50 protein-coding genes and 1 tRNA gene are annotated in these 57671 nt (G+C 61.8%); 36 read left to right on the top strand and 15 right to left on the bottom strand.

The annotated features are described in order from the left end of the window. Positions 1 to 163: 163 nt before the first annotated feature. The gene (locus BEN48_RS05915; RefSeq protein WP_070733682.1) at positions 164 to 1027 is read right to left on the bottom strand and encodes a universal stress protein; all 864 of its coding nucleotides are present in this window, start codon (positions 1025 to 1027) and stop codon (positions 164 to 166) included. Between the two features lie 343 nt (positions 1028 to 1370). Between BEN48_RS05915 and BEN48_RS19630 the strand changes: the two genes are divergently transcribed. Then, entirely contained in the window at positions 1371 to 1925 is a 555-nt protein-coding gene (locus tag BEN48_RS19630; RefSeq protein WP_241502191.1) for a Rieske 2Fe-2S domain-containing protein, read from the top strand. After that, on the top strand, positions 1822 to 2949 hold the full coding sequence (locus BEN48_RS05910; protein ID WP_241502190.1) for an NAD(P)/FAD-dependent oxidoreductase: 1128 nt from the start codon (positions 1822 to 1824) through the stop codon (positions 2947 to 2949). Before BEN48_RS19630 ends, BEN48_RS05910 begins: the two co-directional genes overlap by 104 nt. A 223-nt stretch (positions 2950 to 3172) precedes the next feature. On the opposite strand, the gene BEN48_RS05905 is transcribed toward BEN48_RS05910, so the two are convergent. Together BEN48_RS05905 and BEN48_RS05900 are read right to left on the bottom strand one after the other, a co-directional pair. Continuing rightward, a tRNA-Arg gene (locus tag BEN48_RS05905) sits at positions 3173 to 3246 on the bottom strand. A 107-nt stretch (positions 3247 to 3353) separates the two neighbouring features. Then, entirely contained in the window at positions 3354 to 4076 is a 723-nt protein-coding gene (locus BEN48_RS05900) for a TVP38/TMEM64 family protein (RefSeq protein ID WP_070733681.1), read from the bottom strand. A gap of 288 nt (positions 4077 to 4364) precedes the next feature. Here BEN48_RS05900 and BEN48_RS05895 point away from each other — a divergent pair, with 288 nt between their 5' ends. The 6 genes from BEN48_RS05895 (at position 4365) to BEN48_RS05870 (ending at position 12174) form a co-directional block, all read left to right on the top strand. Continuing rightward, entirely contained in the window at positions 4365 to 5504 is a 1140-nt protein-coding gene (locus BEN48_RS05895) for a cystathionine gamma-synthase (protein WP_070733680.1), read from the top strand. After that, positions 5504 to 6028: a hypothetical protein gene (locus tag BEN48_RS05890; RefSeq protein WP_070733679.1), complete on the top strand. Its 525-nt coding sequence runs from the start codon at positions 5504 to 5506 to the stop codon at positions 6026 to 6028. Before BEN48_RS05895 ends, BEN48_RS05890 begins: the two co-directional genes overlap by 1 nt. Positions 6029 to 6500: 472 nt before the next feature. Then, the gene (locus BEN48_RS05885; RefSeq protein ID WP_070733678.1) at positions 6501 to 7214 is read left to right on the top strand and encodes an SIMPL domain-containing protein; all 714 of its coding nucleotides are present in this window, start codon (positions 6501 to 6503) and stop codon (positions 7212 to 7214) included. Positions 7215 to 7455: 241 nt separating this feature from the next. After that, positions 7456 to 8286, top strand: coding sequence for a metallophosphoesterase family protein (locus tag BEN48_RS05880; RefSeq protein WP_070733677.1), 831 nt, complete (start codon positions 7456 to 7458; stop codon positions 8284 to 8286). Next, complete coding sequence (locus BEN48_RS05875) at positions 8286 to 8912, top strand: hypothetical protein (RefSeq protein WP_070733676.1); 627 nt, start codon at positions 8286 to 8288, stop codon at positions 8910 to 8912. Before BEN48_RS05880 ends, BEN48_RS05875 begins: the two co-directional genes overlap by 1 nt. Before the next feature lie 427 nt (positions 8913 to 9339). Beyond that, the gene (locus tag BEN48_RS05870; protein WP_070733675.1) at positions 9340 to 12174 is read left to right on the top strand and encodes a TonB-dependent receptor; all 2835 of its coding nucleotides are present in this window, start codon (positions 9340 to 9342) and stop codon (positions 12172 to 12174) included. A 113-nt stretch (positions 12175 to 12287) separates the two neighbouring features. On the opposite strand, the gene BEN48_RS05865 is transcribed toward BEN48_RS05870, so the two are convergent. After that, positions 12288 to 13304 carry an OmpA family protein gene (locus tag BEN48_RS05865; protein ID WP_070733674.1) on the bottom strand — a complete coding sequence of 339 codons (1017 nt, stop codon included), beginning with the start codon at positions 13302 to 13304 and terminating at the stop codon, positions 12288 to 12290. Between the two features lie 192 nt (positions 13305 to 13496). Between BEN48_RS05865 and BEN48_RS05860 the strand changes: the two genes are divergently transcribed. The 12 genes from BEN48_RS05860 to BEN48_RS05815 all read left to right on the top strand — a co-directional run bounded on the left by BEN48_RS05860 (position 13497) and on the right by BEN48_RS05815 (position 23486). After that, positions 13497 to 14543 carry a class I fructose-bisphosphate aldolase gene (locus BEN48_RS05860; RefSeq protein ID WP_070733673.1) on the top strand — a complete coding sequence of 349 codons (1047 nt, stop codon included), beginning with the start codon at positions 13497 to 13499 and terminating at the stop codon, positions 14541 to 14543. 164 nt (positions 14544 to 14707) lie between these two features. Continuing rightward, positions 14708 to 15610, top strand: coding sequence for an acetyl-CoA carboxylase, carboxyltransferase subunit beta (gene accD, locus BEN48_RS05855; protein ID WP_070733672.1), 903 nt, complete (start codon positions 14708 to 14710; stop codon positions 15608 to 15610). A gap of 119 nt (positions 15611 to 15729) precedes the next feature. After that, positions 15730 to 16476, top strand: coding sequence for an OmpA family protein (locus tag BEN48_RS05850; protein ID WP_193408657.1), 747 nt, complete (start codon positions 15730 to 15732; stop codon positions 16474 to 16476). Positions 16477 to 16654: 178 nt separating this feature from the next. Beyond that, entirely contained in the window at positions 16655 to 16933 is a 279-nt protein-coding gene (locus tag BEN48_RS05845) for a YMGG-like glycine zipper-containing protein (RefSeq protein WP_070733671.1), read from the top strand. 16 nt (positions 16934 to 16949) lie between these two features. Next, positions 16950 to 17168: a hypothetical protein gene (locus BEN48_RS18660; RefSeq protein WP_125932498.1), complete on the top strand. Its 219-nt coding sequence runs from the start codon at positions 16950 to 16952 to the stop codon at positions 17166 to 17168. Then, complete coding sequence (locus BEN48_RS05840; protein WP_241502189.1) at positions 17165 to 17884, top strand: OmpA family protein; 720 nt, start codon at positions 17165 to 17167, stop codon at positions 17882 to 17884. Before BEN48_RS18660 ends, BEN48_RS05840 begins: the two co-directional genes overlap by 4 nt. Positions 17885 to 18092: 208 nt before the next feature. Continuing rightward, positions 18093 to 19385, top strand: coding sequence for an alkaline phosphatase D family protein (locus BEN48_RS05835; protein WP_094122935.1), 1293 nt, complete (start codon positions 18093 to 18095; stop codon positions 19383 to 19385). A gap of 34 nt (positions 19386 to 19419) precedes the next feature. Further along, entirely contained in the window at positions 19420 to 20193 is a 774-nt protein-coding gene (locus BEN48_RS05830) for an endonuclease III domain-containing protein (protein ID WP_070733669.1), read from the top strand. 72 nt (positions 20194 to 20265) lie between these two features. Further along, positions 20266 to 21249 carry a radical SAM protein gene (locus tag BEN48_RS05825; RefSeq protein WP_070733668.1) on the top strand — a complete coding sequence of 328 codons (984 nt, stop codon included), beginning with the start codon at positions 20266 to 20268 and terminating at the stop codon, positions 21247 to 21249. A gap of 144 nt (positions 21250 to 21393) precedes the next feature. Next, positions 21394 to 21906, top strand: a complete 513-nt coding sequence (locus tag BEN48_RS05820) for a gamma carbonic anhydrase family protein (protein WP_070733667.1) — start codon at positions 21394 to 21396, stop codon at positions 21904 to 21906. A gap of 267 nt (positions 21907 to 22173) precedes the next feature. Continuing rightward, positions 22174 to 22716 (top strand): DUF6252 family protein, encoded by a 543-nt coding sequence (locus BEN48_RS18655; protein ID WP_125932497.1) that lies wholly within the window; start codon positions 22174 to 22176, stop codon positions 22714 to 22716. Positions 22717 to 23075: 359 nt separating this feature from the next. Then, on the top strand, positions 23076 to 23486 hold the full coding sequence (locus tag BEN48_RS05815; protein ID WP_070733666.1) for a TM2 domain-containing protein: 411 nt from the start codon (positions 23076 to 23078) through the stop codon (positions 23484 to 23486). Here the strand turns inward: BEN48_RS05815 and BEN48_RS05810 are convergent, their stop codons facing one another. After that, on the bottom strand, positions 23487 to 24821 hold the full coding sequence (locus tag BEN48_RS05810) for a hemolysin family protein (RefSeq protein WP_070733665.1): 1335 nt from the start codon (positions 24819 to 24821) through the stop codon (positions 23487 to 23489). Positions 24822 to 25080: 259 nt separating this feature from the next. Between BEN48_RS05810 and BEN48_RS05805 the strand changes: the two genes are divergently transcribed. The 10 genes from BEN48_RS05805 to trxA all read left to right on the top strand — a co-directional run bounded on the left by BEN48_RS05805 (position 25081) and on the right by trxA (position 41884). Then, the gene (locus BEN48_RS05805) at positions 25081 to 27279 is read left to right on the top strand and encodes a protein-disulfide reductase DsbD family protein (protein ID WP_070733664.1); all 2199 of its coding nucleotides are present in this window, start codon (positions 25081 to 25083) and stop codon (positions 27277 to 27279) included. Between the two features lie 406 nt (positions 27280 to 27685). After that, the gene (locus BEN48_RS05800; protein ID WP_070727489.1) at positions 27686 to 28150 is read left to right on the top strand and encodes an Lrp/AsnC ligand binding domain-containing protein; all 465 of its coding nucleotides are present in this window, start codon (positions 27686 to 27688) and stop codon (positions 28148 to 28150) included. 158 nt (positions 28151 to 28308) lie between these two features. Then, positions 28309 to 29313 (top strand): glycosyltransferase family 9 protein, encoded by a 1005-nt coding sequence (locus BEN48_RS05795; RefSeq protein ID WP_070733663.1) that lies wholly within the window; start codon positions 28309 to 28311, stop codon positions 29311 to 29313. A 265-nt stretch (positions 29314 to 29578) separates the two neighbouring features. Then, on the top strand, positions 29579 to 30817 hold the full coding sequence (locus BEN48_RS05790) for a M16 family metallopeptidase (RefSeq protein WP_070733662.1): 1239 nt from the start codon (positions 29579 to 29581) through the stop codon (positions 30815 to 30817). Further along, a complete protein-coding gene (locus BEN48_RS05785; protein WP_070733661.1) occupies positions 30814 to 31260 on the top strand; it encodes a YDG/SRA domain-containing protein in 447 nt (148 codons plus the stop codon). The genes BEN48_RS05790 and BEN48_RS05785 overlap by 4 nt, the downstream gene beginning before the upstream one ends. Before the next feature lie 127 nt (positions 31261 to 31387). Further along, positions 31388 to 32038, top strand: coding sequence for an O-methyltransferase (locus BEN48_RS05780; protein ID WP_070733660.1), 651 nt, complete (start codon positions 31388 to 31390; stop codon positions 32036 to 32038). Between the two features lie 77 nt (positions 32039 to 32115). Then, positions 32116 to 34995, top strand: coding sequence for a TonB-dependent receptor (locus BEN48_RS05775; protein ID WP_070733659.1), 2880 nt, complete (start codon positions 32116 to 32118; stop codon positions 34993 to 34995). A 96-nt stretch (positions 34996 to 35091) separates the two neighbouring features. Continuing rightward, the gene (locus BEN48_RS05770) at positions 35092 to 37395 is read left to right on the top strand and encodes a LysM peptidoglycan-binding domain-containing protein (RefSeq protein WP_070733658.1); all 2304 of its coding nucleotides are present in this window, start codon (positions 35092 to 35094) and stop codon (positions 37393 to 37395) included. Between the two features lie 267 nt (positions 37396 to 37662). After that, a complete protein-coding gene (gene dnaE, locus BEN48_RS05765; protein ID WP_070733657.1) occupies positions 37663 to 41346 on the top strand; it encodes a DNA polymerase III subunit alpha in 3684 nt (1227 codons plus the stop codon). Between the two features lie 208 nt (positions 41347 to 41554). Further along, positions 41555 to 41884 (top strand): thioredoxin, encoded by a 330-nt coding sequence (trxA, locus tag BEN48_RS05760; protein WP_070733656.1) that lies wholly within the window; start codon positions 41555 to 41557, stop codon positions 41882 to 41884. 79 nt (positions 41885 to 41963) lie between these two features. Here trxA and BEN48_RS05755 read toward each other — a convergent pair whose 3' ends face one another. Continuing rightward, positions 41964 to 42332 carry a hypothetical protein gene (locus BEN48_RS05755; RefSeq protein ID WP_125932496.1) on the bottom strand — a complete coding sequence of 123 codons (369 nt, stop codon included), beginning with the start codon at positions 42330 to 42332 and terminating at the stop codon, positions 41964 to 41966. 404 nt (positions 42333 to 42736) lie between these two features. Between BEN48_RS05755 and BEN48_RS05750 the strand changes: the two genes are divergently transcribed. Then, a complete protein-coding gene (locus tag BEN48_RS05750) occupies positions 42737 to 44029 on the top strand; it encodes an aminopeptidase P N-terminal domain-containing protein (RefSeq protein ID WP_070733654.1) in 1293 nt (430 codons plus the stop codon). A gap of 152 nt (positions 44030 to 44181) precedes the next feature. Here the strand turns inward: BEN48_RS05750 and BEN48_RS05745 are convergent, their stop codons facing one another. Then, entirely contained in the window at positions 44182 to 44736 is a 555-nt protein-coding gene (locus BEN48_RS05745; RefSeq protein WP_070733653.1) for a DUF4252 domain-containing protein, read from the bottom strand. Positions 44737 to 45012: 276 nt separating this feature from the next. On the opposite strand from BEN48_RS05745, the gene BEN48_RS05740 reads away from it, so the two are divergent. Beyond that, positions 45013 to 45684, top strand: a complete 672-nt coding sequence (locus tag BEN48_RS05740) for a hypothetical protein (RefSeq protein WP_125932495.1) — start codon at positions 45013 to 45015, stop codon at positions 45682 to 45684. Positions 45685 to 45710: 26 nt separating this feature from the next. Here BEN48_RS05740 and BEN48_RS05735 read toward each other — a convergent pair whose 3' ends face one another. From BEN48_RS05735 to BEN48_RS05705, 7 genes are all read right to left on the bottom strand, one after another. Continuing rightward, entirely contained in the window at positions 45711 to 47303 is a 1593-nt protein-coding gene (locus BEN48_RS05735) for a hypothetical protein (RefSeq protein ID WP_070733651.1), read from the bottom strand. A gap of 104 nt (positions 47304 to 47407) precedes the next feature. Then, complete coding sequence (locus BEN48_RS05730; RefSeq protein ID WP_070733697.1) at positions 47408 to 47818, bottom strand: EVE domain-containing protein; 411 nt, start codon at positions 47816 to 47818, stop codon at positions 47408 to 47410. A gap of 104 nt (positions 47819 to 47922) precedes the next feature. Further along, a complete protein-coding gene (locus tag BEN48_RS05725; protein ID WP_158010110.1) occupies positions 47923 to 49236 on the bottom strand; it encodes a DUF3570 domain-containing protein in 1314 nt (437 codons plus the stop codon). 74 nt (positions 49237 to 49310) lie between these two features. Next, positions 49311 to 49547 (bottom strand): DUF4266 domain-containing protein, encoded by a 237-nt coding sequence (locus tag BEN48_RS05720; protein ID WP_070733649.1) that lies wholly within the window; start codon positions 49545 to 49547, stop codon positions 49311 to 49313. A 12-nt stretch (positions 49548 to 49559) separates the two neighbouring features. Continuing rightward, the gene (locus BEN48_RS05715; protein ID WP_083320794.1) at positions 49560 to 50606 is read right to left on the bottom strand and encodes an FAD:protein FMN transferase; all 1047 of its coding nucleotides are present in this window, start codon (positions 50604 to 50606) and stop codon (positions 49560 to 49562) included. A 92-nt stretch (positions 50607 to 50698) separates the two neighbouring features. Beyond that, entirely contained in the window at positions 50699 to 51253 is a 555-nt protein-coding gene (locus tag BEN48_RS05710; RefSeq protein ID WP_083320793.1) for a thioredoxin family protein, read from the bottom strand. A 106-nt stretch (positions 51254 to 51359) separates the two neighbouring features. After that, the gene (locus BEN48_RS05705) at positions 51360 to 51776 is read right to left on the bottom strand and encodes a hypothetical protein (RefSeq protein WP_070733648.1); all 417 of its coding nucleotides are present in this window, start codon (positions 51774 to 51776) and stop codon (positions 51360 to 51362) included. 137 nt (positions 51777 to 51913) lie between these two features. Between BEN48_RS05705 and BEN48_RS20055 the strand changes: the two genes are divergently transcribed. The 3 genes from BEN48_RS20055 to BEN48_RS05695 all read left to right on the top strand — a co-directional run bounded on the left by BEN48_RS20055 (position 51914) and on the right by BEN48_RS05695 (position 54990). Next, entirely contained in the window at positions 51914 to 52192 is a 279-nt protein-coding gene (locus tag BEN48_RS20055) for a hypothetical protein (RefSeq protein ID WP_317043680.1), read from the top strand. Continuing rightward, positions 52186 to 53667: a helix-hairpin-helix domain-containing protein gene (locus BEN48_RS05700; protein WP_317043681.1), complete on the top strand. Its 1482-nt coding sequence runs from the start codon at positions 52186 to 52188 to the stop codon at positions 53665 to 53667. Before BEN48_RS20055 ends, BEN48_RS05700 begins: the two co-directional genes overlap by 7 nt. 258 nt (positions 53668 to 53925) lie before the next feature. After that, entirely contained in the window at positions 53926 to 54990 is a 1065-nt protein-coding gene (locus tag BEN48_RS05695) for a glycosyltransferase family 9 protein (protein ID WP_070733647.1), read from the top strand. A gap of 67 nt (positions 54991 to 55057) precedes the next feature. On the opposite strand, the gene serS is transcribed toward BEN48_RS05695, so the two are convergent. Then, positions 55058 to 56332 carry a serine--tRNA ligase gene (gene serS, locus BEN48_RS05690; protein ID WP_070733646.1) on the bottom strand — a complete coding sequence of 425 codons (1275 nt, stop codon included), beginning with the start codon at positions 56330 to 56332 and terminating at the stop codon, positions 55058 to 55060. 447 nt (positions 56333 to 56779) lie between these two features. Between serS and BEN48_RS18650 the strand changes: the two genes are divergently transcribed. Continuing rightward, positions 56780 to 57671, top strand: an 892-nt coding sequence (locus tag BEN48_RS18650) for a Rho termination factor N-terminal domain-containing protein (protein ID WP_193408656.1), incomplete at its 3' end; no start/stop codon positions are given.

Genomic DNA, 57671 nt, shown 5'->3' with positions numbered 1-57671 from the left:
CGGTACCGGCGCTAGCCGTGTGGAGAGGCGGTGCAGGCGCACCCCCACCAGCGCCCCAACAAGCAGCGCCGAAAACAGAAAAGTGGGAAACAGCATACAGGTGTGAAAAGGGGCGTGAAATTACCCGGGTGAGAGAAAAACCGACAGCTGATAATCCTACTGGTCAGCTCATTGGGGGCATGTAGTCGGGCTGGTCGGGGGCGTCGGCGGGCAGCAGCAGCACTGGCACGGGGCAGCCGTGCAGTACCTGCGCCGTCACGCTGCGATGAAACAGCCGGCCCAGAAAACTGCGGGGCCGGGCAATGAGAATCAGCAGGTCGGCCTGCTCCTCGGCCACGGCGCGCAGCACTGCGGCGGCCGGGTCGTGGTCGGCATCGTCGTGTACCGACCCCGGCGCGGCCTGGGGCAGCAGCTCCCGCAGCGGCCCGCCCAGCTGCGCGTAGTGGCCTGGCTGCTCAATCCCAGTCGAAGCCTTGCGAACGTGCATCACCAAAAAAGTGGCCTGCCAGCTGGCCAGCAGCGGCGCCAGGGCCAGAGTGCTGGCATTGAGGGCAAAATAATCGTTGTCGACGGCCACCAGCACCCGGCGCGGCCGGCGGGGGGGCGGGCTGGCTTCGGGCACCAGCAGCAGCGGCCGGTGGGTGGCGCGCAGCACGGGCAGCACGTGGTTGCGCAGCAGGTAGTCGAGCCCGTTTTGCTCGGGGCTCAGGCTCATGGCCAGCAGCAGCGGGTGGTAGCGCGCAATGGCTTCCTGCACGGCATCGGCCATGGGGGCCACCAGCACCGTGGCCTCGGCGGCCACGGGCAGGCGTTCGGCCATGGCGTGGAAGGCATCCTCGGCATCGGCCTGCAGCTGGGGGAAGTGGGGCATGGCCACAAACGCCAGCTCAGAGGACAGCAAAGGCACCTGGTAAACGTTGACCAGCGCCAGGCGCACGTGCAGCGGGCTGCCCAGCACGGCGGCGTAGTGGGCAGCCCGCTCGGCCGCAGCAGAGAGGTCGACTAAGACTACAAAGGAAGGCGACATGATAAACTTGGTTCAGCAATCTAATATACAATATTTGTAATATAATTCTCGACGGGCAGCCCCGGTGCCGTACCGCGAAACACGCCACCCCCGGCGGCCCGGAAACCGCCGCAGCCGTAAGCATTACCGCAGCCAGCGCAAATGCCCGTCTGCGCCGGCTGCTGCGTAACCAATGCGCTGGCGCTGCCGTCCGTCTATGGGGGTGCCCCCATGTGCTGCCACGAGAAGCGGATTCGCTTCCTTCGTTGCCACCGCAAGCCGCCTGCCGTGGTGGCCTCAGCCGCTTCCCCGGTCCCACACCAACAGATTTTACCCGCTTCACTACCTTCTAAAACCCGTTCTCATGGCTTCAGCCGAAAAAAATACTGGCCCCGACTTTGCAACCACCGGCATGGCGCTGGCCGAACTGGCCGACGGCGCCATGCTCCGCGGCCACGCCCACGGCGAGCCCGTGCTGCTGGTGCGGCGCGGCTCCGAACTGCTGGCCGTGGGGGCGCTGTGCACCCACCTGGGGGCGCCGCTGGAAACGGGCCTGCTGGTGGGCGACACCGTGCGCTGCCCCTGGCACCACGCCTGCTTCAGCTTGCGCACCGGGGCCGCGCTGCGGCCTCCGGCCCTCGACCCGCTGCCCCGCTGGACGGTGGAGCAGCGCGCGGGCCGTGTCTACGTCACCGGCAAGCAGGAGCAAGGCCCGCAGGCCCCCGATTCGCCCCCCGGCCAGCACCAAAACCGAAGCTCATCCGAAGCAGGTAGTCATAATCGGGGCGGGCGGGGCCGGCAGCGCGGCCGCCGAAATGCTGCGCCGCGAAGGCTACGAAGGCCGCATCACCATGCTCGACGAGGAAACCGACGCGCCCTACGACCGCACCGTGCTGTCCAAGAGCTTCGCGCCCGATAGCGCCCCGAAAGCAGCCCTGCGCCCGGCGGGCTTTTATGCCGAGCACAACATCAATATCATTCGGGGCAAAGTAGCCGCGCTGGACGTGAGCAGCCGCCGCGTGCGGCTGGCCGATGGTGCCACCCACGCCTACGATGCGCTGCTGCTGGCTACCGGCGCCGAACCGGTACGCCTCGATATTCCCGGCCACGAACTGCCCCACGTGCACGTGCTGCGCTCCCTGGCCGACCACCGCGCCATTGTGGCCGGTGCCGCGCAGGCGAAAAAGGCCGTGGTGCTGGGCGCGAGTTTTATTGGGCTGGAAGTGGCGGCCGCGTTGCGTGGACTGGGGCTGGAAGTACACGTGGTGGCCCCCGATGAAGTGCCGCTGGCCAAGGTGCTGGGCCCGGAGCTGGGCGCCATGGTACACCGGCGGCACCAGGAAAAGGGCATCCATTTTCATTTGCCGCAAACGGCCACTTCCATTGAAGCGGAGGCCGTGGTATTGAAAAACGGCGAACGGCTGCCCGCCGACCTAGTGGTGGTGGGCATTGGGGTGCGGCCCCGGCTGGCACTGGCCGAAGCGGCCGGCCTGACCATGGACAAAGGCGTGCTGGTAAACGAATTTCTGCAAACCAGCAGCCCCGGCATCTACGCCGCCGGCGACATTGCCCGCTGGCCCGATGCCCACACCGGGGCGTCTATTCGGGTAGAGCACTGGGTGGTGGCGCAGCGCCAGGGCCAGACGGCTGCGCGCAACATGCTGGGCCACCAGGAGCAATTCGACGCGGTGCCCTTCTTCTGGAGCAAGCACTACAACGTGTCGGTGCGCTACGTGGGCCACGCCGAAAAGTGGGACGAACTGACCACCCACGGCCCGCTGGCCGAGCGCCAGGGCAACGTAGCATTCCGCCAGAATGACAAAACGCTAGCCGTGGCCAGCGTGCAGCGCGACGTAGACAACCTGAAAGCCGAAGTAGCCCTGGAAGCTAATGACGAGGCTGCTTTGGCCAAGCTGCTGCATCCCTCAGGCTCTCTGCATTAAGGTCCTGTCAAAATCAGAACATCATGCTGAGCGCAGTCGAAGCATCTCTACCGCTTAAGTAGGTAGCATCATCCTGCCCGCCCTGCACCTGTGGACCTGCGCAAGCCGCGCTGAGCAGTATGCGCCGTTGGGGCCACCCGCAGACCGTTTAGCATAACGCAGCACAACCCTGTCCGATAATAAAGAAAAAACCTCATTCACAGCTTGTGAATGAGGTTTTTCGTGGTCGTGTAAGGAGTCGAACCTTAAACCTTCTGATTCGTAGTCAGATGCTCTATCCAATTGAGCTACACAACCGTTTCCCGTGATGGGACCGCAAAGGTAAGAGCAAAAAATGCAGCTGCACAAGCCAGGGGCACATATTTCGCAAATATTTTTTCACAAAACACGCAAACCATTATAAATCAGGCTTGGTTTGCCGCCGCGGCGGCGCCTTTGTTGAGGGCACGTTTCAGGGCCTGGTTGAACAGGTAGTAGAGCCCGAAGAACGAGGCCGCTACCAGCACAAACAGCAGCAGCTTGCCGGTGGTGCCGGTGCCGGGGTCTTTGAGCAGCGCAAAAACGTCCTGCGCCTTGGTGCCGAGCCAATAGAAAAACAGGCTGCGCGGCAGCATGCCTGCAATGGAGGCCAGCAGAAACGGCCAGCGCCGCACGCGCATGATGGCCAGCACGAACGTCATGAGGGCAAACGGGGTGACGGGCGACACGCGGGTGAGGAAGATGAGCTGCCAGCTGTCGGTTTTCAGTTCTTTCATCACCGCGTCTACCTTGGGGAAGTGGCTCAGGAAGCCCAGCATTTTGCCGTGGTCGAGCATGGTGGCTATCTGGTAGCCGGTGAGGGCTGCCAGGGCGTAGGCCACCACCATGCCCGGAAAGCCGCTCCAGCCCAGGTAAAAGCCCGTGACCAGCACCACCGCCGTGGTGTTTACCAGGGAAAAAGCCATGGCCACGCCCACCAGCACGAAATAGAGCAGGCTCTGGCTGGTGGTGAGGTTTTCCAGAAACTGCTGGTTTCGGTAGAGAATGAACGTGAGCGACGAGCTGCCCACAATGGGCACCGCCACCAGTAGCAGCATGGACAACAGGGTGGAAAAGTTCTTTTGAAGAAGCTCGCGCAGGAATTTCATAGGCAACGAAGGTAGGGTCGGGGCGACCACAAAAAGGCGGAAAATTCCGCGTCGGGTGGCCCCGCCTGGACCTGTACGCACTGCGGGGCCAGTTGGCTGTTTGGTGGGATAAACGCGGAGGGCGGCATGCATGTCATAACAACCCGCTGGCAGGCCAAATGCCGAACATAACCTTCGGCCCGCGTTTGGGCTTTGCCTTGGCCGGCCTCCGTAACTTGCCGGCCCAAAGCGGCTGGCCCCGGTTTGGCCGCCCTGCTATTTCTTCGTCAAATTCCCGCCTCGTTTCTTATGAAATTCGCCACCAAAGCCATCCACGCCGGCGTGCACCCGGACCCCGCCACGGGGGCCATCATGACGCCCATTTACCAGACCTCGACCTACGTGCAGTCCTCGCCCGGTAAGAATATGGGCTACGAGTACTCGCGCACCCACAACCCCACCCGCACGCAGCTGCAAAACGCCGTGGCCGCGCTCGACAACGGCAAGCACGGCCTAGCCTTTGCTTCCGGCATGGCCGCCATCGACTGCGTGGCCAAGCTGCTGCAGCCCGGCGACGAGGTGATTTCAACCAACGACCTCTACGGCGGCAGCTACCGCATCTTCACCAAAGTGTACGAGCCGTTCGGCATCAAATTTCACTTTGTGCCCATGCACGACATGGAAGCCGTGCGCGCCGTGGCCAACGAGAAAACCAAGCTGATTTGGGTGGAAACGCCCACCAACCCGCTGCTCAACGTCATCGACATTGCGGCCGCGGCCGCCGTGGCCAAGGAGTGCGGGGCCCTGCTGGCCGTGGACAATACCTTCAGCACACCCTACCTGCAAACGCCCATGGACCTGGGCGCCGACATTGTGATGTATTCGCTGACCAAGTACATGGCCGGCCACTCCGACACCGTGATGGGGGCCCTGGTGGTGAACGACGACGAGCTGCACGAGCGCCTGAGCTTCTACCAGAACGCTTGCGGCGGCACGCCCGGCCCCCAGGACTGCTTCTTGGTGCTGCGCGGCCTCAAAACCCTGCACATCCGCATGCAGCGGCACTGCGAAAACGGCCGCGCCGTGGCCGAGTACCTGCGCCAGCACCCCAAAGTGGAAAAGGTGTACTGGCCTGGCTTCGAGAACCACCCCAACCACGCCATCGCGGCCCGGCAAATGCGCGACTTCGGCGGCATGATTTCCTTCGTGCTGAAGGGTGATAAACAAGAAGATGCCATTGCTGTGCTCGAGAAGTTCCAGTACTTCACCCTGGCCGAGAGCCTGGGCGGCGTGGAAAGCCTCAGCGGCCATCCCGCCAGCATGACGCACGCCAGCATTCCGGCCGAGCAGCGCCGCAAGTCCGGCCTGAGCGACTCGCTCATTCGCCTGAGCGTGGGCATTGAAGACGCCGAAGACCTGATTGAGGATTTGGCCCAGGCCATTGGGTAATGCGGAATCATTGGATTGCCGCCGTACTGAGTGTGTTGCTGGGGCTGGCGCATCCGGCTGCGGCTCAGCAGCCGCTCCGCGCAGACGCCGGGCCAACCAGCCGGGCCAATGTGATACTGGTAACAACTACGGCCCAGCCTGAAGTGGTGGTAGCGGCGCTGAGCGAATACTTAAAATTTAACGGTTTCGCGGTGGATACGCTGGACGCGGCCCGTGGCCTGGTGACAACCCATGCACTTGAAGAGGGGCAGACGCTGGCGGAGCAGACGAAAATCCGGGCGGTGCGCGGGGCCAATGGGTGGCGGCTGACGGGCCTCTACCTAATGGGTGGTCCGTTGAATAGTGGCTTCACTGCGTTTTCGGCCATGTTTCTGGGGCTCGACGGGGCACCGTCAAAAGTTGCTTTTCGGCAAGTGGAAGCCGCGGCCCGCGCCATCCCCGGCGGTTCCTTGCGTTATGACCGGGCCAAAGTCCGGTTTGGGGCGTTTACCAAATGGGAAGACGCGCTGAAAATGCCTTGGTGAATTTTCCGGCTTTGTGTGCCTGCCTATTCGCCGGAGGCGGTAGTCCCAAAACCTGATTGAGGACCTGGCCCAGGCCACTGGGTAACCATGCAAGCGGTTGATTTAAACGAATGCCCCGGAGAGATTCTTCGGGGTATTTTTATTGATGGGGCTTCCGGTTCGGCGGGGTTTGGGCCGGTTCGCGGGAATTTGCTTGGGGCCCGGTAGGGGCGGGGCAGGTCTGGGCGGCTGGCCGTAGTGCGCCTGTTCCAAATGAGCGGCAACTCCGGCAGTCGGTGTGCTTCCGGGAGGTGCCGACTTTGTAAAGTGAAGGATTGGTACAATCCCTGTGTGGTGAGGTGTCAGCCCAACAGTTTCTACTGTAGCGCAGCAGCTTGCATACCGGGTACATATGAAAAGCGCCGGATTGCCGTTGTGAGTGGCCTGGTGCTTTTACATTTAGCCCCGACTTCACGCCCCATTCTACGATTATATGCGCTGCCTTTTTCTGCTATTCCTGCCGCTCGCTCACCTTTCGGCCGCTCAGGCAGTGGCGCCTTCGCTGGCTCATACCATTCTGGTGCGCGGCACGGCCGAGCAGGAGCTGGACCCTGAGAAGCTGGATTTGCTGCTTACCTACCGGTTCTCGGACAATGTGAAGGAGAGCGGCCGCACCCAGGAGCAGGAACAGGCCCTGCAGCAAGTGCTGAAGCAGGCCGGCATCGCCGCCGAAAAACTGGTGCTCGAAGACCTGAGTGCCAGCGGCTACGGCGGCATGGCAAAAACCGTCAACGCCACCGTAGCCCTCGTCAAAGTGTACCGCCTGACGCTTGACAACCCCAACATTCTCAACAGCCTGGTTCCCCGGCTGGTGCAAACCGGCGCCGACAACCTGCGGGTGGTCAACCTGGAAAGCAGCCGCATGGAAGCCACCAAGCTGGAGGTAGCCGGCCGGGCCGCCGCCGCCGCCCGCCAGAAAGCCCAAATTGTGGTGAAGCAAGCCGGCGGACAGCTGGGCAGCGTGGTAACGCTGGTGGAAATACTGCCTTACAACCCCGCCGACAGCCAGCTCGCCGAATTCCGCACGGCGGGCTACGCGTCAAAAACCAAAGCCAGCGGCGATGGCAGCGGCAACGATATGGCCACCCCCAACCTGCGCAAAATCAAGGTGCAGGCGGTGTACGACGTGGTATTTGAAGTGAAGTAGCGGCTATTGTGCGGTTGCCCGCCCGCCCAAGGCTGCGTGCTGTCAGTAAAGTGATTCGGGAGTTGATGCGTCTATAAATGTCTGGGAGGCCCGTGCTTGCCGGGCCTCCTGTGCACGTGCCGGAAATGAGTTGGAACGAAGGACGCGTGCAAATAAGCGCCCTGCTTTCAAACCAGTAGCAGCGCGAAGTCGTTACTGGTATTATTTACTGTGCTTTCCGGCTCTGTGCCGGCAATATTTTATGTGCTTATCTGCTACCCTGCGCCGGTGGTTCCGCCTAGTGCCCGTTGTGGCCCTGCTGGGACTGGCCGGCTGCGACATGCTGGAATTCAGCCCCAGCGACCACCGCGTGCCGGAGGAATTTACCCGCCTCACCGAAAAAAACCTGGCCAAGCTGCAAGCCCGGCCCTTGGCTGCCGGCGACACCCTGCGGTTTGTTTTTACCGGCGATTCGCAGAAATTCTACGACGAGGCCGAGGAGCTTGTGAAGAGCGTAAATCAACAGCCGGGCATCTCGTTTCTGTTCGTAGCCGGCGATGTTTCCGATTTCGGGCTGGCCCGCGAACTGCGTTGGGTGGACGAGAAGCTGCGCCGCCTCAAGGTGCCGTACCTGACCGTGGTGGGCAACCACGACCTGGTGGGCAACGGCCGCGAAGCCTACCAGCACGTCTACGGGCCGCTGAACTACTCCTTCGTGTACGGCGATACCAAGTTCGTGCTCATCGATACGAACAGCCGCGAGTACAATTTCAACCATAAAGTGCCGGACATTAACTGGCTGCAAACCCAGCTGGCCACCCTAGATGGCGCCCGCCGGCAGGTGGTGATGGCGCACGTGCCGCCCGACGACGGCGATTTTGACTCCACGCTGGAAATCCCCTATGCGCAAGCGCTGGGCACCGCCCCCAACGTGGTGCTGGGCCTGAGCGGCCACAATCACTCCTTTCGCATCGGCGAATACTACGACGATGGCGTTACCTACATCAATTCCGACGCTTTTTCCGAGCATTCCTACGTGGTGGTGACCATGTGGGGCGACCGGCAGTTTCGCATCAAACGGGTCCGGTTCTAATGAAACGCTTCTTCCTCCTTGCCGTTTTGCTGTTGCCTGGAGTAGCTGCTCACGCGGCCACCCCGCCCGATACCAGTGCCGCTGCCGTGCCCCCTGCTCCCCGCAAGTGGTGGCGGCCTGCTCACCTGCTGCTGCAAACCGGCGGCGGCCTGGGGCAGGTAGCTGCCGGCGCGGGCTACGCGCTGGCCAAAAACCGCCTCGAAACCGATGTGCTGTTCGGCTATGTGCCCCGGAAATACGCCGGCTCCACCCTCAGCCTGGCGTCGCTCAAGGTCATGTACTCGCCGTTTCGCCTGCAAGTGGCCCCGAAGGTGCAGGTGCTGCCCCTGACCGTGGGCGCGTATGCCAGCTACACGCACGGCATTGCCAACGACGGAGTGCGGGGACAGTACCCCAAGGACTATTACTGGTTTTCGGTGGATACCCGCGTAGGGCCCCTGCTGGGCGGCCGGGTCACGTATCTGGCTCCGCCACTGGCAGCCACGGGACAGCCCCGCAGGGTCTCGGCCTACTACGAGCTGGGCACCAACGACCTGTACATAGCCAGTTTCTTCGGCAACCTGAACGGGGGATTGGGCTTTGGGAAAATACTTACCCTGGCGCTGGGCGTGAAGGCCGATTTCTAACGGCCGCGCCGTACTGCCGGGCCACTGGCAGCATTATCAAGTAGCTACTCAATAGCAACCGGGTGATGGCGGGCCTTCTGGCTCGGATAACGGAGTGCGCGCTCCCATGCCACCACCCAGGGCGTTCTGCCACATATGCTGCCGCTTTCGCACTGCAGCCGTCACGAATTATGAAACCACTGGCTGCACACCTGTTTGCCGAGCGGCGGCTGTGCTGCATATTACTGCCGATGTGGCTGCGAAGCGCCGCAGCGGGCGCAGAAACCCCTTTTCTTATACTTCTGGAGACTTCTAAACGCGGCCTGCCGCGCCTTAAGTGCGGTATGCATAAATGGGTGCGCTCATTAATTTAAATGTATTTGATATAATATTAAAGTTTTTCAGGTAAATAACACATCGATACATTCTTTCACCAACCACGTTCCCCATGAAAAATCTGCTACTAATGTTTCTACTGATGCTGAGCGGACTGGCCGCTCATGCCCAGAATGTCACCGTGACCGGCCGGGTGACGGGTGCGTCGGGCGAGGCCCTGCCGGGCTCCACGGTGCTCGAGCGCGGCACCTCCAACGGTACTTCCACGGGCGGCAACGGCGAGTTCTCGCTCTCGGTGAAGCCTGACGCCGTGCTCACGGTGCAGGCCATTGGCTTTGCGGCCCAGCAGATTCCGGTGAACGGCCGCAGCAGCATCAACGTGCGCCTGGTGACCGCCGCGCAGGACCTCAACGAAGTGGTGGTGACCGGCTCCCGCGCCAGCGAAGGCCGCTCCAACATCCTCACGACGGCCCCGGTCGACGTGATTTCGGCCCGCGAAATCAAGGCCTTCGCCCAGACTGATGTGTCGCAGGTGCTTACCTACGCGGCACCCTCGTTCCAGTCGTCGCGCCAGGCCATTTCCGACGGCACCGACCACGTGGACCCCGCCAGCCTGCGCGGGCTGGGCCCCGACCAGGTGCTGGTGCTGGTGAACGGCAAGCGCCGCCACAATTCGGCGCTGGTCAACATCAACGGCACGGTGGGCCGCGGCTCCGTGGGCACCGACCTCAATGTTATTCCTCTGGCCTCCATCAAGCGCATTGAGGTGCTGCGCGAGGGCGCGGCGGCGCTCTACGGCTCCGACGCCATTGCCGGCGTTATCAACATTCAGCTCAAAGACGACTCCACCGGCGTGACGGCCAGCGCCACCGGCGGCCAGACCTATGAGGGCGACGGCCGCGTGTTTCAGGGCGATGCCAACGTGGGAATTGGCCTGGGCGGCAAGGGCTTCCTGGACGTGAGCGGGCAGTTTCTGAACCGCGGCTACACCAACCGCACCTTCGAAGACACGGCCCCGCTCATGTTCCTGGGCAACAACGGCGGCAACTACCCCGCCAGTGCCAACACCGAGCAACTGCGCCGCGACCTCAAGGCGCAGGACGACCAGCTGGTGCGCGAGCGCGGCTTCGACCGCAAAAACATGCGCGTGGGCAACTCGGAGTCCCGCAACTTCGGAGGTTTTGTAAACGCGGCCTACCGCCTGGGTGGGGGCGTGGAAGCTTACGTTTCGGGCGGCGTGACGCACCGCACTGGCAAGGCCGCCGGCTTCTACCGCCTGGCCAACCAGGCCGCGCAGAGCGACCTGTCCATCTTTCCCAACGGCTTCCTGCCGTTCATCAACACCACCATCAACGACCAGTCGGCCATCACAGGCCTGCGCGCCACCATCGGCGGTTTTGCCGCCGACCTGAGCAACACCTATGGCCGCAACGAGCTGAGCTTCGACATCAGCAACACCATCAACGCCTCGTTGCCGCAGGCGCCGGGCGTGCGCAACCCCACCGAATTTTACGCCGGCAAGCTGAATTTCAGCCAGAACACCACCAACCTGGGCTTGTCGCGCAAGTTCACCGGTATTGGGCCGCTGGCCACGCTCAACGTGGCGTTTGGCGGCGAATACCGCGTCGACCGCTTCCAGATTGGTGCCGGCGAGCCGAATTCCTACATCAACGGCGGCCGCCGCATCAACGTGACCACGGCCAACCCCAACGGGGCGCCCACGGCTTCGGGCGCGCAGGTGTTTCCGGGCTACCAGCCCAGCGACGAAGTGGACCAGTCGCGCTCCAACGTGGCCGGCTACGTGGACCTGGAAAGTGACATCACCGAAAAGCTGCTGCTGCGCGTAGCCGGCCGCGCCGAGAACTACAGCGACTTCGGTTCCAACGTGAGCGGGCAGGTGGCCGGCCGCTACAGCATCCTCGACGGGCTGGCCGTGCGCGGCTCGGTGGGCAACGGCTTCCGGGCGCCCTCGCTGCAGCAGCGGTACTTCACCAACACCAGCACCCAGTTTGTGAGCGGCATTGCCAACCAGGTGCTCACCGTAAACAACGACGACCCCATTGTGCGCAACAGCTTCAGCAACGCGGGCCAGAAGGGCTTTGGCGTGGGCCCCCTCAAGCAGGAAAAATCGGTGAACTATAGCCTGGGCATCACCGCCCGTGTGGCCCGCACCCTCACCCTGACCGTGGACGCCTACCAAATCGACATCGACGACCGCATTGTGCTCTCGTCGCAGTTTGCCAAAACCAACGCCGCCAACACGCCCCCGGTCACGGCGATTGACCAGATTCTGGCCGGCCGCGACGTGAGCCGCGTGCAGTTCTTCGCCAACGCCATCAACACCCGCACACGCGGCATCGACATCGTGGCCAACGAGCGCCTCACCTTCGGCGAGAGCCGCCTGGGCTTCACGGTGGCCGCCAACTTCACCGAAACCAAAGTGCAGGGCCTCAACACGTCGTCGAGCACCATCAACGAAAACGCCAGCCTGCAGAACACGCTATTCGACCGCCAGCAGCGCACCCGCATCGAGTCGGCCCAGCCCCGCAGCAAGATTAACCTGGCCGCCAACTACGGCTACGGCATCTTCGGCGTCGAGCTGCGCACCGTGCGGTTTGGGGAGGTACAATTCCGCGACGCCGACCCCGCCCGCGCCGCCCTCATCGACCAGAAGTTTGAGGCCAAATGGATTACCGACCTGTCCGTCAGCGCCCAGGTAATCAAGCAGCTCGGCATCACCATCGGGGCCAACAACCTGTTCGACGTGTACCCCGACAAGTTCCGCCTGAACCTCCGCAACAACCCCAACAACTTCTCGGTAGACCCGGCCACTAGCTTCAGCTCCAGCCTCGACAACACCAACCGCAACCGCTTCGTGTACAACGCCAACCAGTTTGGCTTCAACGGCGGCTACTACTTCGCCCGCCTCAACTTCACGTTGCTTTAGCCAATAGACAGGGTATTTTCCGCTGGTCTGCTGGCCGGAGTTTAAGCGCAGCGTTTGTCTGCTGGTCTGTTGGCCGGAGTTGTCGCTGCGCTTAAACTCCGGCCAACGTGCGGCTACTTGCCCGCTTCCGGTGTAGCCGAGGAGCTGTCCAGAATCTTAAACAGCTCGTCGAGCTTGGGCGTGAGGATGATTTCGGTGCGGCGGTTCAGGGCTTTGTTGGCGGGCGTGTCGTTGGCCGCTACCGGCTTGTACTTGCCGCGGCCCGAGGCCGTGACGCGCTCCGGGGACACACCGGCTGTGGTGAGCAGGCGGGCAATTTCGGTGGCGCGCAGGGCGCTCAGGTCCCAGTTGTCGGTCATGCCGGCGGTGCCGCGCGCAATGGGCACCGAGTCAGTGTGGCCTTCCACCACCACGTTCACGTCTTTCTGCTCCTGCAGCACGGTGGCCAGGGTTTTCAGGGCTTCCTGGCCTTTGGGGTCTACTTTGGTTGAGCCCGACTTGAAGAGCAGCTGCTCGGAGAGCGACACGTACACCTTGCCGTCTTTCAGCTTCACCTGCAGGTCGCTGCTGTTGAAGCTGAGCAGGGCCTTGCTCACACGGGCTTTCAGGTCGTCCACGGCCTTGTCCTTGTCGGCCAGGGCTTTTGTGAGCTCCGTGAGGCGGGATTCGCGCACTTTGAGGTCGGCGGCAAGGCGGTCGTTTTCGGCTTTGCTCTTTTGCAGGCTCACGTCCAGCGTGCCCAGCTCGGCTTCGCGGCGGGCCAGGTCCTGGGCCACTTTGTTGTATTCTGAAGACTTGCTGGCCAGCTCCCGGTCGCTGTTTTTGAGCAATTTGTCGTAGCTGGCATTCAACTGGTTGTAGAGGCCGCGGGTTTTGCGGTAGGCGGCACCGGTTTCGGTCGAGTCGGTGATGAGGCGCTTCTGGGTGAGGCGCAGCTGGGCCAGCTCGTCGGTGGCTTTCTGCAGCTCGGCGGTGGCGCCGCGGTATTGGCGCTCGGCGGCGGCTTTGCCTTCGGCGTCGGCGCGCTGGCGGGCGCTCAGGTCGTCGTACTTTTTGGCCGTTACGCAGCCGTTGAGGGCGGGCGCGGCTAGCAGGGACAGGGCGAGTAAGGCGGGAGAGAAGTTTTTCACGGGATAATAAGAGGCAACGGGCCAGTCCTGGGCAGCCAGACTGTCCGGCCGCGTTTGGTGGGGCAAGGTAGCGCCTGGCGCGCTGCCACCCCCACTTCAGCTCAATTTGCCCTTTATTTTTCGGCCTATCTTTGTTTGCTTCCCCGGCTGGCTGCGGCTGGCTGTCTTCCACCCCCAATCTGCTCTCTCTGAATGGCCTCCACCCTGACCCTGAGCCCCGAAAATGAAGCCCTCCTCGCCCACCAATGCGTGGTGAGCAAAGACCTGATTCACGCCCCCGGCCCCAACTTTCTGGACCGCTGCTTTGTGCCCGGCAGCCGCACGCCGCAGGTGCTGCGCAGCCTGGGCGCCCTCTACGGCCACGGCCGCTTGGCCGGCACCGGCTACGTGAGCATCCTGCCCGTCGACCAGGGCATTGAGCACACGACGGGTGCGTCGTTTGGCCCCAATCCGATGTATTTCGACCCCGAAAACATCCTCCGGCTGGCCCTTGAAGGCGGTTGCAATGCGGTGGCCACCACCTTCGGCACGTTTGGCACCGTGGCCCGCAAATACGCCCACAAAATCCCGTTTCTGGTCAAAATCAATCACAACGAGTTGCTGACCTACCCCAATAAATTCAACCAGATACTATTTGGGTCGGTGCGGCAGGCCTGGGACATGGGCGCCACGGCCGTGGGGGCCACCGTGTACTTTGGCTCTGAGGAAAGCAACCGCCAGATTACGGAAGTGACCGAGGCCTTTGAGGAGGCCCACCGGCTGGGCATGGCCACCGTGCTCTGGTGCTACACCCGCAACAACGCCTTCAAAACCGCCGCAAAGGATTTTCACGTGGCGGCCGACCTCACCGGGCAGGCCAACCACCTGGGCGTGACCATGGGCGCCGACATCATCAAGCAGAAGCTGCCCGAAAACAACGGCGGCTTTTCGGCGCTCAAGTTTGGCAAGACCTTTCCGTCGATGTACGAAACCCTGAGCACCGACCACCCCATCGACCTCACCCGCTACCAGGTGCTGAACTGCTACGCCGGCCGCATCGGCCTCATCAACTCCGGCGGCGAAAGCCTGGGCCAGGGCGACCTGGAAGCGGCCATCCGGACGGCTATCGTGAACAAGCGCGCCGGCGGCCAGGGCCTGATTTCAGGCCGCAAAGCCTTCCAGCGGCCCTTTGCCGAGGGCGTACAATTGCTCAACGCCATTCAGGATGTGTACCTTGATAAAAGCATTGCCCTGGCGTAGGCAGGCACCGGTCCGGCAGGGCCGGGCCGCGTTTTGCAAGTCCGATGTCGGATATGGCCTATCTTTGGCGCCCGGTTTTCATTCGGCCCGACAAGCGTTTGGCTTGCGGTCTTCCCTTCAAAATAAAGCTAATAGCGAACAGCTATCAGCCATCAGCTAACAATATGGCCTGGTTTAAGCGCGTAGAAAAGGGCATCGTTACCCCCACCGACCAAAAAAAGGAGACCCCCGACGGCCTCTGGCACAAGTGCCCGGAATGCAAAACCGTGGTGACCATGGCCGAGCACCGGCGCCACCGCTGCGTGTGCGCCCCCTGCGGCCACCACGACCGGATTGACGCCGCCGACTACTTCGACTTTCTCTTCGATGACGGCCAGTTCACCGAGCTCGACGCCAACCTGACCTCTGGCGACCCGCTGCGGTTTGTCGACACTAAGGAGTATCCCAAGCGCCTGGTGGCCACGGAGCACAACACGGGCCTGAAAGATGCCGTGCGCACCGCCCACGGCCTTTCCACGGGCCAGCCGCTGGTGGTGGCGGCCATGGATTTTAAATTTATTGGCGGCTCGATGGGTTCGGTGGTGGGCGAAAAAATTGCCCGCGCCATTGACTATGCCCGCCAAAACCGCACGCCCTTCCTGATGATTTCGCGCTCCGGCGGCGCCCGCATGATGGAAGCCGGCTACTCGCTGATGCAAATGGCCAAGACCTCGGCCAAGCTGGCGTTGCTGTCGGAAGCCGGCGTGCCTTACGTGAGCCTGCTCACCGACCCCACTACGGGCGGCGTCACGGCCTCGTTTGCCATGCTGGGCGACTTTAACATTGCCGAGCCGGGCGCCCTCATTGGCTTTGCGGGCCCGCGGGTTATCAAAGAAACCATTGGCAAAGACCTGCCCAAGGGCTTCCAGAGCGCCGAGTTTGTGCTGGAGCACGGCTTCCTCGATTTCATCGTGGACCGCCGTGAGTTGAAGCAGCGTTTGGCCGACTTGTTGGGCATGCTGCAGCCCGTGGTGGCTGCCGCGCCCGGGCAGCGCGAAGCCCGCCGCAGCGCCAGCAAGGCCCAATAAGAACGTTTTGACTGCCTTTTTAACATTCGGCACATTTATTGAAAAGCCCGTTTCCGATACCGGAACGGGTTTTTCCCGTATAAGCCCAAAAACACCTTCACCCAATTCTTTTTTTTCACATGAACTCCTCCAAATCACTCCTATCCGTTCTCATGGCTTTCGTGCTGATGTTCAGCTCGTGCGCTACGTCGCAGCAAGCCGGCACCCAGCCCGACCTTTCGGGTAACAACGGCACTGGCGCCCGCAAAACCGGCATGAGCAAAACCGCTAAAGGTGGCCTGATTGGCGCCGGTACCGGTGCAGCTGCCGGTGCTATCCTGGGCCGCGTAATTGGCGGCGGTGGCAAAGGCACTGCCATTGGTGCCATCGTAGGTGCTGCCGCTGGTGGCGCTACGGGTGCCATCATTGGCCGCAAAATGGATAAAGCTGCCGAAGACCTGCAGCGCGACATGAAAAACGCCAAAGTAGAGCGCGTGGGCGAAGGCATCAAAATCACCTTCGATTCGGGCATTCTGTTCGACACCAACTCGTCGACCCTGCGTTCGGCTTCGCTGAGCGAAATTGACAAGATGGCCGATGTGCTCCAGAAGTACCCCGACACCAACGTGCTAGTAGAAGGCCACACCGATGCCAGCGGTTCGGACGCCATCAACCAGCCCCTGTCGGAGCGCCGGGCGCAGGCCGTGGCCGGCGAAGCCATCGCCAAAGGCGTATCGGCCAGCCGCATCACCACGCAGGGCTACGGCTCGTCGCAGCCCATCGGCGACAATTCAACTGCTGAAGGCAAGCAAGCCAACCGCCGCGTAGAAATTGCCATCTACGCCAACGAGAAGATGAAGAAAGCTGCCGAAGACGGCCGCTTGTAGTCTGAAAATCCTCTCTCCAATGCCTGACTGCTCTCTGCAGCAGCCCGGCGTTAGAACCCAAAAAAAGGCCGCCCGATTGGACGGCCTTTTTTTATGTGGCGCTGCCAGGAAGGCTGCAACTCAGGCGGTGGAGGCTGCGTTTAACGAGCATTATTTTCACTGTTAATCGCTAATTGCCATGAAACCATTCAAGCTGTTTTTCCTGCTGGTGTTCTCGTTCTTTTTGCTGGCTGGTTCGGCCGTGCAGGCCCAAACGCCTAAAAAGGGGTGGAGCAATAAAGCCAAAGGTGCCACGGTGGGTGCCGGTGCGGGCGCCGTGACCGGGGCCATCATCGGGGGCGGTAAAGGCGCCGTTATTGGCGGCGCCGCGGGTGCTATAGGGGGCGGGATTATAGGCCGCAACCGAGACAAGAAGAGAGACCCGGCCCGTTACAGAGATTATCGCAAGAAAAAATAATTTTCTCGCAGACCGCATGGTCATATCAGTGACCCATGAAAAAGGCCCTTCCGCTATGGTTGAGCCTTTTTTGGTGCTTGGCCGTGCTGCGGTACTGGTTGGTCGAGCCCTGAAAGCAGTCGGGCCGGAAGAGTTTGGCAAGGTGGTTGCAAATACTGAACTTGCCGGCCTGCTGCTTCTAACTGCAGTACTTTTACCAGCCGCTAACCATTACCAAACCCTTTTTCACTCATGAAATTCCTTCGTTTGTCATTTACTCTTCTGTTGGCCCTGCTGCTGATGGTTGACAACTTCGCCCAGGCCCAGTCTTCTACCGTGGGCACCGCTCGCCCTAAGGGCACGATGAGCAAAACCCTCAAAGGCGGCCTTATTGGCGGCGTGGGCGGCGCGGTAGCCGGTGGCGTGGCCGGTCGCCTCATCGGCGGCAAGTCGGGCACTGCCAAAGGTGCTATCATTGGTGCTGCCGTAGGTGGTGCTGGTGGCGCCCTCATCGGCCGCCGCATGGACAAGCAAGCCGCTGAACTGCGCCGCGACCTGGAAGGCGCTACGGTGGAGCGCGTAGGCGAAGGCATCAAAATTACCTTCGCTTCGGGCATCCTGTTCAACACCAACTCGTCGGCACTGACGTCGGCCGCTGCCGGCAACATTGACCAGCTGGCCGCAACCCTCAAAAAGTACGGCGACACCAACGTAGTGGTGGAAGGCCACACCGATAGCTCGGGTTCGGACGCCATCAACCAGCCTCTGTCGGAGCGTCGCGCTCGTGCCGTGGCCAACGAAATCACGTCGCAGGGCATCGACGATGCCCGCATCACCTCGACGGGATATGGCTCGACCCAGCCCGTGTCCGACAACAGCTCGGTGTCGGGCAAGGCAGCCAACCGCCGCGTGGAAGTAGCCATCTTCGCCAACGAGAAAATGCAGAAAGCCGCCAAGCGTGGCCAGCTGTAAAACAAGTAGCTAGCACGCTAGCCTGAGAATGCAAAAGCCAGTGGCCGTTTTCGGTCGCTGGCTTTCTTTTGTGCTTAGCTGATTGGGTAACGTAGCCTGAGCAGCGCGGAAAGTACTTTTGGACATGATAATACCTAGTTGGTTGCGATTGGTGGCTCTGGCCGTGTTGATTTCGGGGCCCGGCTTCGCTCAAACCCGTAAAGTCGCTATGCCCACTGCCTCACGGGCCGCTGTTGCGGGCCTGCTGCGCTCGGGGCCTATGGTGGGGTATTCGGAAGTGCGCGAGGTGGCGCTGTGGGTGCAGGCCACCGGTCCGGCCACTGCCCAGATTGAATACTGGGAGCCGGCCCGGCCCCAGCAGAAATGGCGCACGGTGGCCGTTGCGGCCACCGCCGCGCACGCCTACGCCGTGCACCTGCTGGCCGATAAGGTGCAGCCCGGCCGCCGCTACACTTACGCCCTGTACCTGAACGGGCAGCTGGTGGCGCGCCCGTACCCGCTGGAGTTTCAGAGCCAGGCGCTGTGGCAGGGCCAGCAGGCGCCGCCCGATTTTCGCTTCGCCATGGGCTCCTGCGCTTACATCAACGACGCGCCGTATGAGCGGCCCGGCGTGTTGCCCGGCAGCGGCTACGAGATTTTCACGAGCATCAACGCCCAGAAGCCGGACTTCATGCTCTGGCTGGGTGACAATAGCTACCTGCGCGAAGCCGACTGGAACACGCGCACGGGCATTTACCACCGCTATGCTCACTCCCGCGCCGTTCCCGAAATGCAGCCGCTGCTGGCCCGCGCCCATCAATACGCCATCTGGGACGACCACGACTACGGCCCCAACAACGCCGACCGCAGCTTCGTGAACAAGGGCCTGATGCTGAGTGCATTTAAAGACTATTGGGCCAACCCAAACTACGGCCAGACGCTGGGCGAGGGGGTTGGCGGTACTTTTCAGTGGAACGACGTGGAGTTTTTTCTGCTGGATAACCGCTGGTTTCGTTCTTCCAACAACTACAACGCCAAGGAAGGCAGCTACCTGGGCGCCGCGCAGCTCACGTGGCTGCTCGATGCCCTGTCCAGCAGCACCGCGCCGTTTAAGATGGTGGTGGTGGGAGGGCAGGTGCTAAACCCAGCCAAGGTATTTGAAAACTATAGCAACTACGAGCAGGAGCGGGCCGCGCTGCTGCAAGGCATTGCCGCCCGCAAAATCAGCGGCGTGGTGTTCCTCGACGGCGACCGCCACCACACGGAGCTCACCAAGCTGGAGCGCCCCGGCACCTACCCGCTCTACGATTTTACCTGCTCGCCCCTCACGGCGGGCGCCGGCACCAGCGGCCGCACCGAAGCCAACACCAGTCGCGTAGACGGTACCCTGATAACGGAGCGCAACTTTGCGGTAGTTGCTGTGAGCGGCCCGCCGGCCACACGCCAGCTGCGCCTATCGGTGCATAACCAAGCCGGCAAGCTGCTCTGGGAGCGCAGCATTGCGGCTAATGACCTGAAATGACAACCTAACGGCCCGCCGGCCGGTACAACCGGCCATGCCTGCTCCCGACGCTACCTACGCCTCGCCCGCCGCCGAAAAAGCCTGGGCCGACCACGCCATTCTGGACTACTTCTACGGCCACCTGCCGCCGGAGCCGCGCCGCACGCCCATGCGCGAGCTCATCTCCACGGTGTTGTCGCACCGCACCACCCACGCCGACGAAGAGCTAGCCTACGACCGCATGCTGGAAGCCTACGGCGACTGGCCCGGCGTGCTGGCCGCGCCCACCGCGGAGCTCGCCCACGCCATCCGCACCACGCGCTGGCCCGATACGCAGGCGCCGCGCATTCAGGAGATTCTGCGGCGCATTCAAGCCGAGACCGGTGGAGCTTTTGACTTGGATTTTCTGGCTGAATGGCCAGTGGACAAGGGCATGGCCTGGCTCACGGATATGCCCGGCATTGGACTGAAAACCGCTTCGCTGGTGCTGCTTTTCAACTACCAGAAGCCTGTGCTGCCCGTAGATGCGCACGTGCACCGGGTGGCGCAGCGCGTGGGCTTTTTGGGGCCGAAGGTGTCGGTGGAGAAAGCCCATAGCGTGCTGCTGGCCCTGCTGCCCGCCGATGGCGAAACGCTCTTCAACTTCCACAAGCACAACTACTGGCACGGGCAGCAGATTTGCTTTTTCCTGAAGCCTAACTGCGCGCGCTGCCCCCTCAAGGGCTTCTGCAACTACTACCAGGAGCACCACGGCGCGGCCACGGCGGAGGCCCTGGCCGTTACGCCCACCCAGTGGGACTCTGCTGCCTGGGGCAAGCTGCCGCATTAGGTTTAACATCCAGATGAGCATGACGTTCTGGTTGTTTTCAGGAAGACGTGCCAGGGACTGTACCTTTACGCCATGCGTCTCGTTAAGCATCCCGTTCTGTGCAATTACTACGTCACGTACCGGTGCAATGCTAAGTGCGCGTTTTGTGATATCTGGGAGAAGCCCTCGCCCTACATCACGCTGGAAGACGTGGAGCGGAACCTGCGCGACCTCAAGCGCCTGGGGGTGTCGGTGCTGGACTTTACGGGTGGCGAGCCACTGCTGCACCGGCAGCTGCCGGAGTTTCTGGCACTGGCCCGCGAAATGGGCTTTATTACCACCGTCACGACCAACGGCCTGTTGTACCCCAAAAACGCGGAGAAGCTGCGCGGGCTGGTCGACATGCTGCACTTCTCGCTGGACTCGGCCGACCGCGACACCCACGACCTGGGCCGGGGCGTGGCCTGCTACGATTTCGTGCTCGAAAGCATTCGTGTGGCCAAGGAGCTGGGCGAGCGGCCGGACATTCTCTTCACCGTGTTCCGCAAAAACCTGGCGGACCTGGAGGCCGTGTACCGTGACATCACCCAACCCAACAACCTGGTCCTCATCCTGAATCCCGCCTTTGAGTACGGCGACGTGGAAACCGGCGAGCAGCTCACGCCCGAGGAGCTGGACTACCTCTCCGCTTTCGGCAAGCGCAAGGGCGTGTACCTCAACGAGGCCTTTATTGAGCTGCGGCGCGACGGCGGCAACCACGTGGCCGCGCCCGTGTGCCGGGCGGCCAGCACCACGCTGGTCATCTCGCCCAGCAACGAGCTGGTGCTGCCCTGCTACCACCTCGGCGAACAGAAATTCCCCATCGAGGGCAAGTTGTTTGACCTCTACAACGCGCCCGAAACCCAACGCCTGGCCGCGCTGGAAGGCCGCCTGCCCGCCTGCGAAGGCTGCACCATTAACTGCTACATGCAGCCCAGCTTCGCGGTGGAAACCAGCAAGTATTTCTGGCAGGCCCTGCCCAGCACGCTGAAGTACAACTGGGAAAAAGGCACCTGGAAAAGACTGCTGCGGGCGTAAATCGTCTGTCATGCTGAGCGGAGCGAAGTATCCTCTCACCGCTGAACAAATCGGTGATGCGTGATAGGATGCTTCGCTCTGCTCAGCATGACAGATGGCGTTTGAGCCGTTTTTACTATTTGCTTACATCATCCTCTAGCACCAATGCCAGCCCTCATCCTCCCCGTTCACGGCATCTCGCCCACCATTCCGGCCGACTGCTTCATTGCTGATAACGCCACCATTGTGGGAGATGTGGTCCTCGGCTCGAAATGCACGGTCTGGTTCACGGCCGTCATTCGCGGCGACGTGCACCGCATCCGCATCGGCGACGAAACCAACGTGCAGGACGGCGCGGTGCTGCACTGCACCTACCAGCAAGCGCCGCTCACCATCGGCAGCCGCGTGAGCATCGGGCACCGGGCGCTGGTGCACGGCTGCACCGTGGAAGACGATGTGCTCATCGGCATGGGCGCCATTGTGATGGACCACGCCGTGGTGGGCACGGGCTGCATCATCGCGGCCGGGGCTGTGGTGCTGGAGAATTTTGTGTGCGAGCCGGGCTTTTTATACGCCGGCGTGCCCGCCCGCAAAATCAAGCCCGTGACGGAGGCGCAGCGCGAAGGATTGCAGCGCACCGCCGCCAATTACCAGATGTACGCCGGCTGGTTTCGGTAGCGAGCACGCTAAATGATGCTGTGACTCGCAGCCCCGGCCGCTGCTGAAAAGTCCCTAAAAAATCCGGATTTTCTCGTGCCATGGGGCTCAGTGAGATTGTTTGTCTCTGAAAGGGGCAAATAGGAAGTCCATTTTGTCCACATTTTTAGTTTTGCAGGGACGTCTTAGCCCGTACATTCGGTGCGATTGATACTGTGGGCCTCTGTGGCTTCACAGTGGCTGCGCTTATGCAGCAACTCAACGCATCATCCGGCTACGCGCTACCTCATGGATTTCCCCCAAAAACCAGCTGGATATCCTGCTCTGTTGCTGGCCGTGTTATTGGGCCTGAGCCAGTGCAAAAAGGACGACCCCGACCCGGTAGACCAACTGCCGCCCGCTACCCAGACTGGGGCCAACACCTTCGGTTGCCTCGTCAACGGGCAGGCTTGGACCCCACAAGGCTCTGATGGCGGTTCTAATTACAGCGTATACTACGACCGCGCCTACCGAAACGGAACATTTAATATATCAACTTATCGCTATGCAGGTAATGAGTTATCAAAACAGATAATTGCTATCTATTCTGACAGTTTACGCACAACCGGAAATTATCCGTTGGCGAAAGATGGCCGCCAAGAAGCACTTTTCAAGGACCGACGTACCGGTTGTGAATTTTTTGGTGGTACATATTACCGTCGGGGCAGCTTAACCATCACACGCCTGGATTTGCAAGCTGGCATCATCTCCGGCACATTCGAGTTCACCCTGGCCAAGCCCGGCTGCGACACGGTGCGCGTCACCAACGGCCGCTTCGACAAGCGCCTCTAACTTTTACTGTGGAATCCATGCCCAGCTTCTACCCAGCAACATGCGTACTTCTTCTCCTCACGCTGCTGAGCGGCTGCCACCGCGCCAGCTACCAGTTTCAAGCCGTTGGGGATGCCTCGCTCCACCAAGCTACGGCAGTTCCTTCGTCTGCTACGGTGGTGCCCTCATCTGCCCCGTTTCACGCAACTGCTCCCGCGGCCTGGGCATCTTCGCGGCACGGGAGAACTAGCGGTTCATCCATCACCCGTAAAAAGAACAGGAGCAAGATGCCGTTTGCGGCCGTGAAGAGGGTGACTATTGGAGCAGCAGGGCCTGCCGGTCGGGTGTCGGAATCGTTGCGGACCGTAGCCCATCAGCGAGTGAAAGCCCGGCTGCCCCATGCTGCCCGCCATGACGAACCAAACCCGCCGGAGCGCTACCGCTCCCGCGGCATTGCGCTGCTGCTGGCCATCGTGCCCTTTTTCTTCAGTATTCTGGGGCTGCACCGCTTTTACTTGGGGTATACCGGACACGGTGTTGCCTACTTGCTGGGCATCATGGTGGCAATTTTTCTGCTTTATCTGGGTGCAGTAGGCATCGCCTTTGGCAGCAACGGCTTTACAGCCATCGTGTTACTTGGGTTTTTAATGGCTACAGTGCTTTATGGTTTGCAAATTTCTGACGTTGTCCAAATTATTAACGGCAGTTTGAAGCCCAAGAACGGGGAGTACAATCCCGGCTTTTTTAAAACCAAACCCCGCACAGAAGTGCCCGTGCCGGAGCAGCGGTAACTACATCTCGTGGCCCAGGTCCCCGCGGGGTTCGGCGCGCTCGGCCACGGTGGTCACGCGCAGCTGCACCAGCTCCACAGCGCGGCGCGAGCGTTGCAGGACGCGGAACTCGTAGGGGTCGAGCACGGCCACGTCGCCCACTTCCGGGATGCTGCCGTAGATGACGTTGAGCAGGCCGCCCACGGTTTCGTAGTCTTCGCCCTCGGGCAGGGGGAAGGGGAGGTACTCGTTGGCGTCGGAAATGGGCGTGGCGGGGTTCACGCGGTACTCGTCCTCGGATACCTTCTCCACCACGGGCACCTCGTTGTCGTACTCGTCCTGGATTTCACCCACCAGCTCCTCCATGATGTCCTCGATGGTGACGATGCCCGACACGCCGCCGAACTCGTCGCTCACGATGGCCATCACAATGTGCTTGCGCTGGAACTGCCGCAGCAGGCGGTTGATTTTCTTGGTTTCGGGCACGAAGAAGGGCGGCCGCATGATGCGGGCCAACTCCACGGCCTCGCCGCGCCGGATGATGGGCAGCAGGTCCTTCACGTTGAGCACGCCCACGATGTTGTCGATGTTGCCCTCGAACACCGGCAGGCGCGAGTAGCCCTCGCTGAACACCACGTCGAGCAGGTGCTCGGCGGGCGCGTTCACGTCCAGGGCCGAGAGCTTGGTGCGGGGCACCATAATCTGCTTCACCATCCGGTCGTTGAACTGGAACACGTTCTCAATCAGCTCGTGCTCGGAGTCCTGGATTTCGCCGCTTTCCTTGCTCTGGTCCAGCAGCATGCGCAGCTCGTCGGAGGTGTGGGCGTCGCTGCCGTGGGTGGAGGCCACGCCAAACAGGCGCAGCGTGAGGCCCGACATCTTGTTGAGAATCCAGATGAAGGGAAAGCTCACCACGTAGAATATCCGCAGCGGCAGGGCCACGGCAATGCTCAGGGCTTCGGGCCGCTGAATGGCCAGCATTTTGGGTGCCTGCTCGCCGATGACGATGTGCAGCACCGTGATGGTGGCAAACGACACGGGCAGCGCAATCTGGTGGGCCAGCACGTCGGTCATGTCCAGGTTGAGGGCGTGCACGGCTCCCAGAATGATGGACGCCACCACGCTTTCGCCTATCCAGCCCAGGGCCAGCGAGGCCAGCGTAATGCCCAGCTGGCAGGCCGAGAGGTAGGCCTCCAAATCCTGTAGGATGGTGAGCGTGAGCTTGGCCAGGCGGTTGCCCTCTTTGGCTTTGAGCTCGATTTGCGACAGGCGCACTTTGACGAGTGCGAACTCGGCGGCCACAAAAAATCCGTTTACTAAAACAAGTAAAACGGTAAATAATATTTTTAAACCCATGTGAATGGTCCCCGCGACACGGACGGTCTGGGGGCCTTAGTTTGTCAAAAGTACGGAGTTTAGGGCGGCTGGTTGGGCCGCTGAACTTTCCGGCCGCCAGTTTGTGGTACGGACAGCCTTATTTTGTAGTAGAATGCAGGTGTAAGAAACCACACGCCGGGCCGTCTAGCCTCCCAGATGGGGGGAACGGATTCCGTCGTCAACGCCTTTTCGCAAGGAGAAAAGGTAACACCAAACACCGGGCTTCTGGTTTGTAGTTATGAAGAAAATTTTGATAGGTAAGTTGTTGCTGCTGTGGTTATGGGCCCTCGCCCCGGCCACGGCCCAGATTCTCACGCCCACCCATTTGAGCACCGCCCTCAGCAAGTCCACCGCCAAGGTAGGCGAGGAGGTGGAGCTGATAATAAACGCCCGCATCGACAACACGTGGCACCTGTACGCTTCTGATTTTAGCGACGAAGTGGGCCCGGTGGTATTTACGCTGGCCCTCAAGCCCAGCCCTGCCTACGCGGTGGTGGGCAAGCTGCAATCCATAAAATCGCACCACGAGCAGGACGAAGTTTTTAAGGGCGAAGTCGCCTTCTGGGAAAAAACCGGCCAGCTGCGCCAGCGCATTCGGGTGCTCAAGCCTGGCCCCCTCACCATCACCGCCACCGCCGACTACCAAAGCTGCACCAACGTGGACGGGAAGTGCGTGCCCGGCAGCGACGCCCTCACCTTCGGCCCCATCACGGTAACCGGTGCCGCCGCAGCTGCCACTGCTGCCGGGCCGGCAGCCACTGCTGCTACCAGCCCCGCCGCTACGGCCCCGACGGCCACAGCCTTGGCACCCGTCCCAACCGATACGGTTTCCCAGCCGGCCACTGTAGCCGCCGCTTCGGCACTTCCCGGCACTGCGGCGCCCGCCACCATGCAGAACCCAGAGGCCGCTACCGTGGCTCCCGCCGCCGTGGTCGCCGCCGCCGAAGACCCCGTGAGCAAGGCCGGCGGGCTGTGGGGCTTCGCCTTTCTGGCGTTCACCTTCGGCCTGGCCGCGCTCATCACGCCCTGCGTGTTCCCCATGGTGCCCATGACGGTTTCGCTCTTCACGAGCGGCAACGACAGCCGGCAGCGGGGCATTTTCAAGGCGCTGGTGTACGGGGCCAGCATCATCGGCATTTACGTGCTGGTGGGCGTACTGGTGTCGGCGCTGCTCGGCGAAGACGGCCCCAACCTGATTGCCACGCACTGGCTGCCCAACGTCATTTTCTTCGTGGTGTTCGTGGTGTTCGGCCTGTCGTTTCTGGGCTTGTTTGAAATCACGCTGCCGCACAGCATTGTGAATACCGTGGACACCCAGGCCGATAAAGGCGGCTGGGGCGGCATCTTTTTCATGGCCCTCACGCTGGTGGTGGTGTCGTTTTCGTGCACTGCGCCCATCGTGGGCAGCATTCTGAGCCTGGCCGCGCGCGGCGAGCGGATTCAGCCCATTGTGGGCATGCTGGGCTTCTCACTGGCGTTTGCGCTGCCGTTCACGCTGTTCGCCATCTTCCCTTCGTGGCTCAAGAGCCTGCCCCGCTCCGGCGGCTGGCTCAATACCGTGAAGGTGGTGCTGGGCTTTGTGGAGCTCATGCTGGCCCTCAAGTTCCTGAGCACCGCCGACCTGGCCTACCACTGGCACCTGCTGGACCGCGACGTGTACATCGTGCTCTGGATTGTGCTTTCGGCCCTGCTGGGCTTCTACCTGCTGGGCAAGTTCCGGCTCTCGCACGACTCGCCGCTCGACCACCTCAGCGTGGGCCGCTTGCTGATGGCCGTGCTGGCCTTCTCATTCACCGTGTACCTGGTGCCGGGCCTCTTTGGGGCGCCGCTGCCGCTGCTGGCCGGCTACCTGCCGCCCCAGAGCAAGCGCGATTTCTCGCTGGCCACCGCCAACACCGCGGCCCCCGTGATGAGCACGGGCAGCAGCGCGGGCCAGGAAGTACCCCGCTTCGGCGACTTCCTCGAGCTGCCCCACAACCTGACCGGCTACTTCGACCTAGAGCAGGCCAAGCGCGTGGCACGCCAGCAGAACAAGCCCGTTTTCATCGACTTCACGGGCCACGCCTGCGTGAACTGCCGCAAAATGGAAGCCAGCGTATGGAGCGACCCGCAAGTGCTGGCGCGGCTGCGCAACGACTACGTGGTGGTGGCCCTGTACGTGGACGATAAAACCGAACTGCCCGAAAGCGAGTGGTACACCTCGCCCCGCGACCAGCAGCTGAAAAAGACCCTGGGCAAGCAAAACGCCGACCTGCAGGTGACCCGCTACGGCTTCAACGCCCAGCCCTACTACGTCATCATCGACCCCAACGACGCCACCGGCAAACCGGTGGTAGCACCCATTGCCTACGAGCCTGATGTGGCGCAATTTTCTGCGTTCTTAGATGCTGGCCTTAAGCAATTTGGCGGCCAGCGCGCCCCGGTAGCGGTGCGCTAAGCGGCCAGTTGCCCGGGACGGGCCGTAGTTTTGCACCCGCTTCACCACTGGTTTAAACACGAAGAGGCGACCCCCACCCAGAGGTCGCCTCTTCCTAATGTGAGGAGCGCACCCACCCAGATGCGCCGCCCCGTTTTCCCCTCTTCTCCTCCGTATCGAACCCTAACCGTAGCAAAAAGCATATGCCTTTTGTTGAAAAAATAGCGTGGTATAAAGCCAATGAATCAGCGGTTTACTGCTATTTTTCCGTGTTACGTTGATGCCGGGATTCTATGCTTTGGATTATGACAAATGTAAGCGAGTGGGGTAGATAATGCAAACTACACACTTCCTTAACCCTAAATTTGCAATAAATTTAATATAACCTCGTTAGTTTTGAATTCCTTTTAATTCTTTTCTGCATAAAATGGCACGTAATTACGAACTTGATGATACTGACCGCAATATCCTGAATCTACTCATTCAGGACGCTAAAATGCCATACACCGAAATAGCCCGTAAGGTGAACGTATCGGGGGGCACGGTGCACGTGCGCATGGCCCGTTTGGAGGAGCTGGGCATCGTGCAGGGCGCCACGCTGCGCATCGACTACCAAAAGCTGGGCTACGGCGTGAATGCGTTTCTGGGTATCTACCTGCTCAAGAGCTCGGTGTACACCAGCGTGGTGCAGCAGCTGCGCGACATTCCGGAGGTGGTAAACATTTATTTCACTACGGGTGCCTATGGCGTATTTGCCCGGTTGGTCTGCCGCGATACCCACCACTTGCGCGACGTGCTGCACGACCGGATTCAGCCCATTGAAGGCATTGAGCGCACCGAAACCCTGATTTCGCTGGAGGAAGTGGTCAACCGACCCGCCCAGCTAACCTAAGCTCACGCACCGGAATATTGGCAGCGCCAGCGTTGTGTGCCATGAGGCATACGGCGCTGGCGCTGTCGTGTGACGGGGGCGCTGAGGCCCCGGCCGTTTCCTACCGCAGGAGGTGAAACACCACACACGCCCGGCGGGCGTACTTTTGCGCCACGTTTATGCCTACTCCATCGCCCGCTACGCTGCTCATCCAAACTGCTTTCATTGGCGATGTTATTCTGATGACGGCGCTGCTGGAGCACTTGCACCGCATCGAGCCGGGTATGCCGGTGGACGTGCTGGTGCGCCGCGGCAACGAGGGCCTGCTGCTGGGCCACCCCCACGTGCGAGATGTGCTGATTTGGGACAAAAAGCACCGCAAATACGCCGCTTTGTGGGAGTTGCTGCACCAGATTCGGGCGCGGCGCTACGGCCGCGTGGTCACGTTGCAACGCTTTGCCAGCACGGGCTTCCTCACGGCTTTTTCGCGGGCGCCGGAGCGCGTGGGCTTTGCCAAAAACCCGCTGAGTAGGTTTTTCACGCAACGCGTGCCGCATCCCATCGGCGACGGCACCCATGAGGTAACGCGCAACCTGCGCCTGCTGGGGGCCGGGCCCGGTGCCGCCCTGCCCCGGCTCTACCCGTCGGCCGCCGATGAGGCTCACGCCCTTGCGCTGGCCCAGGCCGGGCCGTACGTGTGCCTGGCGCCCACTTCGGTGTGGTTTACCAAGCAGTACCCCGAAGAAAAGTGGCTGGAGCTGCTGGCCGCCCTGCCGGCCACCCTGCGAGTGTACCTGCTGGGTGGCACGCCCGATACCGCCGCCTGCGCGCGCCTGCTGGCCGCCAGCGGACGCGACAACGTGGTGAACCTAAGCGGGAAGCTGAGCCTGCTGGCTTCGGCGGCACTCATGCGCGGGGCCGTGATGAACTACGTGAACGACTCAGCCCCTATGCACCTGTGTTCGGCCGTGGGGGCGCCCGTGACGGCCATTTTCTGTAGCACCGTGCCCGCGTTCGGGTTCGGGCCGCTCTCGCCGGTGTCGCACATCGTGCAAACGACGGAGGCGCTGGCCTGCCGGCCTTGCGGCCTGCACGGGCACGGCGCCTGCCCGCTCGGGCACTTTCGCTGCGCCCATAGCATTTCAGTGGAGCAACTACTGGATTCAGTTAGCAGTTATCAGTGAGCAGCGAACTGTTATCAACGAGTAATGGACAGCGCAAGTAGTTCTGAATGGTTAAGTACTGGCGGAGCAGTAACCGTATTCGATTCGGGCCTACTGGTCTGACCGCCTTAGGCGGTCTGACCGGTTGAAGCACCAGCAGTTTCGGTCTGACGACGACCGGTCAGACCGCCTGGGGCGGTCTGACCAGCGCATACGCTTACCGCTGCATTCGTACTTAACTCTTCACCGCTAACTGCTCACTGCCTATCGTACCTTTGTGTTACTTATGCTTGACTATCACATTCACGAATATCCCAACGGTATCCGCCTCTTACACAAGCAGGTACTTCATACTAAAATCGCGCATTGCGGCTTCTTGCTGGACATTGGCTCGCGCGATGAGGCCCCACACCAGCAGGGGTTGGCTCACTTCTGGGAGCACATGGCTTTTAAGGGTACCACCAAGCGCAAGTCGTTCCATATCCTCAACCGCCTCGAAACCGTGGGCGGCGAGCTGAACGCCTACACCACGAAGGAGAAAATCTGTTTTTACGCCTCCCTGCTCAGCACGCATTTTGAGCGGGCGTTTGAGTTGCTGACCGATTTGACGTTCAACTCCGTGTTTCCGGGCCGGGAGGTGGAGAAGGAGCGGGGCGTGATTCTGGAGGAGATGAGCATGTACCAGGATGCCCCGGAAGACGCTATTATTGACGATTTCGATACGGTGGTCTTTGGTGACCACCCGCTGGGCGTGAACATTCTGGGCACCCGCGAGAGCGTGAGCCGCTTCCAGACGGTTGATTTCCACGCCTTCCTACAGGAGCAGATGCGCACCGACCGGCTGGTGTTCAGCTCGGTGAGCAACCTGCCCTTTGCGGAAGTGAAGCGGCTGGCCGATAAGCTGCTGGCCCCGCTGCCGGCCCGGCTGGGCGCGCGCGTGCGCCGGCCGGTGGGCGGCTACGAGCGAAAGTCGCAGGTAGAAACCCGGCCCATCTCACAGGCGCATTGCCTGGTGGGCGGCCCGGCCTATTCGCTGAACGACCCGCGCCGCATTCCCTTCTTCATGCTGAACAACATCCTGGGCGGGCCCGGCATGAATTCGCGCCTCAACCTGGCCGTGCGGGAGAAGTACGGCCTCGTGTACACCATCGACAGCACCTACTCGCCCTACACCGACACCGGCCTGTTCGGCATCTACTTCGGCACCGAAGGCAAGCAGGTGAAGCGCACCCTGGGCCTGGTGCAAAAGGAGCTGAAGCTGCTGCGCGAAAAGACCCTGACCACCAACCAGCTGCACACCGCCAAGCACCAGCTGATGGGCCAGCTCGCCATGAGCGAGGAAAGCAACGGCGGCATGATGCAGCTCCTCGGCAAGAGCACGCTCGACCTGGGCCGGGTGGAACCGTTGAGCGAAATCTTCGAGAAAATCGAAAAGATTTCGGCGGAGCAGTTGCGCGAAATGGCCAACGAAGTGCTGACTGAGGAGCACCTGAGCGTGCTACAGTACGTGCCGGAGGGAAAATGAGCACGGCAGTTTTCGGCCACGTAGGCAGCTACCGGCCGGGCGACACGTTCCGCAATCGAATAGAGCTGGCGTTGAGCGGCATGCACCGGCCGCGCCGGGCGGGCGTATGCGGCACGCAGCAACTCGGTACCGAAAGCATCGTGCTGGCCGGCCAGTACGAAGACGACCAGTTCGACGACGAGGAAATTCGCTATGCCGGCAACGGCGGCCGCGACTCCAAAACCGGCCACCAAGTAACCGACCAGGTGGCCACCGGCACCAATCTGGCCCTGCTGAAAAGCCAGGAAACCAGCTTGCCGATTCGCGTGCTCCGCAAGGTGCCAGCTGAGGACAGCGGCCCGGAGGTGTACCGCTACGAGGGGCTTTATCGGATTGTGGGCTCCAGCTACGGGCCGGGCAAGTCCGGTTTTCAGGTGTTCGTGTTTCGGCTGCGGCCGGCGTGACCCCACCCCCGGCCCCTCCCCGGTGGGGAGGGGGGCGTTCATCTATGCTGTTGTTTGGCTCCCCTCCCCGGTGGGGAGGGGCAGGGGTGGGGTTGCGCGAGCGTGATTCATGAGGAAGATTAGAAAAATGAGTACTAGCCAAGACCCCATCCAAACCTACGCCGAGCAACACACCGCGCCCGAGTCGCCGCTACTCGCGCAGCTCACCCGCGAAACGCACCTGCAAACCATGACGGCGCGCATGAGCAGCGGCCACGTGCAGGGGCGCTTGCTGAGCATGCTTAGCCACCTCATGCGGCCGCGCCGGGTGCTGGAGATTGGCACGTTTTGCGGGTATGCCACGCTGTGCCTGGCCGAGGGGCTGGCCCCGGACGGGTGCCTGCACACCATTGAGATTGACCCGGAGAAGGAGGCGCGCATTAGGCGCTACGTGGCGGCGGCCGGCATCACGGAGCAGGTGCGGCTGCACATTGGGGCCGCACTCGACGTTATGCCGCTATTGGTCGATGAAGAGTGGGACTTGGTCTTTATTGACGCCGACAAGCGAAATAACGATGCTTATTTTGAGGCAGTCATCAGGCAGGTGCGTCCGGGCGGGCTGCTTATCGTCGACAATGTGCTGTGGAGCGGCAAGGTGCTGCCCACGCACGAGGTGCGAAGCGGCGACAAGGACACGTCGCACGTGCGGGATTTCAACGACAAGGTAGCGCAGGATGCGCGCGTAGAGCCGGTTTTTCTGCCGCTGCGCGATGGCCTGCTGCTGGTTCGGAAGAAGTAGCCGCCCGCGCCTGCCTGACTGGTTGATGAACGTTGGCAGCATGTTGCGGCCGAAGATTTTTGCTTTTCTCAGGTTGTATGCGGCTCTTTATCACACTGTTTTGCTTGTTGTTGGCCGGAGGGGGCGTGGCCCGGGCCCAGGCACCCACCACGGTGAGCGGGCGCGTGACCGATGGCAAAGACCAGTCGGCGCTCATTGGAGCCAACGTGCTGCTCATCCGCTTGCCGGACTCCACCAGAACCGGCGCGGCGGCCGATGCTGAAGGCCGGTTTCAGTTTGATAACGTGGCCGCCGGCCGCTACGTCATTGATGCCTCTTTTGTGGGCTACCAGAAGCTGCGCCAGGCCGTGACCGTGAGCGGGACGCCCGTGCGGGTGGGCACGCTGGCGCTGCAAACCGGCGGCGTGCAGCTCAAGGCCGTGGTGGTGACGGGCCAGGCCGCGCAGTCGGTACAAAAAGGCGATACCACCCAATTCAACGCCAAAGCCTTCAAAACCAACCCCGATGCCAACGCGCAGGACCTCATTACGAAGATGCCGGGCGTGAGCGTGGGCACCGACGGCAAGGTGCAGGCCCAGGGCGAAAACGTGCAGCGCGTGCTGGTAGACGGCAAAGAGTTCTTCGGCAACGACCCCGATGCTGTGCTCCGCAACCTGCCCGCTGAGATGGTGGACAAGGTGGAGGTATTTGACCAACGGAGTGAGCAGAGCCGCTTTTCGGGCTTCGACGACGGCAACACCACCAAAACCATCAACATTGTGACCAAGGTGGCCTTCCGCAACGGCACCTTTGGGCGGGTGCTGGCCGGGGCCGGCGATGAGCGCTACAAGGCCAGCGGCAACGTGAACAACTTTAAGGGCGACCGCCGGATTTCCGTGCTGGCGCAGTCCAACAACGTGAACGAGCAAAACTTCGGCACCGAGGACCTGCTGGGGGTGGTGGGCAATTCCAACCAGGGCGGGGGCGGCCGCGGGGGCCGGGGTGGCGGCGGCCAGGGCGGTGGCGGCAACGGCGGCAACGCCGGCGACTTCCTGGTGAACCAGAGCGGTGGCATTACCAAAACCAACGCGGTGGGCCTCAACTACTCGAACGCCTGGAACAAGAAAACTGAGCTGTCGGCCAGCTACTTCTTCAACCGCGCCAGCAACACCGTACTTAGCAACACGCAGCGCCAGTACGTGCTGCCCCAGCAGGCCAGCACCACTTACAACCAGAATGCCAACACCAACAGCCTCAATACGAACCAGCGCTTCAACATGCGCCTGGAGCACAAGATTGACTCGGCCACGTCCATTCTGTTTCGGCCGCGCTTCAGCTACCAGCAGAACGAGGCCGTGAGCGCGGTAGACGGCCTCACGCGCCGCGGCGGCACGGAGCAGAGCCGCATCACCAGCAACTACGACTCCGACAACAACGGCCTGAACACGGGCGGCGACCTGCTGCTGCGCCGCCGCTTTGCCAAGCCCGGCCGCACCGCCAGCCTGAGCGTGGGCGGCACCTACAGCCAGCGCGACGGCAATACCACCCTGCGCACCGCCGACACCGGCTCGGCCTTAAATAACCTCAACCAGACCAGTACCCTGAACCAGAACGGCGGCAGCATCAACGCCAATTTGTCTTTGACCGAGGCCCTGACCAAAACCGACATTCTGCAGGGGAATTACGCCATCAACTACGCGCCCAACAGCTCAAGCAAGTACACCTACGACCTGCTGACCGGCGACACCCGCCAGCTGAACGAGGGCCTGAGCAACGTGTTCGATACCTACTACCTCACGCAGTCGGGCGGGCTCACGTACCGGCGCATCAATCCCAAGTACCAGGCCAGCATCGGGCTGTCGGGCCAGTACGCGGAGCTGTACAGCGACGCGCAGTTTCCGCGGCCCAGCATCGGGCGCTACAACTTTGTGAACGTGCTGCCCAACGCCAACGTGAACTACCGCTTCACGCGCCAGAAAACCCTGCGCTTCAACTACCGCACCAATACCAGCCCGCCCAGCGTGAGCCAGCTGCAGGCCGTGGTGAACAACTCCAACCCACTGCAGCTCACCATTGGCAACCCCACGCTGCGCCAGGAATACCAGCATTCGGTCAACTTCCGGTACACGGCTTCAAGCCCGGAGGTGGCCAGCAACTTCTTTGCCCTGCTGGCGGGTTCCTACCTCCAAAACCCCATTGCCAACCGCACTCTGGTGGCGGCCCGCGACACCACCGTGGTGCCCGAGGGTGCGCCCGGCGTGCGCCTGCCGGCCGGTGGCCAGCTCACCCAGCCCACCAACCTGAGCCAGCAGTACACCCTGCGCTCGCTCATCAGCTACGGCCGGCCCATTACGGCCATCAAAACCAACGTGAACCTGAGCGCCAACGCCAACTACACCCAGACGCCGGGCATTGTGAACGGCGGCCTGAACTATGCGCGGGTGCCCTCTTTCGGGGCCGGCCTCACGCTCAGCTCCAACATCAGCCCCAACCTGGATTTCACGGCCTCCACTACCTCGAGCCAGAATTTTGTGCGCAACACGCTGCAGTCCAACCTCAATACCAACTACTTTGCGCAAGTCACGCGCTTCCGCCTGGGCTGGATAGTGGGGCCGGGCATCAACCTGCAAACTGACCTCGTGCACCAGGCTTACTCGGGCCTGTCGGCGGGCTTCAACCAGCAGTACACGCTGTGGAATGCCAGCGTGGGCAAGAAATTGTTTCCCGGCCAGCGCGGCGAAATTCGCGTGTACGCCTTCGATTTGCTGAGCCAGAACCGCGCCATCCAGCGCAACGTGACGGAGGCCTATTACGAGGACGTGCAAACCAATATTCTGCAGCGCTATTTCATGCTGATGTTCACCTACAACATCCGTAGTGGCAACGTGGTGGCGCCCGTGGAGAGCCCGGAAGGCCGGGGCGACCGGGGTCAGGGCCGGCCTGAGGGCGGCGGCCGGCGCGAGGGCGGGCGGCCATAGCCGGGGCGGCGGCGGTGTTTCTGGTCAAAAATAAGGTTCTTTGTAGCTTCCGGGCAGGAGGTGGCCACGGTGGTCGCCGCCTGCCCGCTTTGTTTTATGCGAAATTCTATTGCTTTATTTTTTCTGCTCCTGCTGACGTTGGCGGGCACTGCGGCAGCTACTACCCCAGCCACGGTACTGGCCGCTCCCGTAGTGCCAGCTTATATGGATGTGCTGGGGTTGCGCCTGATGCTGAGCGCCGAAGCCCAGCGCCTGGTGCAGCTAAAGGCCGATGGCCTGACCCGCCACCAGCCCTCTTTTCAGGCGCGGGTAAACCTGGCCGATGCTGCATTTCCTGTCATCGACCGCGTGCTGAAAGAAGAGGGCGTACCGCTCGATTTCCGCTACCTCGTATTGCAGGAAAGCGCCTTGCTGGGCGATGCCGAAAGCACGAGCCAGGCCGTGGGCTACTGGCAGCTGAAGCGTGAGACGGCCAACGATTTGGGCGTCGTGATGAACGGCGCTGTAGACCAGCGTAAGCATTTGGTGGTGAGCACCCGTGCCGCCGCCCGTTACCTTTCCCGCAACAACGTCGGGCTGCGCAACTGGCTCAATGCCCTGCTTAGCTACAATACCGGTCTGACAGGCGTGAAGCCCTACACGCTGCCCACCGACGCTAATGCAACGGAAATGGCCATCACCGAGCGCACGTCGCCTTACGTGCTGACTTTCTTGGCGCACAAGCTGGTGTTTGAGCCCGTGTGTGGCCTGAACCCCACCCCGCCGCTGCGCCTGCAGGAATTCCCGGCCATCGCTGGCCAAACCTTCGAAACCCTGGCCCTGGCCCTGCACACCGACGCCGCGAGCCTGGCCGTGCACAACCGCTGGCTGCTGGCCGCCGCCGTGCCCACCGACCGTCCCTACACCCTTTTGGTGCCAATTGGCGACGTGACCCAGGCTGCCGGTATCATAGCCAACCAACGCCTGCAAAGCACCAAAGAGCTGCTCAATGCGCCCGAAGTAAGCCCCTCGACCACGGCCGAAGTACGCCTCAATGGCCTGCGGGCCATCATCGCGCTGCCCGGCGAAACCATTGCCGACCTGGCCCGCCGCGGCCGGCAGCGCCCGCGCGACTTCCTGCGCCACAACGAGCTAACTGCCTTCGACGCTGCCGTAACGGGCCGCCCGTACTACCTGGAAAGCAAGCGCGACAAAGCGGCCGTAGCATACCACGTGGTGCAGCCCGGCGAATCGGTATTCGACGTGTCCCAGAAGTACGGCCTGCGCAAGCGGGCCATCCTGGCCAAAAACCGCATGGCCCGCAACGAGGAGTTGCGCACCGGCCGCGTGCTGTGGCTCAAGCATGTGCGCCCCCGCGAGGTGGCCGTGGAGTACCGTTCCCTGCCCGAAAGCCGGGGCCTCGAACGTGCAGTAGCTGCTACCCGCCGCCCCGTAATTGCAGCGGTTGAAACCCAACCCACAGAGACGCTCAGCAAAAGCAACAGGAAAAGCACCGCCAAAAGCCGCCGGATGGAGGACGAGGACGGCTGGGGCGAGGCCCTGCCCAGCCGCAACGCGCCGGCCGTAGCTACTACGCCCGCCCCGACCCCGGTGTTAGCACCGGCCCCGTCGCCCGTTCGCCCGCCTGCTCCAGCCCCCGTGCGGCCCGCCGCCCCCGAGGTGGTTGCCTCGCAACTGCCGCCTCCCGCTTCGGCACCCGTCCCGGCCCCATTGGCTGACGAGCCTGGTGCAGCCGAGCTGAAGCCTGCTCCCGCCGTAGAGCCCGTAGCAACCAGTTCAGTTGCGGCGGCCCCAGCGCCAAAGCCAGCAGCGCCGATGCCGCCTGCAACGCCTACACCTGCTGCTGCACCAGCCCCTGTTGCTGTTGCGCCGCGGCCCGCAGTGGCTGCGCCCGCACCCGTTGCGCGACCCGTTCCGGCAGCGCCTCCCGTAGCCGTGGCCGCGCCCTCCACGGCAACTATTCCCGCCACCCACCAGGTAGCGCCGCGCGAGTCGGTGTATTCCATTGCCCGGCTCTATCAAATAACACCTGCCGCGTTGATGGCCTTCAACAACCTGACGCTGCCAGCCAACCTGCTCATCGGGCAGGTGCTGCAACTGAAGGCGTCGGTGGCTCAGCCGACCTATGCCGCCCCGATGCCAGCGGCGCAGGCGGCTGGGGTGGTGGGGCCGCGCAATCCGGCCATTTACACGCCCAAAGTAGTAGTTGCGCCAGCTGCTGCCACGCCAGTGGTAGCCGCCGGGGCTGCCAGCCAGCACACCGTTGTGAAAGGGGAGACCCTTTTCAGCATTTCCCGTCTCTACAAAGTGAAGGTGGCAGACCTGCAGGTATGGAACGGCAAGCTGGATGAGAGCGTGAAGATTGGCGAAGTGCTGCAGGTGCAGGCCAGCACTAATTAGGCCGGCGGGCAGGGGAGCTACACGCGGTGGCGCACTAATCGGCGAGCTGCTTTTGGCTGAACTGAGATTCAGCCAGCTACATCATTGCACCTGAAAAACGCAGCGCTCAGGGAATCAGGCAGCAGGCAAATGGGGTTTGGGAATGCCCGCCGCTCGGGGGTATCTTTACTAAAATGAGGAATGGAGAATGAGGAATGAAGAATTCTCAGACGACAATTCTTCATTCCTCATTCTCCATTCTCCATTCCTCATTAAGCGCAGCGCCTAATGCCCGTTTTCTCGCACCTTCACTCGCACACGCAATACTCACTGCTCGACGGCCAGGCCAGCATTTCGGCCCTGATGAAGAAGGCGCAGAAGGACGAGATGCCGGCCGTGGCCCTCACCGACCACGGCAACATGTTCGGGGCGTTCAACTTCGTGGCCGAGGCCAATAAGTACAACGTGAAGCCCATTGTGGGCTGCGAGTTTTACATGGTGCAGGACCGGCACAAGAAGGCCTTCAGCCGGGAAAAGGGCGAGCGCGACACCCGCCACCACCAGCTGCTGCTGGCCAAAGACCAGGCCGGCTACCACAACCTGAGCAAGCTGTGCTCGCTGAGCTTTATTGAGGGCCTGTATTCCAAGTTTCCGCGCATCGACAAGGAGCTGCTGCTGCAGTACCACGAAGGCCTGATTGCCACGAGCTGCTGCATCGGCGCCGAGATTCCACAGTCTATTCTGTTTGAGAGCGAAGCCCAGGCCGAGGAGAAGTTAAAGTGGTGGCTCGACGTGTTCGGCGAGGACTTTTATATCGAAATTCAGCGCCACGGGCTGATGAATTTCGACGGCACCGGCAAAAGCCAGGAAGACGTGAACCAAGTGCTGCTGGGCTTCGCCAAAAAGCACAACGTGAAGGTGATTTGCACCAACGACTCGCACTACGTGGACCAGACCGACTACGCGGCCCACGACCTGCTGCTGTGCGTGAACACCGGCGAGGAGCACAGCATCCCGGTCGGCGACATCCGCACCAACTACTACACCCTGGTATCGGGCAAGGGCGAGGTGAAATACGACCTGCTCGACAACCTGCGCCGCGACAACAGCCGCGACGAACGCGCCCAGCGCCAGCTGCGCCGCATCGACGAGGAGCTGCAGAAGCCCAAGCCGCACACCCGTTTCGGCTTCGCCAACGACCAGTTCTTCTTCAAAAACCAGGCGCAGATGAACGAGCTGTTCGCCGATGTGCCGGAGAGCGTGGACAACACCAATGAGATTGTGGGCAAAATCACGCCGCCGAAGCTGGCGCGGGATATTCTGTTGCCCAACTTCCCCATTCCGGCCGAGCACGCCAACGCCGACGCCTTTCTGCGCGACCTGACGTATAAGGGCGCGTTTGAGGGAGCCAAGCCGCGCTACTCGGTGCGCACGCCCGAAATCGAGGAGCGGCTGGATTACGAGCTGCGCATTATCCAGACCATGGGGTTTGCGGGCTACTTCCTCATCACGCAGGATTTTATTAACCACGGCCGCTCGGTGGGCGTGGCGGTGGGGCCCGGCCGGGGCTCGGCGGCGGGCTCGGCGGTGGCCTACTGCGTGGGCATCACCAACATCGACCCCATTAAGTACTCGCTGCTGTTTGAGCGTTTCCTGAACCCAGAGCGCGTGTCCATGCCCGATATCGACATCGACTTTGACGACGTGAACCGGCAGAAAGTCATCGACTACGTGGTGGGCAAGTACGGTAAAACGCAGGTGGCCCAGATTATCACCTTCGGCACCATGGCCGCCAAGTCCAGCATCAAGGACGTGGCCCGCGCCATGGAATTGCCCCTGCCGCAAACCAACGACCTGACCAAGATGGTGCCCGAAAAACCGGGTACCACGCTGGCCGGTGCCTTCGCCGAAAACCAGGAGCTGGACATGATTCGGCGCGACGAGAGCCCGGACAACCTCAAGGGCCACATTCTGCGCCTGGCCACGCAGCTCGAAGGCTCGGTGCGCAACACCGGCATTCACGCGGCGGGCGTCATCATCGCGCCCGACGACATCACGAAGTACATCCCGGTTTCGACCTCCAAGGACTCGGACCTGCTCATCACGCAGTTCGACGGCAAGGTGATTGAGAGCGCCGGCATGCTGAAGATGGACTTTCTGGGCCTCAAAACCCTGACCGTCATCGTGGATGCCATGAACCTGATTGAGCGCAACCACGGCGTGAAAATCGACATCGACGAAATTCCGCTCGATGATGAGAAGACCTACGCGCTGTACCAGCGCGGCGACACCATCGGCACCTTCCAGTTTGAGTCGGAAGGCATGCGGCAGTACCTCAAAGACCTTAAACCCACCAACATTGAGGACCTGATTGCCATGAACGCCCTGTACCGCCCGGGCCCCATGCAGTTTATCCCGAACTTCATCAACCGCAAGCACGGCCGCGAGGAAGTGGTGTACCCGCACGAGCTGCTGAAGCCCATTCTGGAGTACAGCCAGGGCATCATGGTGTACCAGGAGCAGATTATGCAGACGGCCCAAATTCTGGCCGGCTACTCGCTGGGCGGCGCCGACCTGCTGCGCCGCGCCATGGGCAAAAAGGACATGAAAAAGATGGCCCTGGAGCGTGAAAAGTTCATCGAAGGCGCCAAGAAGCTGCACGACATCCCGGCCAAAAAAGCCAACGAGGTGTTCGACGTGATGGAGAAATTCGCCGAGTACGGCTTCAACCGCTCGCACTCGGCCGCCTACTCGGTGGTGGCGTACCAAACGGGCTACCTGAAGGCGAACTACCCGGCCGAGTACATGGCCGCCGTGCTCACCAACAACATGGGCGACATCAAGAAGGTAACGTTCTTCATTGAGGAAGCCCGCAAGCAAGGCGTGCCCGTGCTGGGCCCCGACGTAAATGAAAGCCTGCTGAAATTCAACGTGAACCAGGAGGGAGCCATTCGCTTCGGCATGGGCGCCGTGAAGGGCGCGGGCGAACTGGCGGTGGAAAGCATGGTGCAGGAGCGCGAAACGGCCGGTAATTATTCCGACATCTTCGACTTTGCCAAGCGCGTGAACCTGCGCACCGTGAACAAGAAAACCTTCGAAAGCCTGGCCCAGGCCGGCGCGTTCGACGGCTTCGACAAGCACCGCCGCCTGTACCTGGATGCCCCCGCCGGCGACCAAAGCCTGATTGAAAAGGCCATGAAAATGGGCCAGCAGCACGCCGCGGCCAAGGAGTCGGCGCAGCACAGCCTGTTCGGCGCCGGGGCGTTTGGGGCGGTGGCCGCGCCGCTGCCCAAGATGCACGAGATGGAGCCCTGGAGCAAAACCGAGCAGCTGCGCCGCGAAAAGGAAGTGGTGGGCTTCTATCTCTCGGGCCATCCGCTGGATAGCTACAAGCTGGAGCTGGACGCCTACTGCACCTGCGGTCTGGAAAAGGTGGACGAGATAAAAAACAAGGAGCTAGCCGTGGCCGGCCTCATCAACAACGTCCTGTTCAAGACCACCAAAACCGGGCAGCCCTTCTGCACCTTCACCCTGGAGGACTACGAAACGAGCATCAACCCGGCCCTGTTCCGCGACGACTACACCAAGTTTGCCCCGCTCATCAACCCGCGCAATTACCCTAATGAGCAGGTGCCGCCCATGTACGTGCGCCTCAAGCAGGAGCTGCGCCGCCACACCCAGGACCAGTGGGACCTGCGCATCCTCACCATGGAGCCCCTGTCGGAAGTAGCCGAAAAACGCAGCAAAGGCGTGCGCGTGCGCCTCGACCTGCGCACCGTGACCAGCCTCATGCTCGACCGGTTGGAAGAGGCCATCGAAGCCGCCCCGGGCAGCAAGCGCCTGGAAATCCAGTTTGCCGAGCCGCACGAGCACCTGGCTGTGGATATGTTTTCGCGCCGCTTTCAGATTGAGCCAAAAACCTTCATTCAGAAGATGCACGAAATGGAAATGGAAGTCTGCACGCTGATATAGATTCGGCATGAGACCAATGAGGCCGTCATGCTTCGGCTGCGCTCAGCATGATGTTTAGGGCATTCAACAAGAAAAAACCAACCCTTCGCCCGGCCATAACATCCCTGCTGAACTTTCCCCCGTACACGATGTTTAATCATCCAATCTGCTACCTTGCGACCCCGTTGGCCGTATACGCCAGACTAATCTTAACCCAACCCAAACCGTAATGGGACACAAAGCAATTGAAATAACCGACGCCAACTTTGACGAAATCATCAGCGGCGACAAGCCTGTATTGGTCGATTTCTGGGCCGAATGGTGCGGCCCCTGCCGCATGGTAGGCCCCGTAGTGGAAGAACTTGCCGGCGAGTACGAAGGCAAAGTCGTAGTGGGCAAAGTGGACGTTGATGCCAATCCCCAGACGTCAATGAAGTACGGCATCCGCAGCATTCCCACGCTGTTGGTGTTCAAAAATGGTCAAATTGTCGACAAGCAGGTTGGTGCCGTGCCCAAGCATGTACTGGCCCAAAAGCTCGAAGCGCAGGTAACGGCGTAAGTCCGTTTTCCTTTTTACTAAAAAAAAGCCCCTTGCCGTTTTGGCAAGGGGCTTTTTCGGTTTTGAAAGGGGGGGCTATCTAGCGCAGGGCGTGGCCGCACCGTGCCCGGCGGGTCCGGGCTTCCGAACGGGTTTTGGCCCGGAGCTGCTTCTGGAGGGAGCGAAGCTGGCGCTCACGCTGCATGGGCGTGGTCACGGTCTTGCCTTCTTCCAGGCCAATGATGGCCAGCATCGACCTGCGGGATAACGACGAGGATTTACGCACCTTTTTGGACGTCAATTTGGTGTTTTTGGCCGCTTTGGCTACGCGTGCCGTGGCAACCGTTTTGAGAGGCGTTGCGGTAGGGTTTTCGGTGGAAGGAGAGCTGGCAGCAGCGGCACGAACGGTGGGCGCCGTGAACAGCATTAAGCCTCCCGCGAGCATCATGGAGTAAAAAGTATGCTTCATAGTAAGTAGGAAAAGGGTTAAGGGTGTTTGGAGGACAACAGGTGACCTGTTGGCTAGTGCGTGGTACTAAAGTAAGGTTGATTAGTACGGATGGCAATTAAATTGCATAAATGACATAATATTATATGTTTTCCTAATAGGTCTGGTGTGCGAAGCCCCGCCTGTAATCCGCATCTGCGCATACCTTTTCCCATAAGCTCCTGCCGCTCCAGCAGGGCTTTGGGGGAGAGTAGCTACCCGTTTTCCGGGCACGGTCAGCGCCTTGCAGCAGCAGCAGGGGCTCGGTGACCTTGTGTTCTCAATGCGCCATGCAAACCGAGCGCGCCGGGCAGGTGGAGCGGGATGCGCGGCGTGGCGGCTAACTTGCGGCTCGCAACTCTCGCCTTACACTTCCCATCCCGCCCATGCGCTACGCCCCCCTGGCTCCCGAGCATTTTGTTGAAAACCGCCGCCGCTTCTGCGAGCAGCTGCCACCGGCTTCGTTGGCCATCTTTCAGTCGAACGACATCATGCCGACCAATGCCGACGGCACCCTGGCTTTCCGGCAAAACAACGACCTCTACTACCTCAGCAGCGTCGACCAGGAAGAAAGCATCCTCGTGCTGTTTCCGGATGCGCGCCTGCCGCAGCACCGCGAAATCCTGTTCCTGAAGGAAACCTCCGAGCACATTCTGATTTGGGAGGGTTACAAGCTCACCAAAGAAGAGGCCAAGACCAATTCCGGCATCCGCACCATCATGTGGCTGGAAAGCTTTAAGACCGTGCTGCCCGCCCTCATGAACGAGGCCGAAAACGTGTACCTGAACTCCAACGAGCACATCCGGGCCGTGGTGGAAGTGGAAACGCGCGATGCCCGCTTCATCAAAGCCATTCGGGAGCAGTACCCGCTGCACACCTACCGCCGCGCCGCGCCGCTGCTGCACCGCCAGCGCGCCATCAAGAGCCCCGAGGAAATAAAGGTCATGCGCACGGCCTGCAACATCACCGAAAAAGCGTTTCGGCGCCTGTTGGGCTTCGTGAAGCCCGGCGTGTGGGAGTTTGAGATTGAGGCCGAAATCGTACACGAGTTCATGCGCAACCGCAGCCGCGGCCCGGCCTATGGCAGCATTGTGGCCAGCGGCAAAAACGCCTGCGTGCTCCACTACACCACCAACGACAACCAGTGCCAGGCCGGCGACGTGATTCTCCTGGACTTTGGGGCCGAGTACGCCAACTACGCCGCCGACCTCTCGCGCAGCATCCCCGTCAACGGCAAGTTCACGCCGCGCCAGCGCCAAGTGTACGACTCCGTGCTGGCCGTGATGGACTTCGCCAAAACGCGCCTCGTGCCGGGTGGCGAAATAGAAGCCTATCACCAGGCCGTGGGCGAACGCATGGAGCAGGAGCTCATCAAGCTCGACCTGCTAAACGCCGCCGATGTGAAAAACCAGGACCCTGCCGCGCCCCTCTACAAGAAGTATTTCATGCACGGCACCAGCCACTACCTGGGCCTCGATGTGCACGACGTGGGCTACAAGTACCGCACCTTCGAAGCCAGCATGGTGTACACCGTGGAGCCCGGCATCTACATCCCGGAAGAAGGTCTGGGCATTCGCCTGGAGAATGACATTCTGCTCACCGCCAGCGGCAACGAGGACCTGATGGCCAACATTCCCCTACAGGCCGATGACATTGAAGCCCTGATGGGCAAGGCGTAAGGGTCTGAACGAGAGTCAAATAAGAACGTCATGCTGAGCGGAGCCGAAGCATCTCTACCGTGTAAGTAATTCATTTACTACTGCGGTAGAGATGCTTCGGCAAGCTCAGCATGACGTTCTTTTTGTTGTCAAGAAAAAGGGTTGAAACCCGACTACCTGGCTGTGGCCTGCACAATTTGGGGCAGGTACTTGGCCAGGGCCTGCACCTGCGAGCGGGTGAAGTTGCCCTCCACCGATACCAGCACGAACGAGTCGGCCACGTCGGGGAGCTTGCCCGTGGCGGCAAACTCGGAAACCCGGTCGCCGTTGGCCCGCACCGATACCTGGTAGTCGCTGCCGAGCGTGGAGCCCATGGACAGCGGCTCGTACTTATTGCCTTGCAGGATGCCCGTGGCCTCCTGCAGCAGCCCTTGCTCGGCCAGGTTCTGGGCCGAGCCGGTGGTGGGAGCGAAGGAGATTACGCGCGCTTTGCGAATGCCCGTGATGGCGTTGGTGAGCTCGGAGCCCCCCAGCAGCTTGGCGGCTTTCACCAGGGCCATGCGCTCGAGCAAGTCGGCAGACCAGTCGGCGGTTTTGAAGCCGGAGCGGTTATCGTATTTCGAGAAAAACGAGGCTACCGTGGTAGCGGGCGTGCCGGGGCCACCGGCGCGGCAGCCCACCAACAGCAGGAACAAGAAGAGGGCGGGGAAGCGAAGTTTTAGAATCATGAAGCAAAAGTGACGAAGAAAGAGGTGCGTTGTACGCACGCAACCCCTGCTACAGTTGCACCCCCACCATTCAGAGACTGTATGCCGGCGCTGCCTACCTTGGCTCGCCAGGGCGTCATCAGTTCTTTTCAGCTCTTGCCGATGGCTGTTTGCGCTGGTGGTGCGGCGGGCGGGTAGCTCCTGTGGCTCGTAGTTTACTTCCGGTAGTCTCACGGTAAGTACAGCTATATTTGGCTTCGAACTGTGTGCGTTATGCAGTGGGCCTACATTCCTTGCATGAACTACCTGCTATTCATGGGTTCGGCGGCGCTTGCCCTCGGCTACCATACCGCAGGCGCCCAGGCGCCCGATTCTACCACTCACAAACCCCAGTGGTACGTGGGAGCGGGCGCGGCCCTGCAGCAGTATTGGGATTTTAATACGCCTTATGTGCGGTTGAAGCCCGTGAATGTGCTGGTTGGCCGCAGTATTGGAGCTCGTACTGCGCTCCAGGCAGCCCTTCAGTTCGGAGGTCGTAATCAGGAACATTCCGAGCAGGGCACTGACTATTTAACGGGGGAACCGTACACCCGCTACACAGAAGAAAAAACACGTGGTGCCGCGGCTACGCTGCTGGTGAGGTTTGGCCGCAGCCGCCCGCAGCGGCACCTCCAGTTCGACTGGTTGGTTGGCGGAACCGTATTGTTTGGCCGGGAGAGGTTAAACGCAACCACTACCAAGGCTAGCGGCAAAGAGTCCTATAAGGGGCCTGTAAACACGAGTTTCTCTCCTCATCTGGTGGGCGGGATGAGTCTGCGCTACCTGCTGGGGCCGCACTTGGCCCTGGGAACAGAATTCACCCTAAACAGAAACATCTTCATCCCGCCAACCAGTGCTTTGGGAATATTGCTGACGGGGACGGGGGCGAACGTGCATCTGACTTACCGATTGGGCCCGCTTCGACCTTAAGCCCGGTTCCACGCTGGCAGCAAGCGCTAGAAAACGACCGAATTCATAAAAAACACCTCGCGGGGAGGGCCATTTGCGGGGTGCACGCGCTGGTAGCCCGAAGCCACGAAGCGGCTGCCGAACCACGGCATCACGTCGGACTGCGAGGTATCGCTGATGCGCTCCGCGCCCGCTGCCCCCCCACCCGAGCCAGTTTGAATGGGTACGTGGTGGTCGTTGGGCGACGATTCGGCCCGGTTGATGAGCTTGTAGCGCAGCTTTTCTTCGTCGAGGTAAGCCAGCGCCAGCCGTCCGTCGGGCAGGGTTTGCAGGCGCACGGCTTCTTCCAGCTTGCGGCGGCGCAGGTTCTCTACCACAAAGGTGTTGTCCCAGAGCAGCGTGCCGGAGCGGTCGAAGCCGCACACCAGCGCGTGGGTGGTCTGGTAGCCATCAAACACGCGCGAGTTGCTGCCGTAGGAGCCCATCTGCGTGGTTCCGCCGGCAAGTGCCCCCGGAAAGCTGCTGTAGCTGTTGTAGCGGTAGTGCGGGTAGTACACTTCGGCCACCAGCACGTAGCCGCCGTCGGGTTGGGGCAGCAGCTCGTGCAGCAGCAGGCGGTAGCGCCAGCGCAGGGGCGGCACCGAGCGGGCCACGCGGCGTTCGGTGCGTTCGCGGAGCTTGGCCCGGCGCGCCGGCTTGAGGTAATCGAAAAAATGCTTCAGGCGCAGGAAATCGTAGAAGCGCAGCGGGGGCTTGGTGCCGGTGCCCGCCGTGGCGCGCAGGTCGGTGGCAAACAGGCCCTGGGCATAGTTGGGGTCGCGCAGGGAATAGGTGCCCATCAGCAGGCGGGCGGTGGTGTCCTGCGGCGGCGTGAGTTGCGCCGTAATCAGGCTCCGGTCGCTCTCGGCCTGCACAAATTCGGAGCTCACCAGCTGGCCCTGCTCCGTGAGCTGCTTGAGGAGCAGGCGGGACTTGCGGCCGTTGGTCTGGCTGAGCACGTACTCGGCCCGGCGGCTGGCGGCATCCGCCACGAAGGTGAATTGGGTAGGCAGGGGCTCGTAGATGGAGGAGAGGTACTGCATCTGGCCGGTGGCCACGTTGAGCAGCAGGGCCGTAACGTGGAGCTGGTCGTTGAGCAGCACCGTGGCAAACAGGCGGCCTTCGAGGGCCTTTAGCTCCACTATTTCCCGGCTCAGGCGGGTCTCAAATTGCTGGGTGCGCACTTGGCCCAGGTGGCCATTGTAAGCAGCGGCCAGCAGGCGGCCGGGCATGCTGCGCGACGTGAAAAGGGCGTACACGGTGTTGCCTTCGGCACACATCCGGTTGAAATCAAACTCGTCGGGGATTTCCAGCGGCGTGTTGTTCCGCAGGCGCAGGCCCTGGTCGTACTGCTGAAACGCAAAAGTGGTCTTGTTGGAAAGCGGCCGGTCGCGGCCCACCAGCAGCACCACCGTGCTGTCGAAGGGCAGGGGCTGCACGTGCACTTCGCTTTCCGAAGCCGTCAGAGGCAGCTCGGTGCGGGCTGGCTGCACCGGGGCGTGGGCCGGGGCCGGCGCCAGAACGCGCTTTTGGGCCTGGAGTGCCGGCGCGCCAGCCAGTACTCCAAAAGTGAGCAGCAGGGAAAAGTAGCAGAGTTTCATACCCTTGCGCTTAAGAAAAGCAACTGTGTAGTCGCCACCGTTACCAGTGGCTGTTGTTTTAAAGATACAACCGAAGCCTGCCTTTTTGTTCTGTGCAATTCCCTTTATTTCGTGCCCAGCGCTAATATGGTATCAAACTCTTCGGGGCGCACGGGCAGCACCGACAGGCGCGACTGGCGCAGCAGGGCCAGCTCGCTCAGGCGGGCATCGGCCTTGAGCTGGGCCAGGCTCACGGGCAGGGGCAGGGGCTGCACCGGGCGCAGGGCCACGGCCACCCACGGCGAACCGGCTTCGGCGGTGGCATCGGGGGCGGCCGGGGCGGCTACTTCGGCAATGCCCACCACGGCTTTTTCGCTCACGCTGTGGTAAAACAGCACGAGGTCGCCGGGCTGCATCAGGTTGAGGTTGTTGCGGGCCTGGTAGTTGCGCACGCCGGTCCAGGCGGTGCCATCTTCTTGCACAAACGTGGCCCAGGAGTATGCTTCGGGTTCAGATTTAACCAGCCAGTGCTTCATCATCAATCAAAAAGGGAGAAAAAGGCCACCGCCAGTAGCGTGAGGGGTGCGGTGCACCACAAAGTAAGCTCCTGCGTCACGCGCCGGCCCATTCAGCCATTGGCCTACAGCGCAAAGCCCAGGTCGAAGCTCAGGATGTCGGCGGTGAGGTCGGTGCTGCGCTGGTAGTGCGCATAGCGCAGGTCCACCGACCGGAACCGCATCACGCGCGCCCGGCCCGCGCGGTCGTGGCCCGGCACGCGGAAGCGGCCGATGCCGTACACCGGCGAGTAGCGCAGGCCCAGGCCCGTTTTGTGGGCCGTGAAGCCCGACAGGTCGTAGTCGGACGTGTAGAATTTATCAGTAATGGAATGGCCCAGGTAAGGGGCAAAGTAGGTGGAGGCCGTTTGCTGGTGGTAGCGGTAGAAGGGGTAGAGCACGATAAAGGGCGTCACTTTTACCGGCAGCTCCAACTCAAACGTGTGGGCCTGAATGCCAAAATTGTCGTTGTAGAAGCGGTAGTAGGAGCGAATCTGGACCAGGTCCGACGCGTAGTAGTTCAGTCGCAGCCCCACCGGGTACTTAAAGCGGGAGTTGGGCAGCTTCTCAATCCGGGCCGCCGAGGGCGCGAGCGGCGCGAAATTATCGCCTACCGTGAGCGCCCGGTTTGGGTCGGGGTTATCGAAAAAATACACCCGGTGAAACGGCGTGCTCAGCAGCCCGTTCTGCTGCACCAGCTCCGTGGTGATGCTTGCTTGCAGGCGCTTGGTGAGCACCTGAGAGTACGAAATCGACACGTTGTAGCTCTGGCGGGCACCATCGCCCACGGCCGGGGCGCTGCGCAACTCAATGGGCCTGATTAAGGTAGCCTGGTCAATAAAGACCTGGGCCGTGACGCCCAGCTGCCGGTTGCCATCGGCCGAAGTCTTGGCGAAGGAGCCCACCCCGTTGAACGACAGGTAATCGTATTCCTGCGAAAAGCCCACTCCCGCGCCCCACTGCGTGCCCTTGGCCTTTTGCTCGCGGGTGTAGCCAAAGTCGGCGTGTATCCGCTCGTCGCGGCTGGAGGGCGTGGACAGGGCAAAATCAATCCGGTCAGTAGAAGCGGAGGCGTAAAAGTCGGTGCCGATGTTGGCGGTTAGCCGGCTCACCGTATCCAGCGGAATGTTGAGGATGATGGTGGGCGTCACGTCGGTGAGCTGCTCGGTGCCGCGGCCGCCTTCCACCGCGCCGTGGGTGCCGTCCTGCTGGTAGTAGCTGCCCAGAATGTCGATGGTGGCTTCGTCGCGGGGCCGGTTCACGGGCACGGTGGCCGCTGCCGGAGCACCGAAGCCGTCTATCCGGTTCGGAAGCAGGGGCGTACCGCCCGGCTGATTCTGCGCCAGCGCCGGCGCAGCCAGCAGCACGGAGGCCAGCAATTGAAGTAGTAAGTGTTTCAAAGTAAATATGGAATGTGTCCAGCTGTCAATAAGCAAAAAAGCTAATGGCTAAAAGCTGCCAGCTAACAGCCAAATCAATTGCAGCCACAGCCGCCGCCTACCTTGCCGCCATTGGCGCCGCCGGCGCCCTCGCGGTAGCTTTGGAAATTGGTTTCGGGGGTTTCCACCACCTTGCTGCTCAGCTTCATGTCTTCGTCGTTGAGGTAAACCTTTTGGTACGCCACCACCGATACGCAGCTAGGCAGCGCCGCTAGCAGCGGGAGCAGCAGCAGACGGGCAGGGAATAGAAACCGGGTTTTTGGCAGGGCCATGGGTGGTTGGAGTTAGGGCTGGGTGCTGGTGGCGCCGTGGTAATAGTTGAGCTTCATGCCGCGCGACACCAGCGTGCGGTTGTCATCCGTTATCAACGTACAATCTACTCCTTTCAGATTGTTGATGAACGCCAGGCCCTCGGCGGCGCCTTTCACAAACACCACTTCGTCTAGGCCATCGGCCAGTTCCACGTCGGCGCACACAATCGTGACCGAGCGCAGCCCCACCGACGGGTAGCCGGTGTGCGGGTTGATGATGTGCCCGTAAACCTGCCCGCCCACTGTGAAGTACTGCTCGTAGTTGCCGGCCGTGACCACGGCCACGTCCGTCACGTCCACCCAGGCGGCCACGCTGTTCGGGTGGTCGGGGTCGCCGATGGCCACGCGCCATAGCGAGCCGTCGGCCTGCCGGCCCCAGCAATAAATGTCGCCCGAGCCATTTAGCAGCCCGCCCTGTATGCCCATTTCAGTTAGCACCTGCTTGGCCCGGCGGATGCCGTAGCCCTGCAGAATGCCCGCCAGGTTGATGCGCATGCCCTTTTCGGGTAGGTACACGGTGTGCCGGGCCGCGTCCATTTTGATTTTTTGCCAGCCAATGCGCCGCACCGAGGCCCGCACCAGCGCCGAGTCGGGCAGGGCGGGGTGGGCCTGACGGTCGAACCGGTAGAGCTTGTCGGCGCTGGCAAAAGTGATGTCGAACGCGCCGCCGCTGAGCTGCGAGAGCCGCAGCGTCCGACTGATGAGGTCGAAGGTTTCGGCCGATACCGCCACCGGCCGGATGCCAGCCATGCGGTTGATGTGCACCACCTCAGACGTAGAGTCCCAGAACGACATGAGACGGTCGATGCGCCGCACTTCGCCCAGGCCCGCGCGTAGGGCCCGCTGCCCGGCCGAGTCGTTTTCGGCCACCACCGTGAACGTGAACCGCGACCCCATCACATGCGCGCTGCGGGTGAACGTATGGCGCGGCGCCCTGCCCTGCGCCCCGCCCGGCTGCCCCAGCAGCAACAGGCCCAGCAGCAGCCCGAGCCATAGCCCGGGTCTTAGTATTGCTTTCATCAACCTGAATAGGGCTTATGGATTTCTTTTTGTGTTTTATTTCCCCTCTGCGGGAAATGCTCGTTGAATCACCGAACGGCAGGTAAGTGAGGCTACAGCGTTGGTAGTACCTTTTTCAAGTAAGCCTCAAACGCGGCGGGACCACCGGCAATGTAGCCGGTTTTGGCCAGCACCTGGCCTTCGGGCGAAAGCAGCACAGCCAGCGGGAAGTCGCCCGACCGGTTGAGCTGGGCGGCGGCGGTTTCGTTGAGCTTCAATTGGGCGGCCGTGGGCTTGTTGCGTTTCTGACGCGGAAAATCAAAATGGGCCAGCACCAGCCGGTCCTTGGCATAAGCAGCAAAAGCCGGCTGGGAAAACACCTCCTGCTCGTATATAATGCACGGCTTGCACCAGTCGGAGCCCGAAAAAACAACCAGCACGGGCCGGTTGGTGGCTTTGGCCTGCGCCTGGGCCGCACCCAGGTCGCTGAGCCAGGCAGCAGGGGAATCCACGAGTACCTGCGGCGCTGAAATGAGGGGCGACACCGGCTGCGGCGCGGCTTGGGCCGGAACTGCAGCAGTGTGCTGCCCGGCTGCGGGCGAAGCGCTAATGAGCAGGCAGCCCAGGGCAATGGCCAGCAGCGGGCCTTTAGCAGTCAACGGCATCATAAGTCAATAAGGTAAGTGCAGTAGCCGCGATAACTCCCTACCCGGTAGGTTGGTTCTGAGGAATGGGCAATAAGTAGTAAGCCAGGGCCTGTAGGTGGTCCCAAGCCTATTTCCTCTCGGAAAGGCGGCGCACCTTTAATACTTGTTTCACCGTGTCCAACTCAAGTACTTTTAGGGTGTACTTCGGATTCGGGCCACTTTCGAGGGTGATGCGCACGTACAGCTTACGGTCGATGGTCCAGGTGCCGTGGCGGTCGGTGAGGCCGTCGGTGGGCGCAATGTCAAACTGTTCAAAGTGGCTGTAGGGCTCTATTCTAAAGCCGGTGCGGCTCCGCGAAGAAGGGAATACATACGTTTGGGGCCGGTACACCAGCGTGTCGCCACTGTTTTCCTCGTACGAATTCAGCCAAGTGCCCTCCAGCCCGTGCATGGTGACCACGGCCGTGGACTTGGTTTTTTTGCAAGCGGTGGCCAGCAGCAGCGCGGCCAGCAATAGCCCGGTACAAGAAGACAGCGCACGCATGAGATTCAGTGGAAAGAATGAGCGGAAAGGTAACCCTAATCAGGTAGCTACGGATTTTAAGGGCAGTTGGACAACTTCTGCTCAGGCACGTAAGCCCTGGCATACGCTACATTCGTGCCCCCAACAACCCCTTCCACGTGGATAATCGCGCCCTGACCCGCGCCTTCAAGCTGGCCGCCCAGCTCATGGAGCTGCACGACGAAAACCCTTTTAAAATCCGCGCCATCGAAGGCACCGCCAGCGCCCTTGAAGCCCTGAGCTTTCCCGTGGCGGAGGTGGAGCGCTCCGGCTTGCCCGACCGCACCGGTCTGAGCAAAACCGCCGCCGCCAAGGTAGCCGAGCTGCTCGACACCGGCACGTTTTCGGAGCTGCAGCGCCTGCTGGAAGCACGCCGCCCGGCGTGGTCGAAATGCTGAGCATCAAAGGCATCGGACCCAAAAAAATCCGTAGCCTGTGGCGCGAGCTGGGCATTGAAACCACCGAACAGCTGCGCGAAGCCGCCGAAACCGACCAGGTGAGCAAGCTGAAGGGCTTTGGTAAAAAGACCCAGGAATCCATTCTCGAAGCCCTGGAGTTTGCCGGCCAGAGCAAGGGCAAGCTGCTGTATCCACAGGCCGAGTCCCTGGCCGAAGACATCGCCCAGCACTTGCGCCGTGCCCTCGGCACCGAGCAGGTGGGCGTGGCCGGCGAAGTGCGCCGCCGCCTCGAAACCGTGGAAGTGGTGCGCGTGGTGGCCGCCACCGACCAGCCGGAAACGGCGCACAAGCTTCTGAACACCATGGGCGGCCTCACCGCCGACCCGCGCCGGTCGGGGCCGTTTGCGTGGCGCGGTACGGCCAGTCCTTCGGGCGTGCGGGTGGAGGTGCTGCTCACCTCGGTCGAAGACTTCGTGACGGAGCTGTTTCTCAACTCGGCGGCCGAAGCGCACCTGACCGAGGATTTGCCCGGCGGTGAAAATTCCGGCTCTGCCACCAGCCTGCGCCAGTGGGCGCGCCGCGAAAAATTCCAGCAGGAAGAAGCCCTCTACGAGCGGGCCGGCCTGCAATTCATTGTGCCCGAGTTGCGCGAAGGCCTGGGCGAAATTGGCCTCGCCGCCGAGAAAAAACTGCCCCGCCTGCTCGAAGACGCCGACCTGCGCGGCGCCCTGCACAACCACAGCACCTACTCCGACGGCAACCACAGCCTGCGCGAGATGGCCACCTGGCTGCGCGACCACCAGTACGAGTACCTCGGCATCTGCGACCACAGCCAGGCCGCGCACTACGCCAACGGCCTCAGCGTGGAGCGGGTGCGCCAGCAGCACCAGGAAATCGACCAGCTAAACGCCGAACTGGCTCCCTTCCGCATCTTCAAAGGCATCGAGAGCGACATTCTCAGCGACGGCTCTCTCGACTACCCGTCCGATGTGCTGGCCAGCTTCGACTTCGTAGTGGCCTCGGTGCACTCCAACCTGAAAATGGAAGAGCGCAAAGCCACCGACCGCCTGTTGCGCGCCATCGAAAACCCGTACTGCACCATGCTGGGCCATCCCACCGGCCGCCTGCTGCTGCGCCGCCAGGGCTACCCCATCGACTACAAAGCCGTCATCGACGCCTGCGCCAAGCACCAGGTCATCATCGAAATCAACGCCAACCCCTGGCGCCTGGACCTGGACTGGCGCTGGGTGCGCTACGCCCTCGACCAGGGCGTGCTGCTCAGCATCAACCCCGACGCCCACCACACCGACGGCTACGCCGACATGCGCTACGGCGTACTCATGGGCCGCAAAGGCCTGTTGACGAAGGAGATGACATTTAATGCCAAGTTGGTGGAGGAAGTCGCCTCTTATTTCGAGAAGCGCAAAGCCGGTATCACCCCGCCACTGGAATACAAAAAGTCGTTGTTTGAGTAGTAGAATTGGAATGTCAGAACGACCAGCTCCCCTCCTTTTTAAAGAGGGGATGTGAGCGCCGAAGAGGCGCGAACGGGGGCGGTGAAGTCGTTGAACGACACCCGAACAACCCCGAGCGAATCGTTCAGCACATTTTCTATCAAGAAATACCCGGGCAAGTCGTTCGGCCATCGTTCAACGACTTCACCACCCCAGCTTACGCTTCGCGCAAGCGTCCCCTCCTTAAAAAAGGAGGGGAGTTGGTCGTTCCAGCATGCCATGAAAATCCTCGTCCTCCGTTTTTCCTCCATCGGCGACATCGTCCTGACCACGCCTGTGGTGCGGGCGCTGGCACAGCAGGTGCCGGGGGCAAGGGTACATTTCGCCACCAAGCCCGGCTACCGTGGCCTGCTGGAACCCAACCCCTACGTGGTTAAAGTCCACTGCCTCACCGGCAGTCTCGACGAGCTGGTGCAGGAATTGAAGGCCGAGCAGTTTGATTACATCATCGACCTGCACAACAACCTGCGCACCCGCCTCATCAAGCTGCGCCTGGGCGTACAGTCCTTCAGCTTCGATAAGCTAAACTGGCAGAAATGGCTGCTGGTAAACCTCAAGATTGACCGGCTGCCGCGCGTGCACATCGTGCAACGCTACCTGCAAACCGCTGCGCCATTGGGCGTGCAGGACGATGGCCAGGGACTCGACTACTTCATTCCCGAAAACCAGGAAATCAGCCTCGATACGTTGCCGCCCGCCTTTCAGCGCGGTTACGTGGCGGTGGCCATAGGCGCGCAGCACGCCACCAAACGCCTGCCGGTGGAGAAGCTCATCGAGCTGTGCGGCAAGCTAAACCGGCCCATCGTGCTGCTGGGTGGCCCCGAGGACGAGAGCATCGCCCACATCATTGAGCAGGCTTTTGAAACCCGGGCCGCCACCGCGCAGGCCACGGCCGCCACCATCCCCAACGACCCGTACCGTTTTCCCCAAAAGGCCCCCAGTTTCTCCGCCTCGCAGCCACTTATTGTGAATGGCTGCGGGCGCTATTCGCTGCATCAATCGGCGTCATTGGTGCGGCAGGCCCAGTTTGTGGTAAGCCACGATACCGGCCTGATGCACATTGCCGCGGCCTTCAAAAAGGAGATTTTCAGCGTGTGGGGCAACACCGTGCCCGCCTTCGGCATGTACCCCTACCGCACCGATTTCCGCGTGCTAGAGGTGCCGGGGCTGGCGTGCCGCCCGTGCTCCAAAATAGGTTACGCCAAGTGTCCGCAAGGCCACTTCAAGTGCATGCGCGACCAAACACTGGACCTGGACCTGCCACCCGCGCGCGACGGCCGGTGATGCTGCACAGAAAAAGCCCTGTCAGATTTCTCAGACAGGGCTTTTTCTTATTCAGAAACAGGCAATGCTACCCAATCCGCTCGAAGCCGCAGTAGCTGTGCAGCACCAGCGGCAGGTCGATGCCTGTGCTGGTCTGGTTGTTTTCCAGCAGGGCGGCCACAATGCGGGGCAGGGCCAGGGCCGAGCCGTTGAGCGTGTGCAGGAGTTGCGTTTTGCCGCCATCAGCGCGATAGCGGCACTTGAGGCGGTTGGCCTGGTAGGTTTCAAAGTTTGATACCGAGCTCACTTCCAGCCAGCGGCCCTGGGCGGCGCTCCACACCTCCAGGTCGTAGGTGAGGGCTGAGGTAAAGCCCATGTCGCCGCCGCAGAGGCGCAGCACGCGGTAGGGGAGGTTGAGCTGCTGCAGCAGGCTTTCTACGTGGGCCAGCATGGCTTCCAGGGCGTCGTAGCTCTGGTCGGGCTCCGTGATTTGCACAATTTCCACCTTGTCGAACTGGTGCAGGCGGTTGAGGCCGCGCACGTCGGCGCCCCAGGAGCCGGCCTCGCGGCGGAAGCAGGGCGTGTGGCCGGCCATGCGCACGGGCAGCTTGTCCGGGGCAATGATTTCGTCGCGGTAAATATTGGTCAGCGGCACCTCGGCCGTGGGAATGAGGTAGAGGTCGTCCTTGGCGTCGTGGTACATCTGGCCCTCCTTGTCGGGCAGCTGGCCGGTGCCGTAGCCGCTGGCCTCGTTCACCAGAATCGGGGGCTGTATTTCGGTGTAGCCGGCGTTGCGGGCCTGGTCCAGAAAGAAGTTGATGAGCGCCCGCTGGAGCCGGGCGCCCTGGTTTTTGTACACCGGAAAGCCCGCGCCCGTGATTTTGTTGCCCAGCTCAAAGTCGATGATGTCGTACTTTTTAATCAACTCCCAATGGGGCTGGGCGTCGGCGCCCAGGGTAGGCTTGGTGCCGTGCTCGCGCACCACCTCGTTGTCCTGGGCGGCGCGGCCCTGGGGCACGCTGGCGTGCGGCAGGTTGGGGAGTTTGTACAGCAGTTGCTGCTGCTCCTTCTCCACTTGCGTGAGTTCGGCGGCGGCGGCCTGGGTGTGCAGCTTGAGCTCGGCGGTGCGGGCCTTGAGGGTTTCGGCCCCGGCTTTATCGCCGGCTTTCATCAGGCCGCCTATCTGGCGGGCCAGCTCGTTGGCTTCGGCCTGGGCCGCGTCGTGGCTGGTTTGGAGGGAGCGGCGGCGCTGGTCCAGGTCGAGGATGGCGGCCACGTCGGCGGGGCCGGTGGCGTAGTGTTTTTTGGCGAGGCCAGCCAGCACCAGCTCGGTTTGGTCGCGGAGAACGGAAATTTGCAGCATGTGGGTCGAAGTGGAACGGGGGCAAATGTCGGAAGTAAAACCGGGTAGAACCACAGGGCTGCTGCGGTGGGCCTGGGCACGGGCCCGCAACTTATGTTGCCGCCCAACCTGTTAGCGCCTCGCCGGACGGCATCCGATTTGGCAGTTTGCCCGTAATGCGCTAACATTGCGTTAGCAACCGGCCGCCGTGGCTGGAACCGTAGGCCTTGGCGCCTGCTTCCGGCCCGTCATTTGCTGAACTCCCCCGCGGCCCCCTTTCGCACCTCATTTTCTTGCTTATCCATTGCGCGCCGCGCGCTGCTATTCTCGCAATAGCCCGCGTTTCCTGCCAATGCTTTATCGCGGCCTGTCCGCTTTCGTGCCGTAGCTGGTTTGTTGGGCCCCACGCGGGCTCCCAGGGCCGCCAGCCCCTCGATTCACGCCGATGTTCCTCCCCTTATTCCCTTTATGCATACCATTAACGAGTTGAAGGACCGGCTGCTGTCCGATCTGAAAGAAATTGCCGAGCAAATGAATGTCGGCAACTTCAAACGGCTCAGCAAGCAGGATTTGATTTATAAAATCCTCGACCAGCAAGCCCTGGTTCCAGGTTCCGCTGATCAGGCTGCCGCTCCGGCTGTCGATGCCGAAGCCTCCGAGGTGGCAGCTGCCGCACCCCGCGCGCCCAAAGCCCGTCGCCCGGCTCCCAGCACTGCCGAGCAGCCTTTTTCAGACGTTGCCCCGCCCGCTGCCAAAGCCGCCCGCCCTGCACGGGAGGCCCAGCCTGCCCCCGCCGCCAACGTCGAAATCCTGGACCCCATCGAAGGACTGGCCCTGGTGCCCGCCTCGGAAGCTACCGGCGCCTCTCTGGCCAACGAGCCCGTGCCCGTAGCGGAGCCGCAGGCCAACGAAGAAGCCGGCCCCAGCGCCGACCAGCAGATTAACGGCACCGAGCAGGACGCCAATGCCGGCCGCCCCGAACGCCGGGAGCGGCGCGAGCGGGTAGACCGCGCCGGCCGCCCCATCACGGAGCAGCGCGCCGCCGAGATTGCCGCCGAAAAAGCCGCCGCCGAAATTGCTGCCGCTGCCGCAGCTGCCAGCGCAACTCTGGAGAGTGGTGCCGATGGCCGCGACGGCAGCCGCGACAACCGCCGCGAAGGCGGCAGTGGCTTTGGCGACCGCCGCGAAAACCGCGCCGACCGCTTCGAGCGCGACAACCGCGAGCCACGCGACGGCCGCGAGCAGCGTTTCCCCCGCAACGACCAGCCCCGCGAAAACCGCGAACCACGCAATGACCAGCCACGGGAGCCGCGCGAGCCGCGCAACGACCAGCCCCGCGAAAACCGCGACGGGCAGCCCC

The organism is Hymenobacter glacialis (assembly GCF_001816165.1).
GTDB classification, from domain to species: Bacteria; Bacteroidota; Bacteroidia; order Cytophagales; family Hymenobacteraceae; genus Hymenobacter; species Hymenobacter glacialis.
The sequence above is the reverse complement of the archived record's forward strand: the minus strand, read 5'-3'. Positions and strand labels throughout refer to the sequence as shown.

Excerpts from the sequence above, each read along its gene's own strand:
- BEN48_RS05840 (WP_241502189.1), top strand. The coding sequence starts at position 17,165 with ATGAAATTCCTTCGTTTGTCATTTACTCTTCTGTTGGCCCTGCTGCTG.
- BEN48_RS05785 (WP_070733661.1), top strand. The coding sequence starts at position 30,814 with ATGAGCACGGCAGTTTTCGGCCACGTAGGCAGCTACCGGCCGGGCGAC.
- BEN48_RS05770 (WP_070733658.1), top strand. The coding sequence starts at position 35,092 with ATGCGAAATTCTATTGCTTTATTTTTTCTGCTCCTGCTGACGTTGGCG.
- BEN48_RS05805 (WP_070733664.1), top strand. The coding sequence starts at position 25,081 with ATGAAGAAAATTTTGATAGGTAAGTTGTTGCTGCTGTGGTTATGGGCC.
- BEN48_RS05800 (WP_070727489.1), top strand. The coding sequence starts at position 27,686 with ATGGCACGTAATTACGAACTTGATGATACTGACCGCAATATCCTGAAT.
- BEN48_RS05700 (WP_317043681.1), top strand. The coding sequence starts at position 52,186 with ATGCTGAGCATCAAAGGCATCGGACCCAAAAAAATCCGTAGCCTGTGG.
- BEN48_RS05730 (WP_070733697.1), bottom strand. The coding sequence starts at position 47,818 with ATGAAGCACTGGCTGGTTAAATCTGAACCCGAAGCATACTCCTGGGCC.
- BEN48_RS05880 (WP_070733677.1), top strand. The coding sequence starts at position 7,456 with ATGTGCTTATCTGCTACCCTGCGCCGGTGGTTCCGCCTAGTGCCCGTT.
- trxA (WP_070733656.1), top strand. The coding sequence starts at position 41,555 with ATGGGACACAAAGCAATTGAAATAACCGACGCCAACTTTGACGAAATC.
- BEN48_RS05750 (WP_070733654.1), top strand. The coding sequence starts at position 42,737 with ATGCGCTACGCCCCCCTGGCTCCCGAGCATTTTGTTGAAAACCGCCGC.
- BEN48_RS05895 (WP_070733680.1), top strand. The coding sequence starts at position 4,365 with ATGAAATTCGCCACCAAAGCCATCCACGCCGGCGTGCACCCGGACCCC.
- BEN48_RS05850 (WP_193408657.1), top strand. The coding sequence starts at position 15,730 with ATGAACTCCTCCAAATCACTCCTATCCGTTCTCATGGCTTTCGTGCTG.
- accD (WP_070733672.1), top strand. The coding sequence starts at position 14,708 with ATGGCCTGGTTTAAGCGCGTAGAAAAGGGCATCGTTACCCCCACCGAC.
- BEN48_RS05780 (WP_070733660.1), top strand. The coding sequence starts at position 31,388 with ATGAGTACTAGCCAAGACCCCATCCAAACCTACGCCGAGCAACACACC.
- BEN48_RS18655 (WP_125932497.1), top strand. The coding sequence starts at position 22,174 with ATGGATTTCCCCCAAAAACCAGCTGGATATCCTGCTCTGTTGCTGGCC.
- dnaE (WP_070733657.1), top strand. The coding sequence starts at position 37,663 with ATGCCCGTTTTCTCGCACCTTCACTCGCACACGCAATACTCACTGCTC.
- BEN48_RS05825 (WP_070733668.1), top strand. The coding sequence starts at position 20,266 with ATGCGTCTCGTTAAGCATCCCGTTCTGTGCAATTACTACGTCACGTAC.
- BEN48_RS05745 (WP_070733653.1), bottom strand. The coding sequence starts at position 44,736 with ATGATTCTAAAACTTCGCTTCCCCGCCCTCTTCTTGTTCCTGCTGTTG.
- BEN48_RS05695 (WP_070733647.1), top strand. The coding sequence starts at position 53,926 with ATGAAAATCCTCGTCCTCCGTTTTTCCTCCATCGGCGACATCGTCCTG.
- BEN48_RS05860 (WP_070733673.1), top strand. The coding sequence starts at position 13,497 with ATGGCCTCCACCCTGACCCTGAGCCCCGAAAATGAAGCCCTCCTCGCC.
- BEN48_RS05795 (WP_070733663.1), top strand. The coding sequence starts at position 28,309 with ATGCCTACTCCATCGCCCGCTACGCTGCTCATCCAAACTGCTTTCATT.
- BEN48_RS05740 (WP_125932495.1), top strand. The coding sequence starts at position 45,013 with ATGAACTACCTGCTATTCATGGGTTCGGCGGCGCTTGCCCTCGGCTAC.
- BEN48_RS05775 (WP_070733659.1), top strand. The coding sequence starts at position 32,116 with ATGCGGCTCTTTATCACACTGTTTTGCTTGTTGTTGGCCGGAGGGGGC.
- BEN48_RS05810 (WP_070733665.1), bottom strand. The coding sequence starts at position 24,821 with ATGGGTTTAAAAATATTATTTACCGTTTTACTTGTTTTAGTAAACGGA.
- BEN48_RS18660 (WP_125932498.1), top strand. The coding sequence starts at position 16,950 with ATGGTCATATCAGTGACCCATGAAAAAGGCCCTTCCGCTATGGTTGAG.
- BEN48_RS05720 (WP_070733649.1), bottom strand. The coding sequence starts at position 49,547 with ATGGCCCTGCCAAAAACCCGGTTTCTATTCCCTGCCCGTCTGCTGCTG.
- serS (WP_070733646.1), bottom strand. The coding sequence starts at position 56,332 with ATGCTGCAAATTTCCGTTCTCCGCGACCAAACCGAGCTGGTGCTGGCT.
- BEN48_RS05835 (WP_094122935.1), top strand. The coding sequence starts at position 18,093 with ATGCCCACTGCCTCACGGGCCGCTGTTGCGGGCCTGCTGCGCTCGGGG.
- BEN48_RS05875 (WP_070733676.1), top strand. The coding sequence starts at position 8,286 with ATGAAACGCTTCTTCCTCCTTGCCGTTTTGCTGTTGCCTGGAGTAGCT.
- BEN48_RS05885 (WP_070733678.1), top strand. The coding sequence starts at position 6,501 with ATGCGCTGCCTTTTTCTGCTATTCCTGCCGCTCGCTCACCTTTCGGCC.
- BEN48_RS05755 (WP_125932496.1), bottom strand. The coding sequence starts at position 42,332 with ATGAAGCATACTTTTTACTCCATGATGCTCGCGGGAGGCTTAATGCTG.
- BEN48_RS05820 (WP_070733667.1), top strand. The coding sequence starts at position 21,394 with ATGCCAGCCCTCATCCTCCCCGTTCACGGCATCTCGCCCACCATTCCG.
- BEN48_RS05830 (WP_070733669.1), top strand. The coding sequence starts at position 19,420 with ATGCCTGCTCCCGACGCTACCTACGCCTCGCCCGCCGCCGAAAAAGCC.
- BEN48_RS05910 (WP_241502190.1), top strand. The coding sequence starts at position 1,822 with ATGCTGCGCCGCGAAGGCTACGAAGGCCGCATCACCATGCTCGACGAG.
- BEN48_RS05790 (WP_070733662.1), top strand. The coding sequence starts at position 29,579 with ATGCTTGACTATCACATTCACGAATATCCCAACGGTATCCGCCTCTTA.
- BEN48_RS05890 (WP_070733679.1), top strand. The coding sequence starts at position 5,504 with ATGCGGAATCATTGGATTGCCGCCGTACTGAGTGTGTTGCTGGGGCTG.
- BEN48_RS19630 (WP_241502191.1), top strand. The coding sequence starts at position 1,371 with ATGGCTTCAGCCGAAAAAAATACTGGCCCCGACTTTGCAACCACCGGC.
- BEN48_RS05705 (WP_070733648.1), bottom strand. The coding sequence starts at position 51,776 with ATGCGTGCGCTGTCTTCTTGTACCGGGCTATTGCTGGCCGCGCTGCTG.
- BEN48_RS05870 (WP_070733675.1), top strand. The coding sequence starts at position 9,340 with ATGAAAAATCTGCTACTAATGTTTCTACTGATGCTGAGCGGACTGGCC.
- BEN48_RS05735 (WP_070733651.1), bottom strand. The coding sequence starts at position 47,303 with ATGAAACTCTGCTACTTTTCCCTGCTGCTCACTTTTGGAGTACTGGCT.
- BEN48_RS05915 (WP_070733682.1), bottom strand. The coding sequence starts at position 1,027 with ATGTCGCCTTCCTTTGTAGTCTTAGTCGACCTCTCTGCTGCGGCCGAG.
- BEN48_RS05900 (WP_070733681.1), bottom strand. The coding sequence starts at position 4,076 with ATGAAATTCCTGCGCGAGCTTCTTCAAAAGAACTTTTCCACCCTGTTG.
- BEN48_RS05710 (WP_083320793.1), bottom strand. The coding sequence starts at position 51,253 with ATGATGCCGTTGACTGCTAAAGGCCCGCTGCTGGCCATTGCCCTGGGC.
- BEN48_RS05715 (WP_083320794.1), bottom strand. The coding sequence starts at position 50,606 with ATGAAAGCAATACTAAGACCCGGGCTATGGCTCGGGCTGCTGCTGGGC.
- BEN48_RS05845 (WP_070733671.1), top strand. The coding sequence starts at position 16,655 with ATGAAACCATTCAAGCTGTTTTTCCTGCTGGTGTTCTCGTTCTTTTTG.